This window comes from Sporosarcina sp. FSL K6-6792, from assembly GCF_038004885.1.
In the GTDB taxonomy this organism is placed as follows: Bacteria; Bacillota; Bacilli; order Bacillales_A; family Planococcaceae; genus Sporosarcina; species Sporosarcina psychrophila.
The window spans coordinates 3,415,857-3,473,527 of record NZ_JBBOSA010000001.1 but is presented as its reverse complement, the minus strand read 5'-3'; the positions used below and the strand labels follow the sequence as shown (position 1 = coordinate 3,473,527).

The 57,671-nt window shown below is 42.0% G+C and carries 46 protein-coding genes, 1 tRNA gene and 1 pseudogene (2 of these 48 cut by a window edge); 13 read left to right on the top strand and 35 right to left on the bottom strand.

Annotation, left to right across the window (positions count from 1 at the left end; translation table 11 throughout):
* The 4 genes from thiD to MKZ26_RS16970 form a co-directional block, all read left to right on the top strand.
* Window positions 1–185: the end of a bifunctional hydroxymethylpyrimidine kinase/phosphomethylpyrimidine kinase gene (gene thiD / locus MKZ26_RS16985; protein WP_340766894.1), read on the top strand. The gene continues 649 nt to the left of window position 1, outside the view; only the last 185 of its 834 coding nucleotides appear in the window; its start codon lies beyond the left edge, outside the window; the stop codon is at window positions 183–185.
* A gap of 611 nt (window positions 186–796) precedes the next feature.
* A complete protein-coding gene (locus tag MKZ26_RS16980) occupies window positions 797–1,147 on the top strand; it encodes a YojF family protein (protein WP_340766893.1) in 351 nt (116 codons plus the stop codon).
* A gap of 19 nt (window positions 1,148–1,166) precedes the next feature.
* A complete protein-coding gene (gene bshB2 / locus MKZ26_RS16975; RefSeq protein WP_340766892.1) occupies window positions 1,167–1,850 on the top strand; it encodes a bacillithiol biosynthesis deacetylase BshB2 in 684 nt (227 codons plus the stop codon).
* Between the two features lie 281 nt (window positions 1,851–2,131).
* Window positions 2,132–3,484, top strand: coding sequence for a YjiH family protein (locus MKZ26_RS16970; RefSeq protein WP_340766891.1), 1,353 nt, complete (start codon window positions 2,132–2,134; stop codon window positions 3,482–3,484).
* 528 nt (window positions 3,485–4,012) lie between these two features.
* On the opposite strand, the gene MKZ26_RS16965 is transcribed toward MKZ26_RS16970, so the two are convergent.
* The 7 genes from MKZ26_RS16965 to MKZ26_RS16935 all read right to left on the bottom strand — a co-directional run bounded on the left by MKZ26_RS16965 (window position 4,013) and on the right by MKZ26_RS16935 (window position 12,234).
* The gene (locus tag MKZ26_RS16965) at window positions 4,013–4,957 is read right to left on the bottom strand and encodes an L-threonine 3-dehydrogenase (RefSeq protein WP_340766890.1); all 945 of its coding nucleotides are present in this window, start codon (window positions 4,955–4,957) and stop codon (window positions 4,013–4,015) included.
* A 649-nt stretch (window positions 4,958–5,606) separates the two neighbouring features.
* Window positions 5,607–6,839 carry a glycine C-acetyltransferase gene (locus MKZ26_RS16960; RefSeq protein WP_156476113.1) on the bottom strand — a complete coding sequence of 411 codons (1,233 nt, stop codon included), beginning with the start codon at window positions 6,837–6,839 and terminating at the stop codon, window positions 5,607–5,609.
* A gap of 36 nt (window positions 6,840–6,875) precedes the next feature.
* Complete coding sequence (locus MKZ26_RS16955; RefSeq protein ID WP_340766889.1) at window positions 6,876–7,943, bottom strand: hypothetical protein; 1,068 nt, start codon at window positions 7,941–7,943, stop codon at window positions 6,876–6,878.
* A gap of 99 nt (window positions 7,944–8,042) precedes the next feature.
* Complete coding sequence (locus MKZ26_RS16950; RefSeq protein ID WP_340766888.1) at window positions 8,043–8,675, bottom strand: YczE/YyaS/YitT family protein; 633 nt, start codon at window positions 8,673–8,675, stop codon at window positions 8,043–8,045.
* A gap of 126 nt (window positions 8,676–8,801) precedes the next feature.
* Entirely contained in the window at window positions 8,802–9,293 is a 492-nt protein-coding gene (ybaK, locus tag MKZ26_RS16945; protein ID WP_067213293.1) for a Cys-tRNA(Pro) deacylase, read from the bottom strand.
* Between the two features lie 63 nt (window positions 9,294–9,356).
* On the bottom strand, window positions 9,357–9,959 hold the full coding sequence (locus MKZ26_RS16940; protein WP_067213296.1) for a hypothetical protein: 603 nt from the start codon (window positions 9,957–9,959) through the stop codon (window positions 9,357–9,359).
* A 100-nt stretch (window positions 9,960–10,059) separates the two neighbouring features.
* Complete coding sequence (locus tag MKZ26_RS16935; RefSeq protein WP_340766887.1) at window positions 10,060–12,234, bottom strand: DNA topoisomerase III; 2,175 nt, start codon at window positions 12,232–12,234, stop codon at window positions 10,060–10,062.
* A gap of 173 nt (window positions 12,235–12,407) precedes the next feature.
* Here MKZ26_RS16935 and MKZ26_RS16930 point away from each other — a divergent pair, with 173 nt between their 5' ends.
* Both MKZ26_RS16930 and MKZ26_RS16925 read left to right on the top strand, forming a co-directional pair.
* Entirely contained in the window at window positions 12,408–13,472 is a 1,065-nt protein-coding gene (locus tag MKZ26_RS16930; protein ID WP_067213300.1) for a PseG/SpsG family protein, read from the top strand.
* Between the two features lie 24 nt (window positions 13,473–13,496).
* Entirely contained in the window at window positions 13,497–13,682 is a 186-nt protein-coding gene (locus tag MKZ26_RS16925) for an SE1832 family protein (RefSeq protein ID WP_067213302.1), read from the top strand.
* A gap of 696 nt (window positions 13,683–14,378) precedes the next feature.
* On the opposite strand, the gene MKZ26_RS16920 is transcribed toward MKZ26_RS16925, so the two are convergent.
* The 3 genes from MKZ26_RS16920 to MKZ26_RS16910 all read right to left on the bottom strand — a co-directional run bounded on the left by MKZ26_RS16920 (window position 14,379) and on the right by MKZ26_RS16910 (window position 18,057).
* Window positions 14,379–15,836 (bottom strand): phospholipase D family protein, encoded by a 1,458-nt coding sequence (locus MKZ26_RS16920; RefSeq protein WP_340766886.1) that lies wholly within the window; start codon window positions 15,834–15,836, stop codon window positions 14,379–14,381.
* Window positions 15,837–15,934: 98 nt separating this feature from the next.
* Window positions 15,935–16,480, bottom strand: a complete 546-nt coding sequence (locus MKZ26_RS16915; protein ID WP_067213306.1) for an RNA polymerase sigma factor — start codon at window positions 16,478–16,480, stop codon at window positions 15,935–15,937.
* A gap of 341 nt (window positions 16,481–16,821) precedes the next feature.
* Window positions 16,822–18,057: a hemolysin family protein gene (locus MKZ26_RS16910; RefSeq protein WP_340766885.1), complete on the bottom strand. Its 1,236-nt coding sequence runs from the start codon at window positions 18,055–18,057 to the stop codon at window positions 16,822–16,824.
* Window positions 18,058–18,223: 166 nt separating this feature from the next.
* On the opposite strand from MKZ26_RS16910, the gene MKZ26_RS16905 reads away from it, so the two are divergent.
* Window positions 18,224–19,621 carry a dipeptidase gene (locus MKZ26_RS16905; protein WP_340766884.1) on the top strand — a complete coding sequence of 466 codons (1,398 nt, stop codon included), beginning with the start codon at window positions 18,224–18,226 and terminating at the stop codon, window positions 19,619–19,621.
* 290 nt (window positions 19,622–19,911) lie between these two features.
* Here the strand turns inward: MKZ26_RS16905 and MKZ26_RS16900 are convergent, their stop codons facing one another.
* The gene (locus tag MKZ26_RS16900; RefSeq protein ID WP_067213314.1) at window positions 19,912–20,499 is read right to left on the bottom strand and encodes a nitroreductase family protein; all 588 of its coding nucleotides are present in this window, start codon (window positions 20,497–20,499) and stop codon (window positions 19,912–19,914) included.
* A gap of 167 nt (window positions 20,500–20,666) precedes the next feature.
* On the opposite strand from MKZ26_RS16900, the gene MKZ26_RS16895 reads away from it, so the two are divergent.
* Window positions 20,667–21,512 carry a DegV family protein gene (locus tag MKZ26_RS16895; protein ID WP_340766883.1) on the top strand — a complete coding sequence of 282 codons (846 nt, stop codon included), beginning with the start codon at window positions 20,667–20,669 and terminating at the stop codon, window positions 21,510–21,512.
* Window positions 21,513–21,607: 95 nt separating this feature from the next.
* Here the strand turns inward: MKZ26_RS16895 and MKZ26_RS16890 are convergent, their stop codons facing one another.
* The 8 genes from MKZ26_RS16890 to MKZ26_RS16855 all read right to left on the bottom strand — a co-directional run bounded on the left by MKZ26_RS16890 (window position 21,608) and on the right by MKZ26_RS16855 (window position 28,484).
* Window positions 21,608–22,093 (bottom strand): amidase domain-containing protein, encoded by a 486-nt coding sequence (locus MKZ26_RS16890; protein WP_187046034.1) that lies wholly within the window; start codon window positions 22,091–22,093, stop codon window positions 21,608–21,610.
* A gap of 91 nt (window positions 22,094–22,184) precedes the next feature.
* A complete protein-coding gene (locus tag MKZ26_RS16885) occupies window positions 22,185–22,322 on the bottom strand; it encodes a hypothetical protein (RefSeq protein WP_340766882.1) in 138 nt (45 codons plus the stop codon).
* A gap of 147 nt (window positions 22,323–22,469) precedes the next feature.
* Window positions 22,470–23,198 (bottom strand): amino acid ABC transporter ATP-binding protein, encoded by a 729-nt coding sequence (locus MKZ26_RS16880; RefSeq protein ID WP_067213323.1) that lies wholly within the window; start codon window positions 23,196–23,198, stop codon window positions 22,470–22,472.
* A gap of 29 nt (window positions 23,199–23,227) precedes the next feature.
* On the bottom strand, window positions 23,228–23,893 hold the full coding sequence (locus MKZ26_RS16875) for an amino acid ABC transporter permease (RefSeq protein ID WP_340766881.1): 666 nt from the start codon (window positions 23,891–23,893) through the stop codon (window positions 23,228–23,230).
* 31 nt (window positions 23,894–23,924) lie between these two features.
* Window positions 23,925–24,743, bottom strand: a complete 819-nt coding sequence (locus MKZ26_RS16870; protein WP_340766880.1) for a transporter substrate-binding domain-containing protein — start codon at window positions 24,741–24,743, stop codon at window positions 23,925–23,927.
* A gap of 415 nt (window positions 24,744–25,158) precedes the next feature.
* Complete coding sequence (locus tag MKZ26_RS16865) at window positions 25,159–27,174, bottom strand: Na+/H+ antiporter (RefSeq protein WP_340766879.1); 2,016 nt, start codon at window positions 27,172–27,174, stop codon at window positions 25,159–25,161.
* Between the two features lie 632 nt (window positions 27,175–27,806).
* Window positions 27,807–27,947: a hypothetical protein gene (locus MKZ26_RS16860; RefSeq protein ID WP_340766878.1), complete on the bottom strand. Its 141-nt coding sequence runs from the start codon at window positions 27,945–27,947 to the stop codon at window positions 27,807–27,809.
* Between the two features lie 464 nt (window positions 27,948–28,411).
* Window positions 28,412–28,484 (bottom strand) — tRNA-Ala (locus MKZ26_RS16855).
* Between the two features lie 68 nt (window positions 28,485–28,552).
* On the opposite strand from MKZ26_RS16855, the gene MKZ26_RS16850 reads away from it, so the two are divergent.
* A complete protein-coding gene (locus MKZ26_RS16850) occupies window positions 28,553–29,572 on the top strand; it encodes a DUF2804 domain-containing protein (RefSeq protein WP_067213330.1) in 1,020 nt (339 codons plus the stop codon).
* Between the two features lie 288 nt (window positions 29,573–29,860).
* On the top strand, window positions 29,861–30,331 hold the full coding sequence (locus MKZ26_RS16845) for a YusW family protein (RefSeq protein WP_067213334.1): 471 nt from the start codon (window positions 29,861–29,863) through the stop codon (window positions 30,329–30,331).
* 431 nt (window positions 30,332–30,762) lie between these two features.
* Here the strand turns inward: MKZ26_RS16845 and MKZ26_RS16840 are convergent, their stop codons facing one another.
* The 3 genes from MKZ26_RS16840 to MKZ26_RS16830 form a co-directional block, all read right to left on the bottom strand.
* The gene (locus tag MKZ26_RS16840; RefSeq protein ID WP_340766877.1) at window positions 30,763–32,592 is read right to left on the bottom strand and encodes an ABC transporter ATP-binding protein; all 1,830 of its coding nucleotides are present in this window, start codon (window positions 32,590–32,592) and stop codon (window positions 30,763–30,765) included.
* The gene (locus MKZ26_RS16835) at window positions 32,573–34,315 is read right to left on the bottom strand and encodes an ABC transporter ATP-binding protein (RefSeq protein ID WP_340766876.1); all 1,743 of its coding nucleotides are present in this window, start codon (window positions 34,313–34,315) and stop codon (window positions 32,573–32,575) included. The genes MKZ26_RS16840 and MKZ26_RS16835 overlap by 20 nt, the downstream gene beginning before the upstream one ends.
* Window positions 34,316–34,655: 340 nt before the next feature.
* Window positions 34,656–35,555 carry a DMT family transporter gene (locus MKZ26_RS16830; RefSeq protein WP_340766875.1) on the bottom strand — a complete coding sequence of 300 codons (900 nt, stop codon included), beginning with the start codon at window positions 35,553–35,555 and terminating at the stop codon, window positions 34,656–34,658.
* A gap of 136 nt (window positions 35,556–35,691) precedes the next feature.
* Here MKZ26_RS16830 and MKZ26_RS16825 point away from each other — a divergent pair, with 136 nt between their 5' ends.
* A complete protein-coding gene (locus MKZ26_RS16825) occupies window positions 35,692–37,353 on the top strand; it encodes a sensor domain-containing protein (RefSeq protein ID WP_340766874.1) in 1,662 nt (553 codons plus the stop codon).
* Window positions 37,354–37,392: 39 nt separating this feature from the next.
* Here the strand turns inward: MKZ26_RS16825 and MKZ26_RS16820 are convergent, their stop codons facing one another.
* The 4 genes from MKZ26_RS16820 to MKZ26_RS16805 form a co-directional block, all read right to left on the bottom strand.
* A complete protein-coding gene (locus MKZ26_RS16820) occupies window positions 37,393–37,848 on the bottom strand; it encodes a threonine/serine exporter family protein (protein ID WP_340766873.1) in 456 nt (151 codons plus the stop codon).
* Window positions 37,849–37,868: 20 nt separating this feature from the next.
* Window positions 37,869–38,615 carry a threonine/serine exporter family protein gene (locus MKZ26_RS16815; protein WP_340766872.1) on the bottom strand — a complete coding sequence of 249 codons (747 nt, stop codon included), beginning with the start codon at window positions 38,613–38,615 and terminating at the stop codon, window positions 37,869–37,871.
* Between the two features lie 251 nt (window positions 38,616–38,866).
* Window positions 38,867–41,017 carry a beta-propeller domain-containing protein gene (locus MKZ26_RS16810; protein ID WP_340766871.1) on the bottom strand — a complete coding sequence of 717 codons (2,151 nt, stop codon included), beginning with the start codon at window positions 41,015–41,017 and terminating at the stop codon, window positions 38,867–38,869.
* 442 nt (window positions 41,018–41,459) lie between these two features.
* Window positions 41,460–42,653 (bottom strand): GTP-binding protein, encoded by a 1,194-nt coding sequence (locus tag MKZ26_RS16805; RefSeq protein WP_340766870.1) that lies wholly within the window; start codon window positions 42,651–42,653, stop codon window positions 41,460–41,462.
* Between the two features lie 242 nt (window positions 42,654–42,895).
* Here MKZ26_RS16805 and MKZ26_RS16800 point away from each other — a divergent pair, with 242 nt between their 5' ends.
* Complete coding sequence (locus tag MKZ26_RS16800) at window positions 42,896–44,380, top strand: DASS family sodium-coupled anion symporter (RefSeq protein WP_445683432.1); 1,485 nt, start codon at window positions 42,896–42,898, stop codon at window positions 44,378–44,380.
* Between the two features lie 44 nt (window positions 44,381–44,424).
* On the opposite strand, the pseudogene MKZ26_RS16795 reads toward MKZ26_RS16800, so the two are convergent.
* Both MKZ26_RS16795 and MKZ26_RS16790 read right to left on the bottom strand, forming a co-directional pair.
* Window positions 44,425–45,727 (bottom strand): annotated as a pseudogene (locus tag MKZ26_RS16795) (glycosyltransferase family 2 protein).
* Window positions 45,724–46,506, bottom strand: coding sequence for a hypothetical protein (locus tag MKZ26_RS16790; protein ID WP_340766869.1), 783 nt, complete (start codon window positions 46,504–46,506; stop codon window positions 45,724–45,726). Before MKZ26_RS16790 ends, MKZ26_RS16795 begins: the two are co-directional and overlap by 4 nt.
* 149 nt (window positions 46,507–46,655) lie before the next feature.
* On the opposite strand from MKZ26_RS16790, the gene MKZ26_RS16785 reads away from it, so the two are divergent.
* Window positions 46,656–47,537: an SDR family oxidoreductase gene (locus MKZ26_RS16785; RefSeq protein WP_340766868.1), complete on the top strand. Its 882-nt coding sequence runs from the start codon at window positions 46,656–46,658 to the stop codon at window positions 47,535–47,537.
* Between the two features lie 295 nt (window positions 47,538–47,832).
* On the opposite strand, the gene MKZ26_RS16780 is transcribed toward MKZ26_RS16785, so the two are convergent.
* The 7 genes from MKZ26_RS16780 to MKZ26_RS16750 form a co-directional block, all read right to left on the bottom strand.
* The gene (locus MKZ26_RS16780) at window positions 47,833–50,034 is read right to left on the bottom strand and encodes a YhgE/Pip domain-containing protein (RefSeq protein ID WP_340766867.1); all 2,202 of its coding nucleotides are present in this window, start codon (window positions 50,032–50,034) and stop codon (window positions 47,833–47,835) included.
* Between the two features lie 69 nt (window positions 50,035–50,103).
* Complete coding sequence (locus MKZ26_RS16775; RefSeq protein ID WP_067213367.1) at window positions 50,104–50,673, bottom strand: TetR/AcrR family transcriptional regulator; 570 nt, start codon at window positions 50,671–50,673, stop codon at window positions 50,104–50,106.
* Between the two features lie 161 nt (window positions 50,674–50,834).
* A complete protein-coding gene (gene abc-f, locus MKZ26_RS16770) occupies window positions 50,835–52,706 on the bottom strand; it encodes a ribosomal protection-like ABC-F family protein (protein WP_445683464.1) in 1,872 nt (623 codons plus the stop codon).
* A 174-nt stretch (window positions 52,707–52,880) separates the two neighbouring features.
* Entirely contained in the window at window positions 52,881–53,000 is a 120-nt protein-coding gene (locus tag MKZ26_RS16765; protein ID WP_340767675.1) for an RAxF-45 family protein, read from the bottom strand.
* A 177-nt stretch (window positions 53,001–53,177) separates the two neighbouring features.
* The gene (locus MKZ26_RS16760; RefSeq protein ID WP_340766865.1) at window positions 53,178–54,911 is read right to left on the bottom strand and encodes an ABC transporter ATP-binding protein; all 1,734 of its coding nucleotides are present in this window, start codon (window positions 54,909–54,911) and stop codon (window positions 53,178–53,180) included.
* Between the two features lie 510 nt (window positions 54,912–55,421).
* Entirely contained in the window at window positions 55,422–56,585 is a 1,164-nt protein-coding gene (locus tag MKZ26_RS16755; RefSeq protein WP_067213378.1) for an aminotransferase class I/II-fold pyridoxal phosphate-dependent enzyme, read from the bottom strand.
* Between the two features lie 609 nt (window positions 56,586–57,194).
* Window positions 57,195–57,671, bottom strand: the 3' portion of a protein-coding gene (locus MKZ26_RS16750) for an AIM24 family protein (protein ID WP_340766864.1). The gene runs 222 nt beyond the window's last position; the window shows 477 of its 699 coding nt (coding positions 223–699); the start codon falls outside the window, past its right edge; it ends in the stop codon at window positions 57,195–57,197.

The window sequence follows — 57,671 nt, the reverse complement described above, 5'->3', positions numbered from 1 at the left end:
TTGCCGCAGCAATCACAGCCAACTTAGCAAATGGCCTAGATGTAAAAGAATCTGTATTTGAGGCGAAAAAATTCGTCACAGCAGCCATTGCAAACGGCTGGAAACTGAACGAATACGTCGGACCTGTTATGCACGGAGCGAAAAACCGTTTCGGCGCACCTGAAATCACAACAACTGAAATTTAATAACGTTATTTCAATTAAAAGACCAAGAGCTGTTGTCTCTTGGCCTTTTTTTGTTCTGTTTGTTGGACGCTTTCTGTAGATGGTTGGACACTTCTATAAATCTATTGGACACCTCGAGGAGTTTGTTTGACACTTCACGAATTTCGTTGGAAACTTCACGGTTTGTTGGACTCTTCTACAAATCTGTTGGACACCTCGAGGAGTTTGTTTGACACTTCACGAACTTCGTTGGAAGCTTTACGGTTTGTTGGACACTTCCCGTGAATGGTTGAACACTTCTATAAATCTGTTGGACACTTTGAGGAGTTTGTTTGACACTTCACGAACTTCGTTGCAAGCTTTACGGTTTGTTGGACTCTTTACGAGAATGGTTGGACACTTCTACAAATCTGTTGGACACCTCGAGGAGTTGGTTAGACACTTCACGAACTTCGTTGGAAGCTTTACGGTTTGTTGGACTCTTCCCGTGAATGGTTGGACACTTCTTCAATTTCGTCGGAAACTCCTCGATTCGTCGAACGCTCTTCACGTCAAGACCCATGAATCGCATTCAACAGCCCCTTTCTATATACTAAAGAGAAGAACGTTTACAGTTTTAAGGAGGGCTATTCATGGAATTAGTAAAACCAGATCATTTACAGGAACTCATAACTTCTTTTGTTAATAAAGATGTGTACATCCATCTTGAAACAACGAACGGCTCATATGCTACCCACTTCAATGAAAGTGTTTTCAACGCTGGAGCATTCATTCGCAATATCGTTATCAAATTCGAACTCGGTAAAGTGGCTGGCGATTCGCCTCACCGCATCGGATTAAAACTGCCATCTGGCTGGATTTATGCGCAAGGCATCACTCATTATAAACTCGACGAACACGGGCGTTTGCTTATGGCGGGACTCGATTCAGAAGGAAAACTTGCAGTCGCACTTGAAATCAGCGAAACACCATTCACATATTAATTAAGGAGGCAATTTTTTAATGATTAAAAAAGAACGTCATGTACTTGTCGTATTCCCCCACCCAGACGATGAAGCATTCGGTGTATCCGGTACCATTTCTTCTTACAGAGATATCGGCGTACCTGTTACGTACGCTTGCTTAACACTAGGTGAAATGGGACGTAACCTTGGCAATCCACCATTTGCAAATCGCGAAACATTGCCTCAAATTCGCAAAGAAGAATTGAAAAAAGCGTGTGAAGCAATGGGACTCGATGATTTACGGATGATGGGATTCCGTGATAAAACAATCGAATTCGAAGATGATGAAAAAATGGTTAAACTAATTGCAGATTTAATCGAAGAAACGAAACCTTCACTCGTCATCACATTCTATCCCGGACTTGCCGTTCATCCCGATCACGACGCTACTGCGCGTGCAGTTGTGCGTGCAGTCCGAAGAATGCCGGAAACAGAACGTCCTACACTTCATACACTCGCCTTTGCGAATAATACCGTTGAAGTCCTCGGCGAGCCCGATGTCATTCACGATATTTCAGCAAATGCAGATAAAAAAATCGCAACACTCAAAGCTCATGCATCCCAAACCGTTTGGATGATGAAAGATATGGAGATAAAATGGAAAGCGCAGGACCCAGATGCACTTAAATGGCTTAACTTTGAGCGTTTTTATACCTATCAGTGGGATAAAGACTTCGAATAAGAGGATTATAAATGCTTCTCTTCAGGAATATTTATATTGAAAGAGACTACGAAATCAACTTGATTTTATAGTCTCTTTTTTTATGTATTTTTATTAACTAATCAAACTATTTATACCCTAGAATACAATTCGTTACTATATGATAGCTACAAGGTTTTTCGAAAGCAATAGACTGAAAAGTTATAATAGTATATACTTTATTCATTAAGATATAAAACAATATAATATGTATAATTATTCACCATATACATGTTATACTGTTACAAAAAGGGGAATATAAAATGAAAAAATTTGCTTTATCCACATGGTTCTATTTTCTAGTTCCATCAATTCTCGGTATTCTTTTGTTCATGATACCGATGAAGTATTCCGGGGAATGGAAAATACCAATTGCCATATTTGCTGATTTACTATCAGGGGCGATTGCTCCGGTTATGCCATGGGTTGCTACAATTACTTTAATTATTGCGGCACTTGGTTCGGTTGTATTTTTGGCTATCCGAGGGGACAAGGCCAAGCCATCCTTTATAACAAATTTATTCAAAGTATCGCTCTTTTGGACAATCGTCCGAATTATAGGTGCTACTTTAGCGGTACTTACCTTGCTTCAAGTTGGCCCAGAAGCTATTTGGAATGAAAATACGGGGGGACTTCTGCTAAGTGAAACCGGTCTCGTTACATTCCTGTTTACAATCTTTTTATTCGCAGGAATTCTCTTACCACTTCTTCTAAATTTCGGTTTACTTGAGTTTTTTGGAACAATGATGGTAAAAGTTATGCGCCCTCTTTTCAAAATACCGGGTCGTTCTTCCATCGATGCACTGACATCATGGATTGGGGATGGAACAATTGGTGTTTTGCTAACAAGTAAACAATATGAAGAAGGTTTTTATACGAAGAAAGAAGCAGCCATTATTGGAACGACTTTCTCTGTTGTATCGATTACATTTTCTATCGTTATCATTGAAGAAGTTGGACTTGGCGCTTACTTCTTACCATTTTATGGTACGGTCGTTTTAACTGGTCTGATCCTTGCATTTATTATGCCACGGATTTATCCTCTTTCAAAAAAGAAAGAAGAATACATAGACGGTAGACCATTTACTGGCGATGAAGAAAAACTACCAGAAGGATACAGTGCTTTTTCACACGGACTTGAAAACGCATTAACAAAAGCGAATAACAGTCGTTCTATGGTTAAAACTTTTTCTGAGGGCCTAAAAAACGTCCTCGATATGTGGATTGGTGTTATTCCAGTCGTTATGGCTTTCGGAACAATTGCATTAATTCTTGCAGAGTATACAAGTGTCTTCACGATTTTAGGGAAACCGTTCGAACCGATTCTGTCCATCCTAGGTATCCCTGAGGCGGCAGATGCGGCGCAACTTATGGTCGTCGGATTCACGGACATGTTCCTGCCTGTAATTCTTGCGAATGGTCTGATTACATCTGAGTTGACATTGTTTGTTGTTGCCACTGTTTCAGTAACACAACTCATTTTCATGGCGGAAGTTGGGGGACTTCTGCTAGGCTCAAAAATTCCGGTAAACTTTTTCGAACTTGTTGCCATTTTCCTTTTGCGCACAATCATCTCATTACCGATTATCGCAGGAGTGGCACATCTTTTATTTTAATGAAACATGAAGACCTTGCAGATTAGTGCAAGGTCTTTTTTTGTGGGTGGTTATGATTGGTTCTACGTGGGATGTGATCGGGTGGCGTAGGGTATGATTGGGTAGCATGGGATATGATCGGGTCGCGTAGCTTATGATCGGGCGACGTGAGATATGATCGGTTCGCGTTGCTTATGATCGGGCGACGTGGGATATGATCGGGTAGCGTAGCTTATGATCGGTTCGCGTGGGATATGATCGGGCGACGTGGGATATGATCGGGGCGCGTAGCTTATGATCGGTTAGCATGGGTTATGATCGGGCGACGTGGGATATGATCGGTTAGCATGGGATATGATCGGGTCGCGTAGCTTATGATCGGTTCGCGTGGGTTATGATCGGGTGGCGTAGCTTATGATCGGTCGACGTGGGATATGATCGATTAACATGGGATTTGGCCGATTGGCATAGGATATGATCGGTTCGATAAGGAAGTGCCATCTTTCATTCCAAAATAAAAGCCGCGGAAAATTTCCCGCGGCTTTTATTTTACACATTCAATTTAATTTTCAGTTTCGATAACATGTCCACTGTCATTTTATCCAAATCATAGTTCGCTTTGAAGCCCCATTCATTTATAGCAGCTGTTGGATCAATCGAATCTGGCCAGCTATCAGCAATCGCCTGGCGTACTGGATCTACATCGTATGCCATTTCAAAAGTAGGAATCTGTTTTTTTATAGAAGCCGCAATTTCAGACGGTTCAAAACTCATCGCTGTTACATTAAATGCATTGCGGTGAATCAGTTTCGTTGGATCTGCTTCCATTAAATCAACAATCGCCTGTAACGCATCCGGCATATACATCATATCCATGCGCGTTCCTTCTGCAATATAAGAAGTGTATTTCCCTTCTTCAAGTGCTTTGTAGTAAATATCGACCGCGTAATCCGTCGTTCCGCCGCCCGGTTGCGCTACATACGAGATGAGCCCAGGGAACCGAACGCCGCGCGTATCCATTCCGAATTTGTGGAAATAGTAATCGCATAGTAATTCACCTGCAACTTTATTGACACCGTACATTGTCGTCGGTCGTTGCAATGTGTCTTGCGGTGTATCTTTTTTCGGTGTTGAAGGACCGAATGCACCGATTGAACTTGGCGTGAAAAACTGCATTTCCAGTTCGCGTGATACTTCAAGTGCGTTCATAAGACCGCCCATATTGAGATTCCATGCAAATAATGGCTCATCTTCCGCTTTAGCAGATAATAATGCAGCCATGTGCATCATCGTATCTGCACCGAAATCCTTTGCAAGCGCATGCATATTGTTCGCATCTGTCACGTCAAGTATTTCAAATGGGCCACCTGTTGCTGCATCCGTGCGACGTATATCTGTTGCCAAGACATTCTCTGTGCCATATTCTGAACGTAACTTTGTAATTAATTCTGAACCGATTTGACCTAAAGCACCCGTAACCATGATTTTTTTCATTATTACTTATTCCTCACTTTCAAACATTTGTATTTATGGAGAGTACACCTATATTATATTTTTATATTTTTATTGATTCTACAGCTTTAATCCATTATAAAACGTTCTCCCGGAAAAGACAACGTTGTTTTTAACCTTGATGAATCCCCACCGAGATTCCCGGTATAATTAACGTTAAACTTGAGGTCCACGACGACGTGATTAGTATGCCACTCTATATAAGGAGTCGATTTTAAATTTAACAAATGAAAAAAGCCCCTAGTTAAGGGCTTATTTGTTTGTATAAGTATGCGCTTGTTCGTTGATATTACACTTTTTTCATTAACAGCGAATCGTTTTTGCAGTTTGCCATGAACTTACCCGACTGCTCCATAACTTTAACGTTGTTTGCCATGACTTTGCGACAGCGCCATGAACTCAACCGATTACTCCATGAATTCAATGCCCTTTGCCATGACTTTGCAACAGCGCCATGAACTCATCCGACTACTCCATGAATTCAATGCCCTTTGCCATGACTTTGCGACAGCGCCATGAACTCATCCGACTACTCCATGAATTCAATGCCCTTTGCCATGACTCCACAGCGATCCTTCTAACCCCCAAAAAATCCCGGATAGCATACAAGCCATCCGGGATTCCTCATTTATTATGAAATTACATTCAGTTCTTTACCAACTTTTTCGTAAATGACGAGTGCTTCGTCGATCATTTCTTTGGTATGCGCTGCAGTTGGCATGTTGCGGACGCGACCTTTTCCTTTAGCGACTGTTGGGAAGACGATTGATTTAGCATATACGCCTTCTTCCGCAAGACGTTTAGAAAATTGTTGTGTCAGCTTCTCTTCGCCGATGATGCATGGTGTGATTGGTGTTTCAGAAGCACCGATATTGAAACCTAATTTCTTAAGTCCCGCTTTTAAGTAATTACCGTTTTCCCACAGTTTATCATGTAGCTCTGTGGATTCCGATATCTTGTCCAATGCGCCCATAATCGCAGCGACATCCCCTGCAGGAAGTGCCGTCGAGAATAAGAATGGACGTGAACGAACTTTCAGCCAGTCAATCAATTCCTGCGTTCCTGCAACATAGCCGCCGACAACACCGATTGCTTTCGATAGGGTACCCATTTGGAGGTCAATCTCTTTTTCAAGACCGAAATGTTTGACGGTCCCTTTTCCTTTACCAGTAACGCCTGAACCGTGCGCGTCATCGACATAAGTGATCAAGTCGAATTCCTTCGCGATTTTCACAACTTCAGGAAGGTTGGCGATATTGCCGTCCATCGAGAACACGCCATCCGTAATGTACATCACTTTTTCATACAGGCCGGATTCCGTTGCTTCTTTTGCTTTTGCACGGAGGTCGTCCATATCTTGGTGATTAACGCGAATTACTTTCGCACCGGAAAGGCGGCAGCCGTCGATAATAGATGCGTGATTTAATTCATCCGAAAGAATCGCGTCTTTTTTAGTCATGACAGCGGAAATTGCCGCCATATTACAGTTGAAGCCCGATTGATAAGAAATTGCAGCTTCCGTTCCTTTGAATTCAGCAAGCTTCTTTTCCAACTGAACGTGGATATCGAGCGTACCATTGATTGTACGGACTGCACCTGCACCGACACCGTATTTTTCAGTTGCTGCAATCGCCAATTTTTTCAAATCTTCGTCTGTTGCAAGTCCCAGATAGTTATTTGAAGACAAGTTAATAAGGTCTTTTCCTTTAATTTTAATGATTGGGCCGTTTGGTCCCTCAATAGGGTCGATTTCGTTGTAAAGTCCTTGATCACGAAGTTCTTTTAGATTCTCCTGTAAAAATGCAGTGAGTTTTTTTGACAATGTAATCTTCCTTTCAAACAAATGATACCCCCATTTTAGCATACGACCGGCCCAATCGTAGTATAAAGCGCATACTTGTTAAGTTAGTTCCGAAAGAATTTTCGATTTCTTTTCAAAAATGGATGGCATAATCGCAGTATCCATCGTAGCTTTCATGCTATTTTCCGCTTGTGCATAGGCCTGCATATAGCCGGCCGCGTCAAGCATTTTCTCCGTGTAGGCTTCATGAATGACACTGATTTCCTTTTCCGCCTCTGCATCTTCCTCACACATATGCACGAGGTCTAGCAATTCATCCCCGGGATATTCCACATCGTAAACATGTGGATTCGTTGCGTCAAGAAGACATACCGACAGTTCAGGGAAAATAACTAAATCGACTCCCGCTGGATCCAGCCCACACCAGCCATATTGAACGTCAAATCCACGCTTTTCCGCTTCGGAGCCTAGCGCTTTCATAAGTGTCGATTTCCCGGTTCCCGGAAGGCCTTTAATAAGAATTCTCCGTTCCAAACGCTTCGTAATGGATGGGATGAAATCTTGCGCCCCTCCTGATGTCAATGAACCGATTAGCCTGTGCGAGACAGCCGCTTCCTTATTCAGCTTGATTGTTCCAAATAATTCTTCTTTTAATGATGCTATTTTGTTTTCATGAACCTCCCACATCATCCTTCTGATATTCACTTTCTCCCAATCGTCATGAATATCTTTTGCTTCCGCTAGCGATTGCAATGCTTTGCCGAGTGCAATTCCAGACTCCGCTAATTTCTCCACAATTATTCCATTTTGCCCAACCAACTTGACTTCATCATAGACATCGTAAAAGCTGATCACTTTATGCTTACCGCCGATATCCGCTGGTTCGAGTGCAACTGGATGTGACGCTTGTAGAATAAGCAAGTTCGGTCCTTTAACATAAATTGCATCCGTTTTGTCGGGTTGCACAGGATCCATGAATCGATCGACGTCATAGCCACGCTTTAAGTAATGCGTAGTAGCTTCATTCAACACGTTTGAGATGGCGTTTGTCGGTGGACATTTTAGAAAAAACGTTTGTGAAGCGGATGCAATTAGTTTGTCATATTTATGGGAGATACCAGCACCTGTATAGGCTGTCCCCATATATTGGGTTATCGTTCCATACATACCGATCATCCTTTCTGTACATACGATTAACGTATGCTCAGACAATAAAAAAAAGCACGGCTTCGAGGCACATGCTTGAAAAAAATAATTATTTTTGATTTAGGATAAAGCCTCTTCTTCCTCTTCGCCGATAACTTTCAACAAGAACTTGCGGCATTGTGGCAATGTATAATGAGCAATTTGCCCCAAGAATAAAGCAATTAACACTGTCCCAATTCCAATTGGCCCTCCGAATAACCAGCCTATAAGTGCGACAATGACTTCAAGTGTAGTACGAACTTTTTTTACGCTGGCTCCCGTTTTTTTAACAAAGACGAGCATAAGACTATCCCGAGGACCCGCGCCAATATTTGGTGAAATATAGATCCCAACACCATACCCCATAACAATTACACCCACTGAGAACATAAGTATTTGCGCACCCATCGAAGTGATATCTGGTAGCAGCCAGTTGAATAAATCGATAAAGAGTCCAATTAAAATCATATTCAGCCATGTGCCAATCTGCGGCCATTCTTTCAAAACAGCGGCAGTTGAAATGATAATAATGAATCCTGAAATAATCCCCCATGTTCCAATCGTCAAGCCAAAGTTTTTGTACAATCCGACATGCAATACATCCCACGGGGCAATTCCAAGTTTTTGACCTTTTATCGTCATTGAAATGCCTAGCGACAGAACCATCATACCCACCAAAAAGAATGTCCATCTCCATATTAATATCTTTCTCATATAAGTCCTTCTCCCTAATGATAGTGTAAGTAGCTAGCAATAATAAAAGACACTCACGTAGCTTGCGTGAATGTCTTACTTGTAATCTATTCATTGTAACATGGCTTCTATCCTATATACAGACCGTCAACTTTTCACTATGTCGATAAAAAGTGCTTCAGTCACCCTAGCCAACTCTCCGGGAATCAGTTTCATTTGTAATCCTGGTTTACCCGCACTAACAATCATCGAGTCGAGACTTTCGGCTGATTTGTCAATGAATGTCGGGTATTTCTTTTTCATCCCGACAGCTGAACAGCCTCCGCGCACATAGCCCGTTTCTTTCGTCAGCTCTTTCAACGGTAGCATATCAAGCTTTTTCACTTCAGCAGCTCTTGCCGCTTTTTTCAAATCAAGTTCGTCCGCTACTGGCACTAAAAAAATGAATAGTTCACGCGGTCCTGCAATCGTGACAAGCGTCTTATAAACGACATCCACTGCTTGTCCTGTTTTTTCAGCGACGGAAATCCCATCCACCAAACCATCGTTTACGTCATATTCCATTAGTTCGTAGATTACATTTTCCCCATCCAAAATCCGCACTGCATTCGTTTTTACTTGCTTACCTTGCTTTGCCATTCGTTCATCTCACCTTTCCAACAACAAAAGGTCGCCATTTACTAGGCGACCTTCCGTATCCATTCATGCAATTTTATAAAAGCTCGGCCGATCGATTTCAAATCCCTTCTGTTTCATTAAAACTTGAAAAGAATAAGATGAAATCGCCTTTTCGTACCGTCTTTGCGTAATGAGTATTTCGCGCTCGAGATCGGAGGGAAGTTCTTTGGATGCCATTTTTGCAGTATCGGCTTCTTCACGTGCTGAGGTAATGTCAATTTCGGATTGAGCCCTGTTGTGCAATATGATCTGCGCTTCTGTCCGCATAATTTTTGCTGATGCAGTTGCTGCAAGATTATAATCCGCCGTTGTCGGTTCCGGTTCTGATATTGCTTCAGCCCGCACATCTTTCCAACTAGCAATCGTCTCTTCAAGCGTCGTTCCAATCGGCAGCGCAATCTGCTTCATTTGTCCTGCGCCAAGCTGCCGAGGTTCAGGCCTCTTCGATTGATCGATTTCAGGTTCTTTCTTACCTATCAACAAAGCCTCTAGATTTTCAACCGTTTTCTGATTCTGCCCATTGTATTGCACATTACGATTATAAGCACTTTCAGCATTCCTGCGCCTGCTTGCATCATATCGTTGTATAGGATCGCTTGCTATAGCCTGGGTCATAACGGCATTCATCTTACTTCACCTCCACACTGTCGTATTTGCATAAATCTATTAACTCAAGTATACCCAATTCATTTTGAAGAATAAACCCTACGAAAGCGCTATAAAGGAATCACTTATCGAATAGTTTCTTTAGCGCATCTGCCATCGCCGTATTCTCCAACTCTTCCGGTGCTCCTTGTTTTTTCATGTACTTCTGAACATCGCGTTTATCAGCTTTCTTACCACCCGAGTTTTCTTTCCGCTTCTCAAATGCCGATAACTTCTCACGGTGACCACATTTACAAACGAAAATTCGCCCGTCGCCTTCTCCGCGCATCTCCAATTTCTTTTTACAAACTGGGCATCTAGCATTCGTCAGCATGGAGACGTTTTTACGATGACCGCACTCACGGTCCTGACAAACTAGCATTTTTCCACGTTTGCCGTTCACTTCTAACAGTAGTTTACCGCAATCTGGACACGCTTTCCCCGTTACATTATCATGTTTATATTTTTTATCATCTGTTTTAATTTCAGTAACGGTTTGCTTCGAAAAGCCAATCATATTTTTCATGAATTCTTCTTTTTTCATCTGGCCATTCGCGATTTTTGTTAGACCTTGTTCCCATTCCGCTGTTAGTGCTGGTGATTTCAAATCTTCTGGAACGAGCTCAAGCAACTGGCGTCCTTTAGATGTCGTGTAAATATCGTTACCTTTTTTCTCCATAACAAACGAGTTGAATAGCCGCTCAATGACATCTGCACGTGTTGCAACTGTTCCGAGTCCGCCTGTTTCACCAATCGTTTTGATAAGCTCTTTTGATTCCCCCTGCATGAACTGCGAAGGATTTTCCATCGCCGCAAGCAAAGTTCCTTCATTGAATCGAGCAGGCGGTTTTGTTTGACCGTTCGTCATAACGATGGCCTGAATTTTCACTTCTTCACCTTTTGTAAATGGTGGAAGTGTATCCGTGTCTAGCTCTTCTTCCTCTGTCGAATAAACTTTTTTCCAGCCTTCATCCGTAACAGTACGGCCTTTTGCTTTGAATGTCTCCCCGCCAACTGCGAGTTCAGCGGTTACTTGGTCATAACGGAACGGACCGAAGAAGACAGCTAAAAAACGTTTGACGATTAAATCATATAAACGCTGTTCCTTATCAGATAAGTTTTGAAGAATTGGCGTTTCCTCGGTAGGAATGATGGCATGATGATCTGATACACGTTTGTCATCAATGACGCCTTTCTGCGGTTTAACAGTGCCAGCACGCAGAAGTGAGTTAGTCGCTTTACGGTATGGACCAATATCCACAGCTTTAATGCGCTCTTTCAACGTGCTTTCCATATCTGATGTCAGATGCTTCGAATCGGTACGCGGGTACGTCACCGCTTTATGGCGCTCATATAAATTTTGCAATGTCGACAGCGTCTCTTTCGCTGACCACGACCAACGACGGTGCGCTTCTTTCTGGAGCTCTGTTAAATCAAATAAATGCGGTGCTGGCTGTGACTTCGGCGTCGTTTTTACTTCTATCACTTTTCCAGCATGAACCCCGTCAATTTTCTCGAGTAACTTTTCAACCTGTTCTTTATCGAACGACTGCGTTTGACCCGCTTTATCGTGCCATGTAAACTTCGCGGTTTCCGTCAATGCTTGCATACCGTAGAATGATCTCGGCTTAAAATCACGGATTTGATGCTCACGTTCTGCAATCATAGCAAGTGTCGGAGTTTGAACACGTCCCGTTGAAAGTTGGGCATTGTATTTAACGGTCAGCGCACGCGTTGCATTAATGCCGACAACCCAGTCTGCTTCCGCACGGGCTACTGCTGCCTGATATAAGTTTTCATAAGCGCGGCCGTCTTTTAAGTTGTTGAAACCATCTTTAATCGCTTTATCGGTGACCGATGAAATCCACAACCGTTTAACAGGCTTGCGAACTTTCGCTTGTTCTAGAATCCAGCGTGCAACAAGTTCCCCTTCCCGCCCCGCATCCGTCGCGATGATAATATCTTTCACATCATTGCGCAGAAGCTGCGCTTTAACCGCATTAAACTGTTTCATCGTCTGACGGATGGGTACCAGTTTGAACGGTGCAGGAATAATCGGTAAATGTTCAAGTTTCCATTCCTTGAATTCATTGCCATAGCCTTCTGGATCCGCATGTGTCACTAGATGGCCCAGCGCCCACGTCACGATATAATTGGTTCCTTCAAGAAATCCATTTCCTTTTTTATTGCAGCCGAGTACCCGCGCGATATCGCGAGCCACGGATGGCTTTTCAGCTAATACAAGTGATTTAGACATAGGTAAATCCCCCTTCTTCATACATCGATTATACGGGAGAACGCGATTGGATGCATGTCGGGCGAATGAAATCGAATCCTCTCACAAAAATCACCCATACACTTACATAGACATATCTTAATCGTCCAATACATAAGGTTATAGGGATGAATTGAACAATCTAGCAAGAAAGGGTGATTCCAATAGACGGACAACAAAAGAAAACAGTCGCCATCCATATTTCCAGGTCGGACGGAAAAGGGACATACCCCGCACGCAGAGCAGCCATGATTACAAACGCCTTGGCTGACGAAATAGATATCGTATACTTATGCGGAGTGGATTCTCCGCCAGTGCCCGAGGGATTTAAAGCAATTTCAACCCCAAGCAATGCGCTATTTTTACAGGCACTCGCGTCGATTAAACCTGATCTACTTCTCCGCGATAGCGGCTCTACTATTCAAGAGGAGATTGAAAAAATAACTGAACTCGTCCCCTCCATCATCCATTTCGATGATTTTGGCGACGGTGGTAAATGTGCTGACCTCGTATTCCAGACATTGTATGTCGAATCGAATGATAGTGCGCCAGATCATTACGTACTTGGACGAGAGAGTTTCATTGCTGACGAACAAATGGCTTCAGTTAAGCACATTGGACTTCGCAAAGCCCAACTGGGACCTCTTCCCCATTTAGTGATTTCATTTGGCGAAGAGGATGAAGGAAACTTGACCTACCGGGCGTTGCGTCATATTATGCAACTTCAAATCCCACTCAAAGTGACCGTTCTCATCGGTGAACAGTATGCCCATGATACAAGCACAATCCGTATGATGGCACTCGAAAGGCGGAATACAACCGTATTGGTGCCTCCGTATAACTACGCCGAAATTTACGCCGCAGCAGATATAATTTTATGCGCTTCTGGCTACATGCCTTATGAAGTCGCTGTAATGGGTATCCCTTGCGTCGTGCTCGCACAGAACGATTTCGAAGTGGGGCTTGCTTTTCCGAAAGAACAGCACGGTTTCATTCATCTTGGTCTCGGTCGAAAAGTAAAACAATCGAGTTTGTTGAACGCCATCATGGAACCCCTCTTGCACGAACCGCTACGCAAAAAAGCGATTGCACGACAAACCGCACTCGGGCTCGGGGACGGAAAAGATGCTGTATGCGAAGCGATACGCTATTACCTCGAGTATCCGAAGCGCAATACTAGTGGCGGCGCAGGAAAAAAAACGTCCGATATGCTACACTGAGGTAAAAGCTGAGGTGTTTTTCGGATGAACAAACGTCAAGTAGAAACAGCAATCATGGAACTCAAAATGGACTATATCAGTTTGCAAGGTGATATCGAGAAGCTCGAATCGACCGGTAATGACAGCTTCGTCAAGAAAGCTGAACTGCGTCTTGCAACGTTGGAAGAAAGTCTCGCGGAACTGAACAAGCAACTTGCTGAATTTGAATGAACAAAAAGGCTATCCGGGACAAAGGATAGCCTTTTTGTTATGCATTTTTCCATTCGACCATAGCTGCTGGCAGACCGATTATATCTCCTCGCTGACCAACCATAAATATTCCGCAACCAGCTTATCAACTCAAAAACTATAAATGTTGAATTAAAGAATCCCATTGAATCTGCTGTGGTACTCGATAATGAGAGAGTTGTAATTCGGGGTGTGGATTGTAGAACACTTGGCGCTTTGGGGATGCCTCTCACCGTAATCCTGGATTAGCGCTTCGCATCCAGTCTTACGGCTTGGGCGACCCCTTTGCCGCGCCTGCGCTAGGGTGTTCATTTTCGAGAGAAATATGATTTTGAGATGTATATGCCGAGATTATACTGTGATTACTAGTTGATACTACTTATAGTCAAGAAAAACACACTCCTGGTTGCAGATTTCATCACAGATAAAGAAACGCTCTTTCTCACATAGACCATCCAGCGAAGACGCGACTTCGTGGTAGCCGGAGCGATAAGACTGAAAGCGACCTCCTTTCTGGCTTATCGCGGGAGGCATTCACAAAGCGTCGAAGCGGTATTCGTAGGATTTCTATTTCATTCCAATTATTAGTTTTTTTCAGTAGCCTTCCAAAAGCCCTTGTAAAGCGCATATGCCGTATTCATTTGTTCAACATATATAGCTATAAAAGTATTTCCAACCTCAATAAGTCGTCATTTTCAACAATTTCTGTAAACCATAAATACCTCGTTGGAAGAAAGTGAATCCATCTTGAAATTCTTCCACGTCAAGCGTGTACAGCGCATCCTCATTGTTCCATAGTCTACTAAAGTAAGTATCTATCTCTTTAGTTAACTCGCTGTCATTCGGAGCAATGACCCGCAGATTGGCTTCTAGATTATAATTATCGAGCGTGCGTTCAGTTAAATTAGCAGAGCCATTCGCAATGTAGGTTTCCTTAGCTGTCTGAACAACCACGAGTTTTGTATGGTATTGACCAATAACCGTATTGTACCAGCGAACATCAATTTCCCCATCCGTTTCTTCCAGCATCTCCTGTACAACTGGCCTGTTCGGCAATCCAGACTTTTCTTTACCGAAGGAGTTTTCATTCGGGTCTAAAATCATTTTCACATCGACACCGCGGTTCGCAGCATCGATAAGTGCATTGACAAGATCACGTTTTGCAATGAAGAACATCCCAATTCGAATTGTATCCCCTTTTTGCGCTTTCGCAATATCGCCAAGAAGCCCATCCAAGATTTTCTTCTCCGTCAAATATTGGACGGCATAGTTTCCCCCGTTTTGTTCCGGCACTTCTACGCGTGGCAATTTTCCACCATTCGTATAGTTGACGACCGCTTCTTCCGCCTCTAAAATATCGTTCAGTACACTGCCTTTCACCTTCAATGCCACATTGCCGTGAAAACCGCTTGCGTTATGCGGATTTCCTGATGATACCAGTGCTTCTTTATCCGTTACAACAGTTTTACGGTGGTTCGCCTTAACATTCAGTAACGTAATGTAAGAAGCCAGCGTCATTTTAGGTGCCTTGCTTGACATAGCGTTTGCAATCCAGCTCGTTTTCTCAATATCCAACCAGCGGAATATCGTCCTGTATAAACCAGAATAGATTGGAATTGAATCGCGGAGCGGATCCAAATCAGTGTAGATAACTTCAATCCCTGCATCTTCCATCTTTGTGAACCATTCTGTTTCATAAGAACCGTATCCTGTATTCAACGGATCTGTGATAAAAATAATCGGCATTTCAGGATGTTGCTGTTTTTTCTCCACCAGTTTCTTTGTCATTGTTTGTGCGATTTCTGGGAATTCTATGTCTTCATCGTAATAATGATCGAATAGGAAATAATCGAGCACGATAAATTGCTCGGCCCGGTCGATCATCGCGTAGACTTCATCGAAAATCGCCAACTCATGCACCATGTTGTCCCCGTCTTTGTTTTGTGCATAGGTCAAGTCCGTAAACATATCAACTTCGTCCGTCCAGTGCAAATCACCTTCGTATGAAATTCCTTCGGGGAGTTTTTTAAATGTATTCAGTAAAACAACACCTATATAAAAAAGAGCATACACTGACAGCACTATCACAATAATTCGCTTGCGTTTGCTCCAGCCTTTCTTTTTGTTCTTTTTCATCACACAACCATCCCCATTCAAACATATCAATCTATTTATCTAATTTCCCTCTATCACTTTTTTACAAACAAAAAACACAGCCTCCTTTGGCTGCGCTCTTATGCAGTGACGTATTCGTGCACTGCTGTATCTGCAATCATCAGTTCTTTCAAATACTTTTTCGCGCGGAATAGCCGTGATTTTACCGTACCAATTGATACCTTCATTACTTCTGCAATCTCAATCAAAGAATATTGATGTACATAGAAATACTCAATTGTTTTTCTGTAAATAACATCAAGTTCACCAATTTTTTGCTGAACAATTGATTGAATGTCATTTTGCTCTAGCAATTCCGCAGGTGTCAAACTATCACTCGGAACAAGATCAAGAATCGGCACATCGAGCGTTTCCGGTTGGTTCATCACATGCTTGCTTCTTCTGACGTCTTTGCGGTAACGATCTCGGAATGTGTTCATACAGATTGTTGTAAGCCATGCTTTCATATGGTCGACACTATCCATCCGATCGTTGTAGCGAACGACTTTCACCCATACATCTTGCATAAGATCTTCTGCTTCCTCTTTATTACGTGTTAATTTAAGACATAAATGATATATGTAACGGCCATATTCTTCATACAACCCATTTAGATTTTTGTTCATAACATAACGCCCCCGTCTTCTACCTGTTGTTCTTATTATCGGCAATCGGGACCTTTCAAACCATCGTATTCTCTTTCAGTATACTTACAAACGTGTAAGCTTGAAAAGTGGAAGGCGCCTATAAGGAACGCAGCATAAGTCGACCCAGCGACGTGGCGCTCTTTGCCACACAGCTGGGTTGCTTATGACTCAAGCGGCTGGCGCCTGGAGCTAGACATTGAAAAGCGCAAGGCATCTTTCGAAGGAATGCATCCTGTGAACCACCATGTATCGAACGCCCGACACTAGTCAAAAAATATCCCCGTAACCGTTTTACTCGATTACAGGGATGTGCATGTTAATCAGTTTTTACCTTCACTGATTGTAATTGTCATACGGATAATCCGGTTGCGTTCCATCTCCTCGATTTCAAAACGCAGATGATCGTATGTAAAGCGTTCGCCTTCTTCTGGAACGTGACCAAGCTCTTGCAGTACAAATCCTCCAAGCGTCTCATGATCCATTGGCAATTCAATATCGAGTAACTCCATCGCATCCACGATTTCAAGCCTGCCATGACAGATTAACCTAGTATCAGTCTTTTCATAGACAAGTTCTTCTTCATCATCATCTGTCTCATCTTCAATGTCCTGGCCAATCATTTCTTCGATAATATCTTCATGCGTTATCATACCTAGCGTTCCACCGTATTCATCCAGAACGATTGCCATATGTTTCTTTTTCGACAGCATCATTTTGAATACTTTTTCAACGCTAGCAGACTGCACTACGTAAAACGTATTGCGGTCAATTAAATCACCAAGAGTCTGTTCAGGATCAATCGACCATTTGATTAACATTTTTGAATAAAATACACCTAAAATCGTATCCATACTTTCTTCGTAGACAGGATAACGCGTGTAAGAATGCTCCAAAATTGTGTCGCGAACTTCTTCATAAGTCGCTTCAATCGGTAATCCGATGATATCCATACGATGAGTTTCAAGGACGTCGGACACATCTTTTTCCGCAAAGTCGAGTACTTCCTTCAACCGATTCGATTCGTCCATCTCAAACGTTCCTTCTATAGAAGCAATGTCAACCATCGAACGGAGGTCATCTTTTGTGAGCGTAGCTTTCGTTACAGCCCCTTTCGAGATGATGCGGATGAATATATTTGTGAAAAGACCAAGTAAAGCCGTCAAAGGTGTTAGTAACTTCACAAGCAGTGTAATTGACGGTGTAACCATATAAGCGACTCGCTCGGAAAATGTCGCTGCAATCGTTTTTGGCAATACTTCGCCGAAGACAATGATAATAACCGTTAGAATTCCGGTCCAGATTCCGACGCTTAGCCCCTTGTCGATTGCTATCATTGTAACTAAAGTTGGCATTAGAATATTCGCAGTATTATTCCCGATAAGTATTGCTGTAATCATACGGTCCGGTTTCGAAATCAGTTTCTGCAGCTTAATCGCATGCCTGTCTCCCTGATCTGCTCGAAACTGGACCTTTCTCCTGTTTACTGCTGTAAGTGCTGTTTCACTTCCTGACAAGTAAAAAGACAGGAATAAAGATAATCCAAGTGCGATAAACAAAAGCGATTCCTCCCGGAAATAATTTCATATTTATATATTCAGCCAATTAATAACTTTCAAACAGCATACCATATTATTCATATTTGCGTTCGTCTTTCTTACTCACTATCTACATCATCTGCTATACTATTTCTATTCACGAAATTATTTGAAATGAGGGATTGTGTTGAATCATTTAGAGACGCTTGACGAGTATTTTAAAGAACAACGGGACGAACATCTTGGACAATTAAAAGACTTCCTCCGTATTCCAAGTATTAGTGCTTTATCCGAACATAAAAACGATATGCAACAGGCTGCTGAGTGGTTGCTGAATTCATTCAAAGAAGCAGGACTTGAAAACCTTTCAATCGACGAAACAGACGGACAGCCTGTTGTTTACGGCGATTGGCTCCACGCAGAAGGAAAACCGACAATTCTAGTCTATGGTCATTACGACGTCCAGCCGGTTGACCCGCTGAATTTATGGGAAACTGGACCATTCGAACCCGAAGTTCGTGATAACAAATTATATGCGCGCGGTGCCAGTGATGATAAAGGACAAGTATTCATGCATGTGAAAGCCGTTGAAGCACTTATGCAAAAGACAGGCGGTTTACCAGTCAATGTGAAGTTCATCATTGAAGGTGAAGAAGAGATTGGCAGTCCAAATCTCGAAAAATACATTGAGGCCAACAAAGACAAGCTCGCAGCTGACGTCATCGTCATTTCTGATACAGGCATGCAAGGACCTGGACAACCTGCAGTTTGCTACGGACTTCGCGGTCTGTGCGGCGTGCAAATCGACGTGCAAGGTGCGAAAAGCGATCTTCACTCCGGCTTATATGGTGGAGGCGTCCAAAACCCGATTCATTCGCTTGCAGAAGTTCTCGCCTCGTTCCGTGACAAAGAAGGAACGATTGCAATTGAAGGATTCTACGACAATGTCCGTCCTCTATTGGATGAAGAGCGCGAAGCCTACCAAGCACTTGGATTCAACGAAGATGAATTGAAAGAAGAAATTGGCGTGACAGAACTGTTCGGAGAAAAAGGATATTCGCACCTTGAGCGTACATGGACTCGTCCTACTCTTGAAGTGAACGGAGTATTTGGCGGATTTTCAGGCGAAGGCATTAAAACAGTATTGCCGGCTGAAGCAGGCGCGAAAATTACATGCCGTTTAGTTCCTGACCAGGATCCAGATGAAATCATTGAGAAATTGAAAGCGCATATCGAAAAATATAAACCAGTAGGCGTAACTGTTACAGTCACTGAATTCGATAAAGGGAAACCTTTCATCACACCGTTCGATCACCCTGCAATTCAGGCTGCAGGACGTTCATACGAAAAGGTTTACAATGTACCAACTGCCTATACACGTGGTGGCGGATCAATTCCAATCGTTGCAGCATTTGATGAAATACTAGAATTACCTGTCGTCTTGATGGGCTTCGGACTTGCGTCAGAAAACTTCCACGCACCGAACGAACACTTCCATTTGGAAAACTTCGACCAAGGACTACGTGTCATCGGCGATTATTATTATGAAATTGCAGGCTTTGAGAAAGATGAATTGAAAAAGTGACACGTGTGCCGGATTCTCCTTGTGAGGGTCCGGTTTTTTTAGAACTAAGCAACACTTTCAATTAAGGTAACAACGCCTAAATGCAACTTCACAACGCTTCTGTCTAACTTAACAACGCACGGGTCGCTCAACACCGCTTTTGAAGAACTAGACAACACTTTAAATAAAGTTAACAACGTCTAAACGCAACTTCACAACGCACGGGTCGCTCAACACCACCTATATAGAACTGCAAAAAAGCCCGAATCGCATTATCAAATGCAATCCGAGCAAAAACCACTTCAATATCATTATGCTTCTTCGATTTCCTCACCGTAATACGTGACAAATTCTTCAAGTGGTTTACGTGGACGAGCCTTTGGTCTTTCGTCATAATAACCAAATTGAAGCATACTGATAATGCGTTCACCTGGTTTAACGCCAAGTTCTTCTCTGAATTTCGGGTTATCCAGGAAGCCAGGTGTTTTCCAGCATGTTCCGATTCCTTTATCCCATGCGAGTAGCATGGTGTTCTGAACAAACATGCTCGCCGCTGCATAATCTTCTAGACGCTCTTTCTGACGAGGGTCCTCAGGGACAATAACAAATGCAACTGCACCCGGTCCTGTGAATTTCTTCATTTGTTTCTCAAGTTCTTCTTCCGAAAGTTCTTTCCATTTCGGTACACCATATTCACGTAAAATATCGAGGAATTTCACATATCCCTTATCAGCAGCTACAACAAAGCGCCACGGATTTCGATTGCCATGATTTGGTGCCCATGCCGCATCTTCAAGTATTTCGGCAATATTTTCCGGATCAACCGGCTGACCGTTAAAGTTCTTTATTGAACGACGCGTAATAATCGCATCTCTGACAGATAAAGCTTGCTCATTCATAACTCATTTCCCCTTTACACATACTTCTTCTATTATACCTTAACCATTGATTTTTAGCGAAGCTGCCTAAATTTCGACATATTTAGTGTTTTCTAAATATGTTCTTATTACTTTTCATGGTATAGTAATAGTAGCGTATATTATAGTGATAAAGGATGATTTTAATCATGATAAAAAAGCCAATTGCGTGGATTGTAGACAGCACAGCATACATTTCAGAGGAACTTCGTCAACACCCAGACTTCTTTTCAGTACCTTTAAATATACATTTCGGTGAAAAACAATTTGTTGATGGTGTAGACTTGAATCCTCAGCAACTTTACGAGAAAATCAAGAACGCTAAAGAATTCCCAAAATCCTCACAACCTTCTGCGGGTGCATTTGCTGAACGTTACAAGGTTATCGCGGAACAGTACGAGCAAGCAATTGCTGTTCATGTGTCCGGTAAAATGAGTGGGACACTTGCTTCCTCTATAGCAGGCTCAGAAATTTCGGGATTCCCTGTTACATTCATCGATTCACTTTCCTTATCCTATGGGGTCACAGGATTAATCGAACGGGGCATAGAAATGCAAGACGAAGGTGCAACTGTTCCAGAAATTGAAGCGCGGCTTAAGAAAATGGCTGGCACGATGCATAACTATATCCTAATGGGACAGCTTGAACAATTGTACAAAGGCGGCAGAATGAGCGCTGCACAATTTTTCATTGGGAGCTTGTTGAAAGTAAAACCAATTGTCCACATTACGTCCGAAGGCGAATTACAACCAGTAGACAAAGTGCGTTCCGAGAAAAAAGCACTTCAATATTTGGTCGATAAAGTAGTCGCTGGTCACCATCCAGGCCGAACGAAAATTCATTTAATGCAAGGCAATGTCTTGGAACAGGCAGAGCATTTGAAGACTCTAATCACGGAACAAATACCCGATCTTGAAGTGAAAATTGGAGATATTAGCTCCGTCCTTGCGGTTCACGCCGGCGAGGGAACGCTCGCAGTTCTATGGTTTGACTGAACAAACAAAAGCGCTAGAGTCTAGACAGTAAAAAAAGCAGTCCGTCTTAAGTTGACGGACTGCTTTTTTTACGATTACATTCGCAACTATAGTCATCATGAAAACTGGTCATTAATTTTAAAAAAGATATACTTTGCATTTGGCGAAAACATATATGAATCTTTGTATGCCCAGAAACGATGCTGTGCGTCGAACGTATGTGCATTAACGAGTGGTGCTGAGCCATCTTTTGCGGTGACGATGGTCGAATGATCGAATCTGCCATCACCTTCAAAATCGTAGACAATGACATCCCCTAGCCCTAATTCTTCAGCTGATGAAACTTGTGTTGCAGTTAATCCTTTTTTCGAACCCGCTAAATACCAACGCAACGAATGCGACGTCGACCAACTGAAACTCCACGTTCCTCCACGCAGCCACCAGCCTCTTTCGCGATTCGGGTAACCATGCATTGGTGCTCCCCCCGCAAGCAAACATTGTGAAATGAAATTAGTACAATCTACATCGAATGATGGAAATGCCGGATTGCGGCCATTCCACCACTGGTTTGCATAGCGAACAGCCGCTTCCCTGTTGTACATGATCAAACCCCTCCTTATTCCATCGTATGAATAAGACAAAGTAGGAATGCCTTTCTGACAAATTGCAGCGCATTTATTTCATCTAAAAAGTTCATTTAAGCTCCACGGAAATATCTCCATTGATGTAGTTCGGATACGCTTGAAAGTATACTTTTAATAGATGAATGATTTCTAAAAATGCTTGCTCATCGCGTTTAATCGCTCGTTTAGCAAGGTCAACTTCATTCACAATGCCACCCCATTTCCACCGTTCCTACTCATTAGACACACAAAGATGGAAAAAGTTCATTTATATTTAAAAAAGCGTCAAACTTATGCAAGTTAATTGCATGAGTTTGACGCTTTTTAACTATCCAATAAAGGAAAAACTAAAAAATTAGTGGTTCAGTACTTTGGATAAGAAATTCTTCGCGCGTTCAGAGTCTGGGTTCGTAAAGAATTTTGATGGTGGAGCCTTTTCTACAATTTTCCCCTCCGCCATAAAGACAATTTCGTCGCAAATTTCTTTGGCGAAGCCCATTTCATGTGTAACAACGACCATCGTCATGCCATCGTGTGCCAATTTACGAATCGCATCAAGCACTTCTGTCACCATTTCCGGATCGAGTGCGGATGTCGGTTCGTCGAATAGCATTACTTGTGGATCCATGGCAAGCGACCGTGCAATAGCTACACGTTGCTGTTGTCCACCAGAAAGCCGACCAGGATATGCATCGAATTTGTCGCCAAGGCCTAAAGAGATAAGCAATTCTTTCCCTTTCTTGTCCGCAGCCTCTTTATTCATCCCTTTTACCTTCAAGAGCGCTATTGTCACGTTTTGAAGCGCTGTCAAAAATGGATACAAGTTGAAATTCTGAAATACAAATCCGATATTAATGCGCGCTTTGTTAATATTCGTTTTTTTATCGTGAATAGAAACGCCATCCACAATGATTTCACCATTATCAATAGGTTCTAGCGCATTCAATGTCCGAATGAGCGTTGATTTTCCGGCACCACTCGGTCCAATAAGTGCGATTACATTGGATTTCGGTACTTCAAGTGATATATCCGTTAGTACTTGATGAGCACCAAAGGATTTATTAACATTTTTAATGGTAATCATAAAAACACTCCTTCATAACAAGCTTACACTCAGTTCTCGCGCGATAAAAGTCGTTTCTCAAAATATCGTATAATCATCGACATACTGAACGTCATAATTAAATAAACGATCGCGACAAATGTCCATATTTCTAGCGAGCGGAACGATGTTGCGACAAGATTTTTTGCATTCAACGTTAAATCCGTCGCTGCAATAACAGACACAAGAGAAGAGTCTTTAACTAAAATGATAAACTGTGATGCCAAAGGAGGTAACACTCGTCGAAACGCTTGTGGTAAAACGATATATCGCATTGCATTCGTGTGGGACATGCCCGATGAACGCGCAGCCTCCATTTGTCCTTTTGGTACTGCTTGAATTCCCGAGCGAACAATTTCTGCGATAAACGCCCCCGAAAAAATAGCAAGACCTAAAATGGCAGACCAATAAGATCCAAGTCTAACGAATTGACCAAGTACAAAAAATATCCAAAATAGAAGAACAAGTAATGGTACACCGCGCATCACTTCCACATAGAAAGAGGAAATAAGTCGAAAGAATTTGTTTCTTGAAATACGTCCTAGTCCAAAAATGATTCCTATGGGTATAGCAATCAGAAGCGCTATCGCTGAAATTTCCAACGTTTTCAACGCTCCATCAATAAATATATCCATATTGTTTGTTATAATACTCCAGTCATAATTATAGCCGCCCATTTAATTTCCCCCTCTGAAATTGAAGAAGTGGTTATTCTTCTACGACTTCATTCAACCAATCGCTTGTTTCAAACCACTTATTTCTTGAAGCCAATTCAGCTGGGCTATCAATATAGTTCGCTAAAAATGAGTTAAGCCACAAAATTGTTTCAATGTCATTTTTCTTTACTGCAATTCCTAAATTTTCTGAAGAAATTAGGCCTTCGACAGCTCTGACTTGATTGCCATTGCGAAGTTTCCATACAGCGATGGCTGGTTCGTCATAAAGAACAGCATCTGCTTGCCCTTGCGCCATTGCTGTTGCAGCAGATGGGAATTCTTCAAAATCCATTATTTCAGCATTTTTGAAAAGATCTTTCGCTAAGAGCGCCCCAGTTGTTCCAATACCAACTGCAATTTTTTTCCCTTTCACATCAAGCTCTTCCCAAGACTTCGTCGAAGTATCTTTGGCAGGAACCATAAGCGCTTGGCCAGTTTTATAATATGGATTGGAAAAACTGACAACAAGTGCTCGGTCTCCTCGGATTGTCATACCTGCAAGAATCATGTCGATTTCTCCCGTTTGAAGTGCCGGAACAAGCCCGTCAAATGTGAATTGTTTATACTCCACATCTACTTTTAACCATTCACCAATAGCATTTGCAGTATCAACGTCATAGCCTACAAAATCACCATTTGGATCTTTCATGTCAAACGGGAAGTACCCTGGCGACATCCCAATTACTAGCTTCTTGTTTTTCGCCACGTTTTGCAGAGTCGAGTTTTCTGTAGTGACGCCCCCAGCATCTTTACTACACCCTGCAACAAGTAGAACTGCAATCATTAATGTCGCTGTTAACCACTTTTTCATTGTTTTTCATCCCCCTTTAGTATTATGTAAATAACATTCACCCATTCTGATGAATTATGTAAAGTATAAAGTAACGCTATTAATCTGTCTACAAGAATAATTAAATTATTCTAACCATTTATATACAATAAATTAATGTATTTGTTAAAATATGCAAGACTTCAAGCTTTATCCGTAAGGGATTAAGTTATATAGCACTACTCTATTAATTAATACTTATATTAATGTATATTTACTCTTTTAATTCAACAAAAAGCGTTCGGATAAACCGAACGCTTTCGTAATCCTATGAAGTGTAGTGATATATGAACCCCTGACCTTCATACTAATAGCGTGAATGTCAGCTTATGAACGCTCTTCAATAATCACCTGAATTAATATCCGGATATTCTAAACGACCACTCTTCGGCTAACATTATTCGACATATTCGTATAAAACTACACTTTCCATATAGTTTACAAAACGTCGAAGCTCTTTCGCTTCTACCGTGCTGATGGCACCGTCCTTGTACATTTCTGAAATCTCTTTTCTCTGCACTTCAATAGCATTCAAACATAGAATCTCCTTTTGTTCGTCTAAAATGGATTGATCCATCTCTACTTTATGGGGCAATTCCTTTTTATTCAGAAGGCGTTTATAATAATAAATCATATTGTGTAGAACTTCTGGTTGTTCACTAATAGAAGCTCGTTCTTCCAAACCCGCTAGTACTTTCTCAAACGTAAATATTTGCACTGCATCTTCCATTTCCTGAACCTGCTCTAATTCTCGGTCACTTAAGCGCCCACGTTTCCAATCCCTCAGTACTTGATAGAACCGTTGACGGATAAAGTGATTCGCACCGCTTGTTGCCGCCTTTTCACGAATCGAAACCGACTTTTCGATACTTTTTAACGTAGCAATCTTCACTTCGTGCACACTCATATATTCCTCCGTATATTGACGCTCCAACATTAAAGAATGCAATCTTTCCATCTTCAGCTGCTCGTTATATTCACGTAGCTCTTCTTCGTTTTTATTTTTCGACCGCAACATATGCAACATGAGTGTATAGTCGTTTAATAATTCATAGACAATCGAAGCATTTTCTTCTGTTTTTTCCGAATTGATTTTCTGAATAGCTCCCATGATCATGCGCTGCTTTTCATTCGTTAAATCTGAACTGGTCGTATGCGTGCTCGTTTCCCCCCTACTTAGGACAGGCAGAAATATTGTTGCCATAATAAGTGTCAATAGAATAACGCCTGCCGCCAAAAAGATAATAAGTGAACGCTCTGGGAACAAATCGTTCGTTGATGTAAAAAATGGAATCGATAGCACACCGACCATTGTAATCGTTCCACGGACACCTACCAAACTCGTAATTAGACTCGTTTTCAGAGATGGTTTTTCTGTCACATTTTTCAAAATGTAATAATCGAAATGATTAATGGTGTGCGACCACAAAAATCGTATACCGAGTACGACGAAACCTAACGCAAGAACATACCCTAACAACAGCCAATTACTCATCTGTTCATTTTCCAGTAATGAACGCATTGCAGATGGGAGTGTTAAACCTAACAGTAAGAAAATTAAACCGTTTAATACAAATGCGATAATTGACCACAGATTATCCGTCAACACTTGCTCCTGCGCTCTAAAGTTTTCTGTACGCTCTCTTACAAGCGCATGGATAATCCCCGCTGCTACAACCGCTATAACACCTGATGCATGGAACATTTCCTCTGCTATAAAGAAAATAATAAATGGCGTTAAAACTTGTAATAGTGAATGGAATACTACGTCAACAAATCCCCCTCTACGTAGAACGTAGCGAAGCAAATTAATCGAAAGTCCAAGCCCGATACCAAGCAATGCCCCAACGATAAACATATATAAGAAGTCTCCTGTTGCCTTTTGAACTGAAAAATAACCGGTTACCACCGCTAAAACAGCATAATTAAATGCAACAAGTCCTGAAGCATCATTGATTAAAGATTCCCCACGCACCAAATTCATAATATGAGTTGGAATTTGAATACGTTTCGCAATGCCATTTACAGCAACTGGATCCGTTGGTGATAGAATTGCTGCTAGCGCAAATGCAGCTGCTAAAGGAATTGCTGGAATCATCCAATGGACAAACATTCCACCAAGTATCGTAGTTAGAAGTACTAAAATAATAGCATTCCCAAAAATTGACGCACGCATTTTCCATAATTCCTCTCGCGGAAAATGAGCGCCTTCATTGTATAAAAGTGGTGCTATAAACAGTAGAAGAAACCATTCTGTCTCCACTTCAATTGTAAAATCTTTAACAGCTAATGCAAAAATAAGCCCCACAATAATTTGGATTAATGCAGTTGGTAATAGTGTCACGTAATTCCCAATAACGTTTGTCACAAGCAATAAGACTAGCAACATCAAGATAATCGTTAATAATTCCATCCGTTTTTCTCCTCTTCACTTTTTCTGTTCCAATAATCAAGAACAAAGTGATTATTTCGTCCAAAACGCGCCGAAAATGTACAAGTGTGTGCTGTATGCTTTTCTTACAGCTAGCTCATGTAAGAAAGTGGATAATCAACAGACGTGGTTCAATATATAAAGTTAGCAAATATGATATAATCGTGCGTTTATTTTTATTTTATCATGAATTTTAAAAATACTGTTAGCTCCTAACCTCGTTCTCACAGAACAAGATTTGGAGCTAACAGTATTTATCGTTGGATTAATTATGTATGGATTTCCATTTTACTACTCGCAGCACGAAAGACTATTTTCGAACAAAAAAAGGGCCCAGTTATACTGGACACCCTTCTAAACCTATATGGAGCATAGGTGCTCGGATCCCTGATCTACACACTGCCAGTATGATATTCGTGTACTTACCTCTTAACGAGAAACCCTATGTAATGACATTTTAAAAGGTTTCACCGAACAACTTCACATCAATTTAACTTCGACAATTGAACTACCTTATCCTATTTTAATATTTAATACCCTTATTGAACCACATCAAAGCCATACATCTTTTTGAAATAGAAACACATATAGCTATAATTAATACCAATTATAATTCATTTATAATTAAGTTCATTTGCCAAATGACCTACACTCATTTTTTCTTTATCTTTTTTTAAAATATTGTCTTTATTTAGAGTACTTTCAAAAGCCAATTCACTATAATTGTTTCCTATTCTTTTTCTAACTCTGACCAATCATTTTCACCCCTCCACACTCATTACAATGCGAATGGAAACGGTTTTCACTAACATAATTCGACATAATAAAAGAGCGCCCCTAATTAAATGAGCGCTCTAGCGGAAATTAAATGTCAATGGCTAACCAACCATAGTATGCTAAAAACATTAATGTTCCTATTAGAAGAATAGCACGATTCATAGTTGCGAATACGTAATAGTAGTGAAATTTTTCGTAATATATAATACTAAAAACTTAACTTTTAGAGTATTAGAAAAGCACTCATATAAAGATTTTCACGTTCAGTTTCAAAAGAAGCGAAAGAAGAAGTAATACTGAAGTTCATCAACTATATTGAGATGTAGGTAGATGACTACGGTTTTGAATACGATTCAATGAAATCTGATGTACTAAAGCAAAAGAAAAAACCCTTGATATGCAAGGGCTTTGAGATTATTCGAGACTCAATGAATTTGTATTATGGAGCATAGGGGGCTCGAACCCCTGACCTTCACACTGCCAGCGTGACACTCTCCCAGCTGAGCTAATGCCCCGTATCTTTGATACAATAAGAAGTATAGCAATATGATTTGAAAAAGACAATAGGCAGGGGGAAGTCTATATGCAGCATGCAGAAAGAGAAATTACCGAACCCGTTGCGTTATGTGACAACAAAGGGTTATTGAATCCAGAAGCAATCGGCTTCGCACGTCAGCCTTTCATCCAGAGCAATCTCAAGAACCACTTCATGCGGAAGAAGAAGTGGAATTATTGGTGTGTGTACGGGGAAGATTTGTTATTTTCCGCAACGATTAGCCATCTTGATTATGCAGCTGTCTGCTTTGTCTATATTTTAAATTATGAAACGCAGCGATTTTATGAAAAGCAAATAACGATTCCAATTGGGCGCAATGTGAAGATGCCTGAAAACGTGTTGGATGGCGTTAAATTCGTGAATGATAATCTAACTGTCCAGATCATACATATTCAAGGCGAAACCCATCTGTCCGTGACAATCCCAGACTTTGATAATGAAGTACTACATGCAGATTTCCATATTGGTCATCCAATTAACGATGAATCATTGAATGTTGTTATACCCAGGAGCAGGGACGTTTTCCAGTTCACAGCTAAGCATCATTCATTACCAACATCCGGGTTCGTTAAAATCGGGGACAAACGGTACGATTTCAATCCAGATTATAGTTTTGCTGTTCTCGATTACGGCAGAGGTATCTGGCCGCGAAAAGCAGAATGGAACTGGGCGATGGCATCTCAGCGTCTTGGTGGTCGTCGCATTGGACTTAATTTCGGTGGTAAATGGACAGATGGGACAGGCATGACTGAAAACGCGGTGTTTGTTGATGGTTTGATGACTAAAATTCATGAGGATGTTCTATTTACATATGATAATAAAAACTTCATGATGCCTTGGAAAATTCGAACGAAGTTTTCAGATACAGTCAACATAACATTTACACCTTTTTTTGAACGTGTTTCCATGACGAATGTCCGGTTAGTACGCACGGAGGTCCATCAAGTTGTCGGTTACTTCAACGGAACAGTGCGCTTACATGACGGCTCCACCCTACAAATCCGCAACATGCTTGGCACCTCGGAAGAACATATCGCGAAATGGTAACTAACACAATTATATTCGCACATTATACATTACTTTTACTAGCCGGCTAAAATGCCGGTTTTTTTATACGATAAAAAAGTAAAATTGTATTTCACCTGGAGCAGTGGGTAGGGATTGAACTACATCCCCACTCTCTGCAACAGGGAAACACTAATTTAAACTACTTTCCTTTAGTTTAACTCCCTCCAGCGCTTACGCTTTTCTTATTTGTACAAGTATTTTGTTTAGAAAGTGGATTTTAAGGCAAAATAATAGATAAGACAATGAATCCGAAAGGCAGTGAGTATTTTGAGAAAATTGAATGCTGTAGGTACAATCGTAATTACAGGTGCATTGCTAATGGGCGGATGCGGCAACTTCGGGAAAAATGCAGATAAGCCAAACCGTGAAGAAGCAATTATTATTAATGAAGATGAGAAAGCTGGCGGATCCATCGAAACCGGTAATGGATTCGGTTTTTCGTCATTCGATCTTGAAATCGATGTCGATGGTAAAGATGCAATTGATGCTGATTACGATGTGACCGAAAAAGCAGATGCAGATTATGAAAATAAACTGAAGAATATCAAACTAAAAGATAATAAAGCGATGGATGAGCTTAGTAAAATGTTTATAGAAATTCGTATCACAAAAGATACACCCCAACAAGAAGTGATTGATAAGATTCTCCAATGGTATGGTTTGGATACTTATTCAAAGTTTGACCTTGATGTTGATTTTGACGATGGTACGTTGCTCGATATTGAAGACGTAAAATAATAAAAATAAGGCTACAAGGATATAATGTCCTTGTGGCCTTTTATTGTGCCGCTTTCGCTTTTCTATACTGTCTAGACTCCAGCGCCTAACTCGCTGTGGAAATGATGAAAGACCCATAAGCCAAAGAGCGGCTTCCGGGTCTTTCCCTTTTTCCTTCACGAGCTACACAGGCGCTTTCGCTTTTCTAGACTGTCCAGACTACAGCGCCTAGCTCGCTGTGGAAATGATGAAAGACCCATAAGCCAAAGAACGGCTTCCGGTTCTTTCCCTTTTTCCTTCACGAGCTACACAGGCGCTTCCGCTTTTCTATACTGTCCAGACTACAGCGGCCAAACGCTCGGGTCATAAGTCGTTCCAGCTATGCGGCAAAGTACGCCGCTCCGCTGGCACGCCTTATGCCTGCCACGTTTAGGCAGGCCGCTTCCGCTTTTCTATACTTTCGATTCTAGCAACATGTTGTAAAATACACCTTGCCGTTCAATCAATTCTTCTTGGCTTCCGGATTCTATCAGTTTCCCTTGCTCCATGACATAAACGGTATCGGCCTTCCGTACGGTATTCAGTCTATGCGCAATAACAAAACTAGTTCTGCCCTCCATAAGGCGATCGAGTGCTTCTTGGATTTCTAGCTCTGTAACTGTATCGATACTACTTGTGGCTTCATCAAGAAGGAGTAGTACTGGATCTGCAACGAGTGCTCTTGCAATTGACAGCAACTGCTTCTGCCCTTGTGAGATCTCGCCGCCATCTGCCGTCAATATAGTCTCATAGCCATCTTCCAGCCGACTAATGAAACTATGCGCATTGGCCTGTTTTGCCGCCTGCATGACTTCTTCATTTGTCGCATCAAGTTTTCCATAACGAATATTTTCAAGGACTGTTGCTTCGAAAAGAAATGGATCTTGCAAAACAAATGCCATTTGGCTACGAAGCGTTTTCCGCGGCAACTTGCTAATTGGGATACCGTCGATATAGATTACTCCTTTATCAACTTCATAGAACCTAGCAAGCAACTGCATAATCGTGGTCTTCCCAGCGCCCGTGGCCCCGACAAATGCTGCTGTTTCCCCCTCCTTCACACGAAATGATAAATCGTCAATTGTATAGCCATCGGTTTCGACTGCATAACCAAAGGAAACATCTCGGAACTCAACGTCCCCCTTGAGGATCATATCCGTATATTCCGTCGCCTCATCCTTTTCGACCGGTTCATCCATAATCTTAAAGACTCGCTCTGCTCCAGCTATTGCCGATAGCACTGTGTTAAATTGGTTTGCAAGATCATTAAGTGGACGTGTGAACTGCCGTGCAAATTCAGAGAAAATGACGATTGTTCCCACCGTTATAACACCGTCCCCTCTTAACGCAAGCAATCCACCCACCCCTGCAATAACCGCAAAACTCGCGTTGTTCAACAGATTCATTACTTTGGGGATAAAACCTGAGTAGGTCAACGCCCAAAAACCAGTTCGTCGAAGTCGCTCACTCTTCTGCGCAAACTCTTCCATTACACGTTCTTCCTGCGAGAATGCTTTGACAATGCGCTGGCCAGAAATCGTTTCTTCAATCATGCCGTTTAACTCGCCCACTGCTTGCTGCTGTTCTTTAAATAAAGGTCCTGTACGGCGCGTAATCCACCGAATCGCAACGAACATCACTGGAACAATGATCATCGTGAGTAGTGTCAATAACGGGCTTAAGTAAAGCATGACCCCAAGCGTTCCGGTTAGTGTCAAGATGCTCGAAAATACTTGGATGAAAGACGAGTTCAGTGTTTGGCTAACGTTTTCAATATCATTAGTAATTCGGCTCATCAGTTCCCCGTGCTGCCGTTTATCAAAAAACGTGACTGGCAGCTTTTGAAGATGAGCAAACAAACTCGTCCGTAAACGAAAAACGGTTTGTTGTGCGATGCCAACCATCCAATAGTTTTGAAAATACATCGCAAGTGATAAGCCTATATAGATAGCGATAAGCCACCCGATACTGCCGCCTAAACCCGCGAACTTCATCGGAATAATATAATGGTCAATAATTTTACCAATCATCAATGGCCCAAGCAGCGCCAGGACTGAACTGACAAAAACAAGCGCGAGCACAGCAATGAGTAGCCCCCGCTGTTCATCGACAAGTTGCCAAATCCGGAAAAGAACTGATTTCCAGTTACTCGCACGTTCTTTTTTCTTCTTCCCAGTACCATTAATATCTTCCTTCGATAGAATCGGCTCGTAGCCGAACGGTTTACGAATTGCGCGTAACATCGGCTGCCACCTCCTCATCGGATTGGGATTCCGCAATTTTCTGATACAGTGCGGACTGCTCCATCAAGTCGTCATGTGTTCCATAGCCGACCACTTGTCCTTCATCTAAAAGGAGGATTTTATCAGCCCCTTGTGCGGTTCGGATCTTCTGTGTGACAACGAGCATCGTCGCTTCTTCCCCTTCAAGCGCATCCCATAGCGCCGTTTCCGTTTTCACGTCAAGTGCACTTGTGCTGTCATCGAGAATCAAGATAGATGGTTTCCGAACGAGCGCCCTTGCAATGGATAATCGTTGTTTCTGACCACCCGATAAGTTGACGCCTTTCTGTCCGACCCTTGTACCATACTTTAACGGGAACAGATCAATCGCTTCATGGATTTGTGCTTTTTTAGCCGCCTCTTCCAGTTCGTCGACATCCGCCTCCATATCGCCCCACGATAAGTTATCCAAAATCGACCCTGTAAATAAAATCGATTGCTGCGGTACGAGTCCAATCGTATCCCTCAAATCTTTCAACGGCCAATCCTCTACTTCTGTTCCACTAACATAGATCTTCCCTTGTGTTTTTTCAAAAATACGTGGAATAAGATTGAGTAATGTAGATTTTCCAGACCCTGTTGCCCCCATAATGGCGAGCTTTTCTCCCGGTGAAACATGGAATGACACGTTATCTAAAATCGGTTCCAACTTACCTGGATACATGAACGACACATTGTCGAATTTCAAATCACCTTCATTGTGTAACAGTCCTGTACTTTCCGAACTATGGATTTCCAAGTCTTCATTCGCAAGCAGAACTTCTTCCATCCGTTCAGAAGATGCTTTTGCACGCGAGAATGCCACAATGATGAATGAGAACATCGAGAACGCACCTGTCATGCGCATTGCATAGTTAACAATCGCTACTAGTTCCCCCACCTGCGCGCCGCCATCACGCACTTCAATAGCTCCGAACCATAGTACAGCCATCAAACTGGCGTTCATAACAAACAATAGGATCGGCAAGATTAGTTCCATCATCCGCATCGCTTTTACCGTATCTTTTCTTAACAGATCAGATACTTTTGAGAAGCGACTCGCTTCATAAGCCCCACGTAAAAACGCTTTAATAAGTCGTACAGCCTGTAAATTTTCTTGGATAACACGGTTTACTCGGTCAAGCCTGTGCTGGACATGCAAAAAATAACTGACCCCTTTTTTCGCCATGAAATAAAGAAAAATCAGCAGAAATGGTGCCCCAACTACAAGAAATAATGCTAGTTTGACATTAACAAAAAAGGCCATAATCAAACTTCCAATTACGAGTAATGGTGCACGCATCATAATCCGTAACCCCATAAACAGTACGTTTTGAGCCATCGTGACGTCACTCGTCAACCGTGTGATGAGTCCCGATGTCGGGAACCGAAGAAACGTCGCCATGGTAAACGCTTGAACTTGACGAAACAACGCCTGTCGTAGATCAAACCCAAAACTTTGCGCCGCATGTGCAGCAAAGAATGAATTAATGACCCCCGAAAAGAACGCCACAAACGCCAGCGCCATCATAACGCTTCCCCACGTCCAAATAACAGCCTCATTCCCAGCCATGATGCCATCATCGATAATTTTAGCGATGAGCATCGGCTGAATTAGCTCTACAGATAATTCCAGTAACATAAGAAATAACGCAATGACAATTGGCCATTTATATGGCCACGCATAAGAAAAAACTGTTTTCATCTTTTTGACCCCCAGAAACTCTTTCGTTTCACGAATTACTTCTCGATAGAACTTATTATGCCACAGCGACCCAATTGTGTATAGCCAATTCGACTGAATTGTAGGTTATCTTAAAATCGATCTCCTAATAAGTATGAGTAACAGTTTTTCAAAGGCCCTTGCTTCAATCTAAGCAAGGAATTCTCCTTAATTACTGTAATTGCAACCTGGACACCCTAACTGCAACTCCAACTTTCTAATTGCAAACTCGGACAACGAAGAGTCCGCGGTCTTTGCATATATCTAAGCAACCAATAACAAAAGGACCGGCCCCCCAATGGGAACCGGTCCTTCTACTATTCTATGTTTTTGCCCTACTACCCGCAACCGACAGCCAAGTCACCCCGATAAGCATAATTATCGCCCCTGTCAATTGCCACATGCCAAGTACCTGACCGAACCAGATAACGGAAATAACCATTGCTGTCAGCGGTTCAAAGCTCGACAATATGCTTACTTCCACTGGTGATATGTATTTCATGCTACTCATGAATAAAATAAAGGCAACGGTTCCTACGATAATGACGAGGAGGAGCATGCCCGCTACAGTCCAATCTGCTAAATAGTCCAGGTGGGTCACAACTGTCAATGGATTCAAAACGAAAAGCGTTATCCCCCCTATAATCATCCCCCAACCAATGGATAGCAAAACCCCCCATTCCTGCATCAGCCGGACGGGATATAACGTGTAAAACGAGAAGGCAAAACCAAGCGCAAGTCCCCAAAAAACAGCAACTTTACTCATTGCAAAACCAGCAAACGATCCGTCAGTCAATAGGAGGAGTAATCCTACTAATGTCACGAACATTCCAAGTACCTGCACGATCGGTGGCCAGGTCTTTTGGGACGCTGTTACAAATATGATAATAAAAATCGGTGCCAAGAACTGAAATAATGTCGCAATTACTGCATTACTCGTATTTATAGACGCGGCAAATGTGTATTGGACCCCGAGCATGCCAAATACTCCGAAAAGAAGAAGTTGGCGTGCCCATACTTTTTGTCGCCATGGAAGAGTGATGCGCTTCCCCTGCATCTTCAGCATAGCTAGTAAAAATGAGCCTGCGAGTAGGAGGCGAACTGTCAGCATGAAGGAAACTGACATCTCACTGTGTAGCAACATCCATTCCATCATAGGACCCGTTGCCCCCCAAAGTACCGCACCCGAAACAATTAGAGCAATACCTTTTAATCTATCCATGTCTTTCCACCTCCTAATTTGACTATTAAACTACAAATATGGCTAATTAATTAATGATTTATCACTTTCATGATGTACAGACACGAGAACTTCTCTATAATAGTAGTAACATCCATATCCGGAAGGGGACATTTATATGAAGCCAGATTATGGACAATTCGTGCCGGAACTGCCGGACATAATGAATAGTCTTGAACAATTTTATATGGTAACCCGAGCAGATAGTGAAGGTTCAATTATTTACGCAAACAAAAACTTTTTGGAAACAAGTAAATGGACACCAAGGCGGGTGCTCGGAATAACTTTATGGCAAATGTTCCCGGAAACTGTTGAAGGTCAAAGTCAGGCACATGCCATCTGGAAAAGTATAACGGCCGGGAAAACATGGTTCGGTATGATTGAAAAAATAACACGTTTGGGTAAGCCATATTTCGTGAATATGATTGCCATTCCCAGCATGCCGTCACATGATAAACCGTTTTCCGTTACTTTTCTTGAATTGGATATCACTGAAGACGTACAGTTACGGGACCAGCTACAACAAATTGCATTCATTGACTACGAGACCGGGCTAATGAGTCGTTATAAACTTGAAACGACCGTGACAGAAATTATTGAAGAGGCAAAAAGTTTCTCATTTGTCTTCATAACCATTGATCACTATTATACATTGAAAGACCTTCAATCATCCGAGTCAAAGATAGAACTTATTAAATCATTTTCAAATAGACTTAAGCGATACTTCCAAGATAATCCCATAGCCAGAGTCGGTGCAAATGAATTTATCGTTCTTACCGCCTTCGGTGATTGGTATGTGCGAGGCTTTCTACTATTCCTTGAACAGCAACCGATTTATATCAATAATATTGCCATTCCGTTATCTATTAGCGGTGGCGTTGTCCGCTATCCTGAAGACCAAAAAACCTATAACCATCTTATGAAAGCCGCATTGGCCGCTACAAAAGATGTTATCAATAATGGTGGCGGTAAGATTTCTTCACTTTCAGCAGCTTCACATAAAGTGCTAAATCGGCGGGCAATTATCGACCAAAAAATGTTATCTGCCCTAAATCACCAAAGTTTTAAAGTAGTCTACCAACCACAATTCGATCTTGCCTCTGGAGAAGTGACACTTTACGAAGCCCTCGTTCGGTGGGAGGATGAAGATCTTGGTACTATTACGCCTGACGAGCTTATCCCAATCGCGGAAGAGAACGGTCTCATTCACGATATTGGAGCTTTCGTACTCGAGGAAGCTGCGACCCTCGCCGCACGGTGGAATGATCAAGGCCGTCATGTAGATATTTCAGTAAACACTTCCGTTCGCGAGTTCAGTAATGCACAAATGAAAAACAAAGTGATAGACATCCTTAATAAGACGAAGTGCCCCCCAAGTTGCATTCAATTTGAAATAACTGAGAAATTCGCTTTTCAAGCTGAAGAGGAAAACTCAATCGTCCTTCAGATGAAAGAACTTCAAGACGCCGGGGTCGAGTTCGCACTAGATGATTTCGGTACTGGTTATGCATCATTCAGGTATATGCAGCATCTACCGATTACGAAAGTAAAAATTGATAAGGTATTTATTGACTCCTTGACGACACAGCCAAAAACGCATAAACTCGTCGAAGGGATGATACGTTTCTGCAAATCGATGGGATTATACATCATTGCAGAAGGCGTTGAAACAAAGGAGCAGTACAAGCTTCTCGAAAAAATGGGCGCAGATGCCGTACAAGGTCATTATATCGGCATGCCGATACCCTCTAACGACATCCAATTTAAGGATATAAAATAACAAAACGGAGTATCTCTCATAAGGAGAATACTCCGTTTTTCATATTTTTTTCACTCTTTTCCTTCCAATACCGGACCGGAAAACAAGCTGAATTATTACTTCCGCAAAAACAAGCCCCATGGCAATCGCACCCGATACCATAAATGCACCCGATGCAAATGAGATTGCCGTTAAATAATCTTTTTCAACGATATGCCGCATCGCATTATAAGCCATCCCTCCCGGCACGAGCGGAATGATTCCAGCGACACTGAATATGATCATCGGCGTACGAAAACGCTTAGCAAAAATATGGGCAACGAGTGCAACCATGAATGCGCCCAGGAATGAAGCTTGCATAGGATCTCCCGATATTCCATTAAACAGGCTATAAATAAGCCAACCCGTCATCCCTACAAAACCGCAATAAAACAACATTCTACGTGGGGCATTAAATATAATTCCAAACCCTGTTGCAGCAAGGAAACTAAGAATTGCTTGTACAATCCACGTCAAAACTCAAACCCCTTTTCCATTCAGAAAGATAAAACAAGTGCTACGCCAGCTCCGATTGCAAATGCCGTCAGAAATGCTTCCGCCCCTTTTGACAATCCCGACATAAAATGACCCGCCATCAGATCGCGAACTGCATTCGTAATGAGTAGGCCTGGAACGAGCGGCATGACCGATCCAATGATAATTTTATCGAGTTCCAATCCTAGTCCAGTTTGCACCGCTGCAAATCCGATAAGCCCTATAAATAATGAGCCAACGAATTCGGCAAAAAACTTCACCCTGGTCAACTCATGTATTTTTGTCACTATGACGTATCCAACTCCTCCCGCAAAGATCGCCGCGGGGACATCTGTCCAAAGACCGCTGTACAAGATTAGAAAGGATCCACTTGCGACAGCTGCTGCAATAATTTGCAACCAAAGCGGAAACATGACATTTGTTTTTTCGATTTCTTGGAGCTTAGTATACGCTTCTTCAAGTGTATATTCATTTGCAGATAATTTACGTGAAACGTCATTAACGAGTGCAACTTTTTCAAGGTCCGTCGTCCGGTCCTTTATCCGAATCAGCTTCGTATGATGCGGACTACCTGGTGAAAAAATAATACCTGTCGGCGTAACGAAACTATGAGTGGCTGACAACTGCTGTGTTTCAGCCATTCGTGCCATTGTATCTTCTACACGGTACGTCTCAGCTCCAGCTTCCATCATAAGACGTCCCGCGAGCAGACAACAATCGATTGCTGTCTCTTTGTCCACTATTGACATATTCAATCCTCCTAACTCAAGTGGCATAAATTCCATTGAATAACGCTTCGGCTACCCCTGTAAGGCGCCTGCGCTAGTAAATATACCGTATTCAATACTTCAACATATATGAGAAATATAGCCCAATTCCTCTCCATTAAATAATCTTATCGAAGCTGAAGGCAAATGACAATGAACAAAGCGATTTCCTAACTTTCTTCATAAGAAAAAGATCCGGCGTGAAGTCCGGATCTTTCAACTTTGAATCCTATTCAGTCAATTTGCAAGCTACCAATTGGAGCGTACGTATCGAGCGAGTAATTATTGATTTCCTTCATTGAAACTGTATACAAGATGTCTTTGCTGTACAGCATACGTTGGATTTCTTTCTCCCAATCCCCGTATTGCTCTCCGCGGCTTTTCACTTTCAGTAAATCCCCTTTTAGGACGATACCATGTTCCGGTGTAATTTCGTAAACAAGTGCGCCGGAACTTTGAAAATCAATGTTATGGTCTTTCCCGATTTCATCGTAAATCGATACCGGGAAACCGTATAAATTTCGTCCTTCATGTTGGAACAATGCCTTGTGATCATATTGAATTTGTGAGTATGTTCCACGACCACCAATGATTTCAGTGTCCTTCTCTTTTGGGTTATTGAAATCAGTCACATCAAATAAGGAAACTTTCATACCCATCGTCAAAATAAGTGGCTCTCCCCCTTGTGGATTTTTCTCAGCAACCGTTTCATAACCAAAGCCAATGAGATGGTTTTCGTCAAGCGGATGCAAGTAATTGCTAAAGCCAGGAATCTTCAGCTCGCCAAGCACTTTTGGAGCAGTCGGATCGGCCACATCAATGACAAACAGCGGATCCGTTTCCCGGAATGTTACCATATAAGCTTTATCCCCCATGAATCGTGCAGAGTAGATGCGTTCGCCTTTCGCAAGACCCTCGACGGATCCTGTGGTATTAAGGTTTTCATCCAAAATGAAGAGATGGTTTTTAGATGGTTTTTTATCATCCCACATATTCCCTTCCGTCGTGACGGCACGGAAATAACCATTATGTTCATCCATCGAAAACTGGTTGAGTAAATGCCCTTTCAGTGTGGCAGAGTTTTGGAATGTGACAGTTGTCTTGTTCAATGTAAACTTGAATAACTCACTGTTTGCAGTGCCAGGATTCCAGATCATTTTATTCGATGTGGAGGTGTTCGTTTCGTAAATTGTCGCTGTGAGGTATAAATTGTCTTCGGACATGTAGAGCTGCTCACTACCGCCGAGATATCCTTTTGTCACAACCTTACCTTCTACTAGCGATGAAAGGTCGATGGCTGTAATGACGGAATACGTCGGTTCCATCGCACCCGGTAGAATCGCGATGTCCTTGTAGTCAATCAGTTCGGAATCATCGCCTACTATGGAATCATATACGCGGGGACGAAGCGTGTCTCCGTCGATTTCATTCATGATCCAGAAGTTCGGCTGTACATTCGTTACAAAATACAGCATATCTCCTGTTTTCCGTGCGCCGTTTAGATAACCTTCCGCTCCAATTTCTCGAATAAGTTTAGGCGTTTTCGGATTCAACACATTATACATTCGAACCGTAGTCATTCCATTCATTGGCCTGCTGATCCTTGCCTCGTTCGTGTCCTCTTCGTTGTTGTAAGGTTCATATTTCTCACCAAGGACAATTAGCGTATCGCCGTGGAGAAATAACTGGGACGGATAAAATTCTTCTTCCATTTTAATTTCCGAAGCTTTTCGGATTTTCTTCGGGTCGCGAATATCGGTAATGGTGACTTTGTTATTGCCCATTACAGTATATATATAGTTACCGTCTGTCTTTACGCTATCAGCTTCATCGACTCCTTCGACCTGATTGTTCGTTGTCGAATGATCTGAACTACTACTTTTAGCAGATTCAGATGTTGCAGTATTTGACGTTGCTGAATCTTCTCTTTCTTCTGTTACGGTAGGATTTGATTGTTGCATGGACTTCGCCCGTTCAAAATAGACTTCCAACTCTTTTACTGATGCGATGGATTCGATTGTTTCGTGGATAGTAAATTTGATTTCATCGATTGGCAACGATTTTAAGACCTTGCCATTAAACGCATTTTTCTGGACGTGAAGTGTATATGCCCCTGGTGCGAGGCCCTTTACATATAGGGTCTTACCAGCGTTTTCAAGCGTAACTTCGGCAGTTACCTGCTTTCCATTTCGATCTGTTATATATAAATCATCTGATCCTATTGCCTCTTTTTTCAACGGCGTGGAAAAGTTTGCGTGCCATCCTTGATCGGAAAGTGCAATATTGGATGCCGTAACAGTCACTTTGTCGATGAAAAACGCGAAAGATATTGCAACTACTGTAATGAATGCCGTAATAAAAAGCCAACTAACCTTTTTTCTCAATTTGACCAACCCTTTCCTTTTGGTTTGTTACACCATTAGACTCTGATAGGGCGATTTCGTTTCACTAAACTGAAAATTTTTATTAGTTGTCGTTTTTTTATAACAATACACTACAAACAAACGATTGAATGAGTAGCAAAGTATGAACTTAGTAAGGATAAGAGAAAAGGGGGATGGTAGAACATAGCTCACGGTCGACCGATCATATAACCTTACGAACCGATCATAACTTTCGCACTACCAATCATATAACCCCACGAACCCGATCATAACCTCCGCTCTACCAATCATATAACCCCATGAACGGATTATAACCTTCGCTCTACCAATCATATAACCCCACGAACCGATCATAACCTTCGCTCTACCAATCATATAACCTCATGGCCGATCATAACCTTCGCTCGACTGATCATATAACCCCATGAACGGATTATTCCCCTTATTCAGCCGCCACGAATTTCGGTAGCGGATCTGCAAATCCAGACCAATCCATCGCCATTTCCTCATCTGTCAACAAGCAATCATCTAGGTCCTCTTCAATCTCTTCTCTGTCCATATCAAGTCCGATGAAAACCAGTTCCGTTTGACGATCACCATGCTTGTCATCCCAACGTTCCAACAATTCCGGGTCGTCAGCGAAAACTAACTTTTGTTGTGCCTTCGGAAGTGCTGCAATCCACTGACCTGCCCCTTGGAATATAATTGAAGAACCAGCCTGCGATAGCAATCCTGCCATCTCCGGGCGCGTTGCTAACCAGAAAAAACCTTTCGAACGAACAATTTCTTGTGGGAACCCTGTCAGCCATTCATGCCATCTCTCCGGATGGAATGGACGTCTTCTCCTGTACACAAAAGATGTAATGCCGTATTCATCGGTTTCTGGTATATGTTCCTCGTTTAATTCCTTTATCCACCCCGCCCCTTGACTCGACTTGTCGAAATCAAACAACTGACGGTTCAAAATCTTCACAGGATCCACACGACCGAATTCAATCGGTATAATCTCTGCGTCTGGGTTCATTTTCTTAAGGAATGCAAAAAATGGTTCTTTATAATCTTCATTAATAAGATCCAATTTATTTACTAATAATATATTAGCGAATTCAAGTTGATCTACCAATAGATCTGCTATATCTCGATGATCGTTTTCATCATCGGTTTGCTTGCGATCGAGCAACGTTTCCCCGCTTTCATAGTCCTTCCAGAAACGGAACGCGTCCACAACTGTCACCATACTGTCGAGTCGACATACTTTGGATAAATCGATTCCAACTTCTTCATCAATGTACGTAAACGTTTGTGCCACGGGAATTGGTTCGGAAATACCCGTCGATTCAATGATGATATAGTCAATATTACCTTCAGCCACAAGTTTTTCCACTTCTATCATTAAATCTTCACGTAATGTGCAGCATATACAGCCATTCGACAGTTCAATAAGCTTTTCTTCCGTACGTGAAAAACCGTTGTTTTGTATTAAAGCCGAATCAATATTGATTTCACTCATGTCATTGACGATAACTGCAATTCGTAGTCCTTCGCGATTTGCAAGAAGATGATTTAAAACGGTTGTTTTACCCGCTCCTAAATAACCACTCAACACCGTGACTGGAACTTTTTTTATTTCATTCATAATAGACTGTCCTCTTTTCCTAAATCGTAATGATTACGTTTTAAATATTACACAGAGAGATTTAATAATGCAAGTCAAAAATGAAAAAACCTTACAAAAACTCATATATTTACGTTTTACAACTTAAGTTCACAAGTTCCATCGAATTGCTTTAGATTATTAAGCCTATTAGTTTCAATGCCTGCGTTTGTTGGGTAACCTAAAAGTGTAGCTATATTTAAATAAGAAAGGGTCGAATACATTTGGAAAGCACAGAAAATATTACTAAGCCAAAACGAAATTTAAAACCGTATTGGATTGCCCTTGCATTCACAGTCATGATTGTCATCATGCTTCTTCCTAATTCTGGCGACTTGCCTGTAATGGGGCAACGTGCACTCGCTATTTTGGCATTTGCGGTCATTCTTTGGATGACGGAAGCAGTGGCTTATCCGGTAAGTTCAGCAATGATTATCGGTCTACTTGCGGTTACGCTCGGCCTTGCGCCAGATATGGCAAATCCCGATGTCATGCTAGGCACAAAATCCGCTCTTCAAATGGCCCTTGGCGGATTCTCCAATTCGGCAGTTGCTCTTGTTGCTGCCGCTCTATTTTTAGCCGCAGCAATGCAAGCGACAAATCTTCACAAACGGTTGGCGCTCTATATCCTATCAAAAGTCGGGGTTAAAACAGGGGCTATCGTTTTCGGCGCCATAATTGTATCCATTGTACTTGCGTTCTTCGTACCAAGTGCAACAGCACGAGCGGGCGCAGTTGTTCCGATTCTACTCGGAATGGTTGCAGCGTTCGGACTACCTCATAATAGTCGGCTTGGTGCACTTCTGGTCATCACTGCTGTCCAATCCGTCTCAATCTGGAATATAGGAATCAAAACCGGTGCCGCACAAAATATGGTTGCGCTCGGTTTCATTGAAAAGGAAATGGGTGTATCCGTCTCTTGGGGAGCTTGGTTCTTGTATGCAGCTCCGTGGGCAATCCTTATGTCTATTGCTTTGTATTTCATAATGATTAAGCTGATTAAGCCAGAAACACAGGTTGTCGAAGGCGGGAAAGAATTGATCCAAGGTCAGCTAAAAGAACTTGGTCCGATGAAGTCGTCAGAAAAAAGATTAATTGTTGTCGCACTTGCACTGCTGTTCTTCTGGTCAACAGAAGAAGTACTCCACCCGTTTGATACGACGACAGTGACTCTTGTCGCGATTGCGATTCTTCTCTCACCAAGAATCGGCGTATTTGACTGGAAAACGGTTGAAAAACTTATTCCATGGGGCACGATCATCGTCTTCGCTGTGGGGATTGCACTTGGTACCGTCCTCTTAGATACAGGAGGCGCTCAGTGGCTGTCCAATAGAGTATTCGGTGCAATGGGCCTTGAAAATATGCCGCTTCTTGCAACGATTGCCTTGCTGTCATTATTCAACATTCTCATTCACCTCGGATTCGCCAGTGCGACGAGCTTATCATCGGCACTTATCCCGATTTTCATCGCGCTTACCACGACGATTTCCTTGGATGCGAATAGTGTCGGATTTGTCTTGATCCAACAATTCGTTATCAGTTTCGGATTCCTTCTTCCGGTCAGCGCACCGCAAAACATGCTCGCTTACGGTACCGGTTCATTCACGGTAAAGGATTTCTTGAAATCAGGTATAGCGCTAACGGTGATCGGATATTTACTCATCCTGTTGTTTAGTGCTACGTATTGGAAATGGATTGGACTTCTATAATATAAAAAGAGTTACTTGGACATCGACTGCCCAAGTAACTCTTTTTATTTCGCCTTAAATCTCTCTGTCTTGTCCCAGCCAATTGTTTGGCGGTTTTTCTTAGCCTTTATATAAAAAATTAAACTGCGCACGAACAAATAGGAAAATAGCTGTGCGTACGTAAAGTACATAATGACACTGACAAAAATATTAACTGGTGAAAAGGTTCTTTGACTCGCCTGTGCTGCAAATAACTGCGCTGTATACACAATATAGGCAAGATACCAGATGAATAAGAGCGGATAGGTGTATTCGATAAAAAAGACATCAAGGATTCCCAGCACAAACCATATATAGGAAAACACAAGAAAAAACCAAAAAATGACGTAAACAAGCAGCTGATGAATGGAATGGACGAGCAGCTTGCCTTTGAAATAACCTGGTTCTGTTAGTGTTTTTTCTACAATATACAAGTTCCCTTGCAGCCATCTTGTCCGTTGTTTCAAGTAGACGCCAAGCGTTTCAGGCTCTTGCTCCCATGTGATTGACTCTGGGACAATCGGCAAATAATACCCTTTTTGTGTAATACGCAGTGTCAATTCTGCATCTTCCGCAATAGCGTATGGGTCGTATCCTCCAAGTTCTTCTATGACCGATCGCTTTACAAGCATGTTCGTGCCAGTAAGTGATCCCGTTTTGAACAATTGCCACCTTCCCGATTGCATAAGCAGTTGAAATACTTGAAACTCAATAGAAATCATTCTTGTGAGCCAAGTTGCTGATTCATTCATCGTTCGTACATATCCGACAGCTCCGCCTGCCCGTTCCTGGGTCTCTGCAATTGCGACCAACTTTACAAGCGCGTGCCGTTCCGGTTGATTGTCCGCATCATACACACAATAATATTTGTTATCCGAAATACTTAGACCATAATTAAGTACCCTCGATTTTCCACGTGGCTCACCTGAAGGTACTTTTATATGGTGGACATTTTTAAAGGCTATTTGCAAACGCCTCCGCGATTTCGGCTGTATTATCAGATGAGTTGTCATTCAATATATAAATTTGCAGAACACCTGGATAATCGATTGCCACCATCGCTTCTATTGTGTCCTTAATAACAACACCTTCATTGTGAGCTGGGATTAAAATATCTACACCCGGATAATAGTCCAATACTGGGATTTTTTTGTTTGTAAGTCGGCTGTACAATCCAGCAATCGTTAAAATAGAATAATAAAGGAGCAATACTAAAAAAAGTGCTGTAGTAAAAAACAGTAACAATCTAACATTGAATATCACCGCGACTACAAGCAGAGTAAGAAACAGAGAAAAACTCAGAATTAGAACCCAAATTCGACCTTTCATGTGACCACCGCCGATTCACGCATGGCCTTATCTCCGTCTATTTTTATTACGGTCCACCTAATCTTCTCGATGGTACCCTCTTCTAGACGTTCTATCATGAGTTTTTCGAGCCGTCCCCTTACAATACCAAGGCCTTCTTCTTCAGTATTCTGAACTAGAACTATCAGTGTTGTATTATCATATTGACAGACAATATCATAGTGTTTCCGAAACGCCGCATACATCATACTTGCAAGGGTATGCATAACTTTTTTCTGAACCGTCCGATTCATATCATTTAAATCTGCTTTTAAATAGAAGCCCGTTTCCTGACGACGGCTCATATTAGACAATATAAGTATCGCCTGTTTCTCAAATTCATGCTTCGTCAAAACGCCCTCTTCCAAAATATATTCTTCTAACTGAGCAATACGGCTTTTTAGTAACCTATTTTCCGTACCAATCTGATAGACATATTTTGATAAGCTATAAAGCGAAAATAAATGAATTAAGAAAATGAAATGCAGACCGATTCCCAACGCCTGTTCACCCGGTTGCCAGCCTTCTTTAAATGCTAGGAAGAGAATATAGAATACTGTCACAAGCATTAATGTGATATAAAAGAAAAATGCAGCTCTGTCCGACACACTGAAGAATAATAATGCTAGAACACCGAATGCCAAATAGGAATAAAGCGGTACCGCATTGTATGTAATGATCAATATGGCTAGTATCGACAAGAGCCAACTGATTGAGGCAACCGGCAGTTTAATTCGGTCCCAAACTGTTTGATTCCTCAATGAAATCACCTTCTTTCTTATTTTCCTATTCCCTCTTTCAATGGTAAAAAAACCGGTGAAACACTTCTTTTATAGTTAAACAATGTGTTTATAGAAATCGATTCAGGGAATAATCCCTCTATACGACAATCAGCAGAGGAGGAATTATTATGCCAAAAGATAAATACGAAAAAATTGATAATCAGATTTCGGGACAGACTCAGGATCAGCAACCCGGTGTAGAGGAGGAAATGAATCCGGCACCGATTTATGACGATGAGAATTATAAAGGTTCAGGCAAATTGACAGGAAAAAGTGCTTTAATCACAGGTGGCGATAGCGGTATCGGTCGGGCAGTAGCCGTCGCCTTTGCAAAAGAAGGTGCGAATGTAGCGATTGCATATTTGAGTGAACAGGAGGATTTCGACGCAGATAAAACGGTGAAGCTCATTGAAGGCTATGGTGGGAAAGCACTGAAAATCCGAATCGATATTAGTGAGGAAGAGCATTGCGAGCAATTGGTGGATGAGGTTGTTAATGAATTCGGTGGTTTGAATATTCTTGTCAACAATGCCGGTAAACAGTTTCCACAAAAAGATATCTCGTTGATTTCAGCCGATCAGCTTCGGGAAACGTTCGACACGAATTTCTTCGGTTTATTTTATATGACGAAGGCGGCTTTGAATCATATGACTGACGGCGATACCATCATCAATACCTCATCTATTACGGCGTATAATGGGTCAAAAGAATTGCTCGATTATTCCGCAACAAAAGGTGCGATTACTTCCTTTACACGTTCTATTGCACTAAACTTGGCCGAAAAAGGAATACGTGTCAACGCCGTTGCGCCTGGTCCAATTTGGACACCGCTCATTCCGGCCACGTTTGACGCAAAGAAAGTCAAAGAACATGGAGCAAACACGCCGGTTAAACGTCGCGGCCAACCTGCTGAAAATGCGCCGGCCTATGTGTTTCTCGCTTCAAGTGATTCCAGTTATATGACTGGCCAGACAATACATGTTGATGGTGGCGATTTTGTAGGATCTTGAACGGATTGTATAACCATTCGTAGGAATTCCTATAAGGTATATTACTGCGCGTTGTTTAGTTTCTGCAAAGTGTTGTCTAGTTGATGCGATACGTTGCTTAGTTCTTTGGTTACGTTGCGTACTCCGGATTATGTTGTGTAGTTTTAGGCAAACGTTGTCTAGTCGGCGCAATGCGTTGTTTACTTTTGGAAGAATGTTGTCTTGTTCAGCCAAAACGTCACGAACTTATAGCAATCAACAAAAAGCCCCTCTATCACGGAATTTATTCCGCCTAGAGGGACTACTTTAACTTAATTTATGCTTCTACTGTTTCTTTTGAATACCTCTTTTTGTAAAGAAGTGCAAAGTATCCGAATGTAATTGCAAGGAACGCGACCATGAATCCGATGAGAATACCGTTGTTCATCCAAAGGAATGACATATTGCCTGTTGAGATGGCGGCTTTGAATGCTTGGACGGAATATGTCATCGGCAATAATGTGTTGAAAATTTGCAGTGGTGCCGGTATTAATTCGAGCGGGAATGTCCCTGCACTTGTCGTCAATTGCAAGATCAGGACAAGGATTGCTACAAAACGTCCCGCATCTGAAAGAATGGACACGCACATCTGTACAAGCGCAATGAATGTGTAGCTCGTGATAATCGCAGTCAAGACGAACAACGGTGTATTCACTGTTTCCATGCCGAGTGCAAATTTCACAACCCCTGCTGCAATAAGTGCCTGCAATAGACCGACGATTGCCAGCACAGAAACTTTACTTGTGAACCATCCGAATGCCCCTGTCGGTTTAATAGCCGGTTCGACTAGCGGGAAGACGATGGAAAGAAGAAGCGCACCAACAAATAATCCAAGTGACAAGAAGTATGGTGCAAAACCGGTACCATAGTTCGGTACTTGGTTAATGCCATCTTTCTCAACCTCTACAGGTGCCCCGACCATTCCATATGTTTTGTCTGTCGGATTCACTTCACTGGCAGTTCCATTTGCTTCCGCAAGTTTTTCTTGCAGTGTCAATGTTCCTTCATCAAGTTCAACTATACCATCAGCAATTGTCGCTGATCCTTTAGCAAGTTCTTGTGATTTAGATGCAAGTGTTTCAGTTCCTGTTTGTAGTGTACCCGTTCCTTCTGTTAATGAAGTGAGGCCTGTTGCAAGATCGGATGACCCTTTCTGTGCAGCCGTGACGCCTTCAGAAAATTGTTTCAATCCAGCTGCAAGTGTATCGTTGCCTGACGCAAGAGCGTTCGCCCCTTCAATGAGTTGTGGGGAAGACCCGTTCAATTTCTCTAACCCAGCAAGTCCTTGACTATGTGCGCCGGAAAGTTGACCTGCAGCGCCATTTAAATCTGTGGTACCTGCCGCCATTGAAGCTGTACCAGCAGATAATTCTTTCATTCCGCCAGAAAGTTCAGCGCTTCCTTGTTTCAATTGGCCAAGTGTTTCTTTGATTGCCGTTTGTTGTTCCTCTGAAAGTTCAGCAAGAACAGGAGCGAGCTGTGTAGACAACCCCTCAATTCCAGCAGTTAAATTTCCGGCCGCACCAGAAAGCTGACCTGCCGCACCATTCAATTGCCCTGATTTCTCTTTCAATGTCCCAACAGCTGCGTTAAATTCTTGTTCCTTCTGACCCATTTGACCGTAACTTGCGGTCAATTGGCCGACACCTTCTGTATAGCCAACGATGCCATCCTTAAGTCCTCCAGCTCCTGCTGACGCCTTTTGTGCACCTGCAAGAAGATCTTTTGACCCTTGCGATAAAGTACCGAGTCCTTTATTCAACTCAGTGGCACCTTTAGCTGCATCGTTCGCTCCTTGTGCAAGTTTCTGTGAACCATCCGCAAGTGTAATCGTGCTACTTGCCAACGTTTCAAGATACCCTTTCAATTCATCTGCACCTGATGATAGTTTTGCGGCACCATCATGTAATTCACCGGCGCCGTCCGCCGCTTCACCGAATCCATCGCCCATTTCAGTAATGGAATCAAAGAGCTTTTCCGCGTACGTTGAAGCGACTTGTTCATTCACTTCTGCACGGATCCGATCCATTGCCGTTTCTCCTATCTGAGCAGATAGGAAGTTGAACCCTTCATTTGGCTTATAGACAATTGTCAGTTTTTCCGGTTCATCATCCAAAAGTGTTGTTGCATGTTCGGAGAAGTTTTCCGGTATTTCAATTACGACGTAATAATCTTCATTTTCGAGCCCATTTTCTGCATCTGATTTTGATACTTTCTTAAAATCAAACTGCTTACTGTCAATTAATTTATCGGTCAGTTCCTTCCCAAGGGCCAACTGTTTGCCGTCCATTTCCGCCCCATTATCAAGGTCGACGATTGCAACAGGCAAATCACTCATATTGGCATATGGATTCCAAAACGCCCATAAAAACATGCCTGCATAAAGGACAGGGATAAACAATATAGCTATCAGTGGAACGATTATTTTTTTTGAACGTAAGAGCAGTTTCCACTCTGCCCATGTCATTGAATTTTTCATCTATTTACTTCCTCCTGTACTGGTTGACCACTTTCCTCAAGTAGTCATTTCAGAATAAAAAATAAAGTCTCAAACTAAGAGACTTTTAAAAATGGTCCCATTTAATAATGCAGCGATACGCTCTTCCGATAGCTCTTCATCGTGGGTTTTATCCCAGTCTGAGACAAGTGCGAGGTATGCTTTAAATAACATATATGCGACAAGTTCTGTATCGCAAGGCTTTACTTCACCTTTGGCAATTCCCTTTTCAATCTTCTCTTTTACATAAAAAACGATTTCTTTTTCAATTGCCTGTAGCACTTCACCTACGGCAGGTGTACGCAGTTCTTTTTCTTCATCTATTAACTTCACATACAATTGATGCGTTCCACGGAATTTGAGCATTTGCATCAGTCTAGCATGGGCATTTTGTTCAAAAGGTGCACCTTCAACAGAAACAGCATCTGCTTCCGCCCGCATTTCGTTAATCATCTTCAATACAATGGCATTGAACAATTCTTCTTTATTGGAGAAGAACGTATAGATTGTTCCTTTGCCGACATTTGCAATTTTCGCAACTTGGTCCATCGTTGTTGCTTTATAGCCGAACAGCGAAAATGATTTCGCGGCTCCCTCGAGAATTTCTTGCCTGCGGTCCATTTTTCCACCTCACTTTGAATGGATTATTTTATTGACCATAAAACCGTTTCGGTCATCTAGTCATTATATTACTCCGCCTGAAAGAATTATGCAAGTTTTTTCTTAAGAACGAAAAAGTCTGGGAAAGGATTACTCCCTCCCAGACTGTATACATTCAGTACCTATTCTACTTCTCTCATCCATATTTCATAATAAGACTCTAGTTCTTGTTTAATCACGGTAACTTCCGCCATGATTGATTCATATTTCATCCAATCAGATTCGTCTGCCGCTTCCTTTTCCAATGAATCGATTTTTTGTTCAAGTCTGGCTATTTCTTGTTCCACGTTTATAATTACTTCTTTTTCCTTCTTTTCTATCTTCGGCTTTTTCACTGCAATGGGTTCAGGCACTCCGACTACCATTCGACTTTGAAGCTCTTGCCACTTCTCACGTGCCCAATTATAGGGTCCTTCAAATGTCGTCATGAGTCCATCTTCCAACCATGCTGTGCGAGAGAATAATTTGTTCAAGAAATAACGATCATGTGAAACGGCAACGATTGTGCCCGTAAAGTCTTCCAGTGCCTCTTCAAGCACTTCACGTGACTCAATATCCAAATGGTTTGTTGGCTCGTCAAGCACAAGGAAATTGACGTCCTGGTACATCAGCTGTGCCAATCGAAGCCGCATGCGCTCTCCACCGCTTAGGTCGCCAACTCGCATGAATACATCTGGACCATAAAACATAAACTTCGCTAATATATGTCGGGCTTCCCCTTCGGCAATAGTTACTTCACCCCGAAAGACATCTATCAAACGCGCCTTCGGATCCGAAATTTCAAAGTGCTGCGACAAGAATCCGATTTTCACATTACTTCCCACTTTACTCATTCCAGTGTCAATCGGAAGCTCACCTAAAAGAATTCTCAGTACGGTCGATTTCCCGCACCCATTCCGCCCTACAATCGCTGTTCGATCCTTCCAATACACATGGAAGTCCGCACCCTTCAATAGCTCCTGTTGACCAAATGATTTCGTGATTCCTTCCATTACAACGACTTCCTTACCACTCCGTGGCGCAGCTTCAAACGACAAAGTCATTTTCTTCGGGTCGATAAGTGGCTTTCTTACTTTTTCCATCCGTTCTAGCGCCCGTTCCATATTGCGCGCTTGTCGGTGCAATCCAGGGTTTGGAGGATTGGCTTCATTTGCCCATTGGTGGAGCCGTTTAATGGCCTCTTTCATTTTTTTAATTTTCTTTTGTTGCTCTTCGTAATTTTGGAATTCCCTCATGAGACGCGCTTCTTTTTCTAGAATAAAGGCAGAATAATTCCCGTAATAAAGATGAATCTCCCCTTCTTCAAGATCCGCAACCTTCGTCACGACACAATCCAAGAAGTAACGGTCATGTGAAATAATAACTACTGTTCCTGAGTAATCCGTTAAATATGCTTCCAACCATTCAACTGCAAATAAGTCCAAATGATTCGTCGGTTCATCCAATAATAACAAATCAGGTTTCGTTAATAATAGCTTCCCAAGCATAATCTTCGTCTGTTCGCCACCGCTCAATTGCCCAAAAGAACGTCCAACAAACGGTTTCAATTGCAATCCATTGATGACTTTCTCAATTTCCGAATCTACGGCATAGCCCTCACGATTGGCGAATTCCTCCTGTAAATCTCCGTATACCCGAAGCAACTTATCCATGTCCGCGTTTCCGGCATTGGCTAGCTCTGCTTCTAACTCCGACATTTTCGCCTGCATTTCTTTTAGTTCTACAAATGCACTGTTGAGCACATCATAACCGGTCGTTTCTTTTTCATATAGAGGGATTTGCGCTAAATAGCCTATCTTTGTACCCTTTTTAAAATGAATTGCCCCACTGTCAGGTTGCTCCGCTCCCGAAATCAACTTAAATAACGTTGTTTTCCCACTACCGTTTCGTCCGACAACACCTAATTTATCACCTGTTTTAATGTCCAAAGAAAGATTCTCAAAAATCATATTCCCACCGAGCATTTTGCTTATTTGTTGAACTGTACATATCATCATTTTCCGCTTCCCTTCGTTCTGTTTTCACAACTGGAAGCATCTTACGAAAAGAGGAAGCGCCTTGGTAGACCCGAAAAGCGCTGGAGTCTAGACAACAAAAAAAGACCGCGTGTAAGCGGCCTTCCCTCTTGAAAAAATATCGTAAGGAGTGCATGCTAAACAGCTGTGTAATTACTGAAATTGTCTAAAAAAGGACAGACTCGTCCCGTTGACTGTAATTTCATGAGTAATCGCACATGAAGTGGCTAAATATTCCAATAGACTTTCACGTGCATACACAGTGTCTAACATCATTCCTCACCCCCGCTCACTAATAGTAAGAATAGTTTAACACAAAATCAATCGTCAGTCACCTACACAATGATTCTGGCACAAAAAAAGTGTTGCCCTATTAGTCGTTTAAGTTCCGACTTGTGGACAACACCATTATTACCGTTACTCGAGGAATATTTTTCCGGCGTTCTCCTACTACGCCAATTGTTGTTCAGCAAATTCACGATACAACGCATGTGATTGTATCAATTCTTTATGAGTTCCACTGCCCGTCACTTGCCCATTTTCGATGAAAATGATTTTATCTGCATCGACAATAGTTGATAATCTGTGGGCAATGACGAATGTTGTACGCCCTTCCATCAATCGCGTCAGTGCATCTTGAACGACACCTTCCGATTGGCTATCCAGGCTCGCAGTTGCTTCGTCCATCATCAAGATCTTTGGATCCCGTAAAAAAGCACGGGCGATGGCGATACGTTGCCTTTGCCCTCCCGAAAGTTTCACACCTCGTTCGCCGACTTCTGTGTCCAATCCCTTCGAAAATGTTTTAACAAATTCGTCGGCATACGCCATTTCGGCGACTTCCCAAAGCCTTTGATCCGAAATGTTTGCCCCATTTTCTAAACCATAACATAAGTTTTCACGAATTGTCCCCGCCATCATGGCACTCTCTTGTGAAACGTAACCGATTTGACTACGCCACGACGCCATCGACAACTCTTTTATCGGCACGCCGCCAATTTGAATTTCACCGGATGTCGGTTCGTAAAAACGCTCAAGTAATCCGAACATTGTCGTTTTCCCTCCACCACTCGGTCCGGCGAACGCAATCATTTCACCAGGCTGGGCCTCAAAGGACACATTGCCAATCACCGGCTCGTCGTCTTCATAGGCAAACGATACGTCTACAACTTGAATTGGTTTGTTCGTAATATCCATCACCAGGCCATCTTGTCCTTCTTCCAATGGCAATTCCAAAATGTCGATAATACGCTCTGTTGCGCCTTTCGCTTTCTGCAATTGCGTGAAGAACATCGCAAATGATGTAATCGGAAAAATAATTTGGAACAGATACAATAGGAATGCAACAAGTGCACCTGTCGACATTGTACCGTTTGCAACACGCATACCGCCGTACCCAATAATCATGACAATGACCACCATAACAACTAGATACATAAAGGGAGCAATCAGAGCAGTGATTCGAGCTTCTTTCAAGCCAAAACCGAGTAATTTCCCGATTCCAGCTTTTCCACTCGCCTCTTCGTTCTGTTCAGCATTAGAAGCTTTCATCAAGCGAATTTCGCCGAGTGTCTGTTGAATATTGCCTGTGAATATAGCTGTTTCATCTTGTAATCCACGAGAAATTTTCGCCATTTTGGTGCCTAATGGAATCATAATTCCCACTGTAATTGGAACCGAAATCAACATGATAAGTGTCATTTTCCAATCCATAATAAGCAGGATCGTCACCGCACCTATAATCGAAATGATACCCGTAATGAATTGCGGGAAATGTTGCGTAATCAATTCTTTCACGATTCCCGTATCATTGACGACACGGCTCACCGTTTCACCGCTAGATTCCTTGTCAAAATGACTGACAGGCAAACGAAGCAGTTTTGTCCACATTCTTTCACGTAATCTCGCAACTACTTTTTGTCCTACATAACTTAGCAAATAAATGGATACCCCATCAATTACTGCTTGAACAATAAACGCTACCCCGATAGCAATCATTATCGGGACGCTTAACGAGGCAACTGAAAAGCCATCCACTAAGTTTTTCGTTAGTAAAGGAACAACCAAACCTGCAAGTGTTGTCAACACACCTGCCGTCAAGCCGACAGCCAAAGCTAGCTTCGGGATTCCTGTTGATAAAATCAGAGAGAAAAACGGCTTCAAGCCGACTTTTTTCTTGTCCATAGTTTTTAACTCCATTCCGTTAAATCTTTTAATAAGTTCATTTTAGTAGATATATGTAAACTCAATATCAACAAACTTCGTTTTGTCACTCGAAATATATAAATCCAACAACTTATTTTGAATGCATCTATCCAAAGGAACTTGGTAAGATACCCTGGTTTACAAATTGGATCACCGAGAAGTCCATTCAAGTTCTCGGGACGGATTATTCCCGTTATATTATTACAAATGTACCCATAAAATCGGATCATCATAACGTTGAATACGCGAGAAAAGTTGCACAGGATTCACTTGACTACTTAAACTATATTAACAGGAATCAAATCCGGGCGTTCACTATTCATATAATGTGTGCAGACTATTAGGATTGCTTGATTATCGTTTATAGTAAAATCTTAACCCAATTCAATCTATAAATACACTTTACAAGATTGACCCGTACTTAAATAAACTCCCAATAAAAAGGTTAGCAGGGACAGATATCTCCGTCCCACGCTAACCTTACACCGCTTAAATACTTAAATTCCGTAATCGATCAACCGCTTTCTGCAGCACATCTACTTTCTGAACAAGCGCCAACCGAACGTATCCAGCGCCTTCAGAACCGAAGATACTACCCGGAACCATGACAACACCACATTGGTCGATTACTTTAAATACAAATTCCTTATCATCCATCTCAAACGGATATTTTGCCCATACAAACATCCCGCCGTTTGAAGGAGTAGCAGACCAACCAATCTCCTCCATGCCTTTCATTAATACCCTATGGCGCGCAGAAAATTCTGCCCGCAGGCGATCCGTAATCTCTTCCGCATTATCGAGCGCCATGACAGCCGCTTCCTGAATCGGACCGAACGTTCCATAATCCAAATTTGATTTGAGTTGTCTTAAAATATGTACTATCTCAGCATTACCTACGATATAGGCGATACGTGCACCGGCAAGGCTAAAGCTTTTAGATAATGAATTAATCTCCATTCCGACCTCCATTGCACCGGGAGTCGATAGAAAACTAATTGGAGAATCACCTGTAAAATAGTATTCAGAATAAGCAGCGTCATGAAGCACAATAATATTGTATTTCTTGGCGAAAGCTACTACTTTCTCGAAAAATGCACAATTCGGCATAGCAGGAACAGGGTTTCCTGGTAGATTCAAAATCAGCAATTTAGCTTTTTGTGCAATGTCTTCAGGAATTTCATCCAAATTAGGTAGAAACCCGTTTTCTGCACGTAATGGCATCTCATATGGAACAGCGCCAGCAAGCTTAATGCCAGCCTCATAAGCTACGTAAGCAGGATTCGTTGTCAACACAAAGTCCCCTTCATTGCAAAAAGCGAGTGGCAGATGGACAAGTCCTTCTTGAGAACCCATTGTTTGAATGATTTCCGTTTCAGGATTGAGCATAACACCGGAACGTCGTTCATAATAATTCGCGACGGCTTCGTTAAACCGTTTTGTGCCGCCAAGTGTATAGCCATATGTATTCGCCAGAGCGCTTTGTTCTGATAACACACGTCTCACTTTTTCGTCAGGAGGAAGATCCGGACTCCCAAGACTTAAATCAAAGACTTCAGCGCCCGTTGCTTTTTTCGCTTCGGCTGCTACTTTTAAATCGCCGAAAATGGCAGGTGCAAAAATGGACATTTTTAACGAAGGTTCAATCTTCAATGGGAAACACTCCTTGTTTGTGGGAAATTGTTTTTAAGGAGTATTTTATCACAAACTATGTAGCTAGTGTAAATAAGGTTGTAAAAAAGGTAATTTGATTTACCATTTATTCGCATAAAATACTAGCGAGAAGGGCTTGATAACCCCCATTTCCCCTGGACTATTTTCGGCCCGCTTTCGACTACCTATTCATGACAGATTTACTGAGGGGTACTAGTGTGGCTACACTATTCAAGTGAAAAATGCAGTTATTTTGGAAGAAAAGAATTTATGACATTCTATATAGTGTGTAAGCGTCCGCTCGGAACGGAAATCAACGGGATTGAAGGTAATCGTACTTTTTCAGTGCCCTCATACATGTACTTATGAATTTGAAGTGCGACGGATGAAGGACCACCATACGATTATCGGAAAAACTGTGTAGGGATGCGACTGTGTTGCATCCCTACACATCCAGACATCTCGATAATGGTAGAGTAGTCGTTCAATCCAAGCAATCCAAGTGCAACTATGCACGTAACACCAGTGTATGATCATTTTATTTACTGGTTAGTTAATCAACAGACGTGGCATTCTATATCTTTGAATTCAACAGGATAAGCTTGTTAGTCACGAGGATCCATTCCCAGTCATATAAACTTCTTCAAACGGTTGAATGATAACAAAACCTTCACCGCTAAACTCCATTTGAATCGATTCTCCACTACCGCGACCAAAGAAGGTCTTAATACTAATATCTGTTCGGAACTCCGGTGTTAAATCGCCAGACCAGGCGACTGTTGCATTAGGATCTGTAATGACAGGTTCTCCAGGGTGGACAAGTAGCGTTAGCGGCTCGAAATGGGTAGTAATCGCAACCTTGCCCTTCCCTTTCAACGTTACGTTGAACAGTCCACCAGACATCATGCCTGCCACTTTCTTCATTAGCTTAATATCCCATTCAATAGTTGGTTCAAACGCAAGAAGATCATTGCCGTTCACCGTAATCGATTCATTATTCAAATCGAAAATGGTTATCTTCTTCCCTTGATCCGCTAAGTAAAGCCGACCATTCCCTGTTGCTTTCATCAGTGAAGTACCTTCACC

Bases quoted from the DNA above. Each gene is read 5' to 3' on its own strand.
- MKZ26_RS16760 (WP_340766865.1), bottom strand. From the start codon at position 54,911: ATGGACAAGAAAAAAGTCGGCTTGAAGCCGTTTTTCTCTCTGATTTTA.
- MKZ26_RS16875 (WP_340766881.1), bottom strand. From the start codon at position 23,893: ATGGGCGGCTATAATTATGACTGGAGTATTATAACAAACAATATGGAT.
- MKZ26_RS16925 (WP_067213302.1), top strand. From the start codon at position 13,497: ATGAACAAACGTCAAGTAGAAACAGCAATCATGGAACTCAAAATGGAC.
- MKZ26_RS16890 (WP_187046034.1), bottom strand. From the start codon at position 22,093: ATGTACAACAGGGAAGCGGCTGTTCGCTATGCAAACCAGTGGTGGAAT.
- MKZ26_RS16940 (WP_067213296.1), bottom strand. From the start codon at position 9,959: ATGAATGCCGTTATGACCCAGGCTATAGCAAGCGATCCTATACAACGA.
- MKZ26_RS16785 (WP_340766868.1), top strand. From the start codon at position 46,656: ATGCCAAAAGATAAATACGAAAAAATTGATAATCAGATTTCGGGACAG.
- MKZ26_RS16965 (WP_340766890.1), bottom strand. From the start codon at position 4,957: ATGAAAAAAATCATGGTTACGGGTGCTTTAGGTCAAATCGGTTCAGAA.
- MKZ26_RS16915 (WP_067213306.1), bottom strand. From the start codon at position 16,480: ATGAACAAAAATCTAAATGGGTTGTATGAAGAATATGGCCGTTACATA.
- MKZ26_RS16815 (WP_340766872.1), bottom strand. From the start codon at position 38,615: ATGTCAATAGTGGACAAAGAGACAGCAATCGATTGTTGTCTGCTCGCG.
- MKZ26_RS16805 (WP_340766870.1), bottom strand. From the start codon at position 42,653: ATGAATGAAATAAAAAAAGTTCCAGTCACGGTGTTGAGTGGTTATTTA.
- MKZ26_RS16840 (WP_340766877.1), bottom strand. From the start codon at position 32,592: ATGTTACGCGCAATTCGTAAACCGTTCGGCTACGAGCCGATTCTATCG.
- MKZ26_RS16950 (WP_340766888.1), bottom strand. From the start codon at position 8,675: ATGAGAAAGATATTAATATGGAGATGGACATTCTTTTTGGTGGGTATG.
- MKZ26_RS16970 (WP_340766891.1), top strand. From the start codon at position 2,132: ATGAAAAAATTTGCTTTATCCACATGGTTCTATTTTCTAGTTCCATCA.
- ybaK (WP_067213293.1), bottom strand. From the start codon at position 9,293: ATGGCAAAGCAAGGTAAGCAAGTAAAAACGAATGCAGTGCGGATTTTG.
- bshB2 (WP_340766892.1), top strand. From the start codon at position 1,167: ATGATTAAAAAAGAACGTCATGTACTTGTCGTATTCCCCCACCCAGAC.
- MKZ26_RS16920 (WP_340766886.1), bottom strand. From the start codon at position 15,836: ATGAAAAAGAACAAAAAGAAAGGCTGGAGCAAACGCAAGCGAATTATT.
- MKZ26_RS16775 (WP_067213367.1), bottom strand. From the start codon at position 50,673: ATGGACCGCAGGCAAGAAATTCTCGAGGGAGCCGCGAAATCATTTTCG.
- MKZ26_RS16825 (WP_340766874.1), top strand. From the start codon at position 35,692: ATGAAGCCAGATTATGGACAATTCGTGCCGGAACTGCCGGACATAATG.
- MKZ26_RS16880 (WP_067213323.1), bottom strand. From the start codon at position 23,198: ATGATTACCATTAAAAATGTTAATAAATCCTTTGGTGCTCATCAAGTA.
- MKZ26_RS16850 (WP_067213330.1), top strand. From the start codon at position 28,553: ATGCAGCATGCAGAAAGAGAAATTACCGAACCCGTTGCGTTATGTGAC.
- MKZ26_RS16960 (WP_156476113.1), bottom strand. From the start codon at position 6,839: ATGCTAAAATGGGGGTATCATTTGTTTGAAAGGAAGATTACATTGTCA.
- MKZ26_RS16780 (WP_340766867.1), bottom strand. From the start codon at position 50,034: ATGAAAAATTCAATGACATGGGCAGAGTGGAAACTGCTCTTACGTTCA.
- MKZ26_RS16895 (WP_340766883.1), top strand. From the start codon at position 20,667: ATGATAAAAAAGCCAATTGCGTGGATTGTAGACAGCACAGCATACATT.
- MKZ26_RS16955 (WP_340766889.1), bottom strand. From the start codon at position 7,943: ATGTATGGAACGATAACCCAATATATGGGGACAGCCTATACAGGTGCT.
- MKZ26_RS16900 (WP_067213314.1), bottom strand. From the start codon at position 20,499: ATGAATGAGCAAGCTTTATCTGTCAGAGATGCGATTATTACGCGTCGT.
- MKZ26_RS16830 (WP_340766875.1), bottom strand. From the start codon at position 35,555: ATGGATAGATTAAAAGGTATTGCTCTAATTGTTTCGGGTGCGGTACTT.
- MKZ26_RS16935 (WP_340766887.1), bottom strand. From the start codon at position 12,234: ATGTCTAAATCACTTGTATTAGCTGAAAAGCCATCCGTGGCTCGCGAT.
- MKZ26_RS16765 (WP_340767675.1), bottom strand. From the start codon at position 53,000: ATGTTAGACACTGTGTATGCACGTGAAAGTCTATTGGAATATTTAGCC.
- MKZ26_RS16980 (WP_340766893.1), top strand. From the start codon at position 797: ATGGAATTAGTAAAACCAGATCATTTACAGGAACTCATAACTTCTTTT.
- MKZ26_RS16870 (WP_340766880.1), bottom strand. From the start codon at position 24,743: ATGAAAAAGTGGTTAACAGCGACATTAATGATTGCAGTTCTACTTGTT.
- MKZ26_RS16865 (WP_340766879.1), bottom strand. From the start codon at position 27,174: ATGGAATTATTAACGATTATCTTGATGTTGCTAGTCTTATTGCTTGTG.
- abc-f (WP_445683464.1), bottom strand. From the start codon at position 52,706: ATGATATGTACAGTTCAACAAATAAGCAAAATGCTCGGTGGGAATATG.
- MKZ26_RS16835 (WP_340766876.1), bottom strand. From the start codon at position 34,315: ATGAAAACAGTTTTTTCTTATGCGTGGCCATATAAATGGCCAATTGTC.